Annotated in this window: 52 protein-coding genes, 5 tRNA genes and 1 pseudogene (2 of these 58 running past the window's edge); 20 read left to right on the forward strand and 38 right to left on the reverse strand. The window is 72.0% G+C overall.

Annotation, left to right across the window (positions count from 1 at the left end; genetic code table 11):
• Positions 1–659 carry the 3' portion of a CAP domain-containing protein gene (locus tag AMK24_RS27285; RefSeq protein ID WP_073771558.1) on the forward strand. 307 nt of this gene lie to the left of the window's left edge, so the window shows 659 of its 966 coding nt (coding positions 308–966); its start codon lies off the left edge, out of view; it ends in the stop codon at positions 657–659.
• A 25-nt stretch (positions 660–684) separates the two neighbouring features.
• Here AMK24_RS27285 and mutM read toward each other — a convergent pair whose 3' ends face one another.
• From mutM to AMK24_RS27330, 9 genes are all read right to left on the reverse strand, one after another.
• A complete protein-coding gene (gene mutM / locus AMK24_RS27290) occupies positions 685–1,545 on the reverse strand; it encodes a bifunctional DNA-formamidopyrimidine glycosylase/DNA-(apurinic or apyrimidinic site) lyase (RefSeq protein WP_073771559.1) in 861 nt (286 codons plus the stop codon).
• A 127-nt stretch (positions 1,546–1,672) separates the two neighbouring features.
• The gene (gene rnc / locus AMK24_RS27295; protein ID WP_073771560.1) at positions 1,673–2,497 is read right to left on the reverse strand and encodes a ribonuclease III; all 825 of its coding nucleotides are present in this window, start codon (positions 2,495–2,497) and stop codon (positions 1,673–1,675) included.
• Between the two features lie 19 nt (positions 2,498–2,516).
• Positions 2,517–2,690, reverse strand: coding sequence for a 50S ribosomal protein L32 (gene rpmF / locus AMK24_RS27300; protein WP_003965982.1), 174 nt, complete (start codon positions 2,688–2,690; stop codon positions 2,517–2,519).
• A 2-nt stretch (positions 2,691–2,692) separates the two neighbouring features.
• The gene (locus AMK24_RS27305) at positions 2,693–3,265 is read right to left on the reverse strand and encodes a YceD family protein (protein ID WP_242435266.1); all 573 of its coding nucleotides are present in this window, start codon (positions 3,263–3,265) and stop codon (positions 2,693–2,695) included.
• Between the two features lie 261 nt (positions 3,266–3,526).
• A complete protein-coding gene (locus tag AMK24_RS27310; protein WP_073771562.1) occupies positions 3,527–4,636 on the reverse strand; it encodes a cell division initiation protein in 1,110 nt (369 codons plus the stop codon).
• 116 nt (positions 4,637–4,752) lie between these two features.
• Entirely contained in the window at positions 4,753–5,232 is a 480-nt protein-coding gene (gene coaD, locus AMK24_RS27315) for a pantetheine-phosphate adenylyltransferase (protein ID WP_199876511.1), read from the reverse strand.
• A 26-nt stretch (positions 5,233–5,258) separates the two neighbouring features.
• Positions 5,259–5,843: a 16S rRNA (guanine(966)-N(2))-methyltransferase RsmD gene (gene rsmD, locus AMK24_RS27320; RefSeq protein ID WP_073771564.1), complete on the reverse strand. Its 585-nt coding sequence runs from the start codon at positions 5,841–5,843 to the stop codon at positions 5,259–5,261.
• Between the two features lie 203 nt (positions 5,844–6,046).
• Positions 6,047–8,326, reverse strand: a complete 2,280-nt coding sequence (recG, locus tag AMK24_RS27325) for an ATP-dependent DNA helicase RecG (protein WP_073771565.1) — start codon at positions 8,324–8,326, stop codon at positions 6,047–6,049.
• 120 nt (positions 8,327–8,446) lie between these two features.
• Positions 8,447–10,171 (reverse strand): DAK2 domain-containing protein, encoded by a 1,725-nt coding sequence (locus AMK24_RS27330; RefSeq protein WP_073771566.1) that lies wholly within the window; start codon positions 10,169–10,171, stop codon positions 8,447–8,449.
• Positions 10,172–10,425: 254 nt separating this feature from the next.
• On the opposite strand from AMK24_RS27330, the gene rpmB reads away from it, so the two are divergent.
• A complete protein-coding gene (gene rpmB / locus AMK24_RS27335) occupies positions 10,426–10,611 on the forward strand; it encodes a 50S ribosomal protein L28 (protein ID WP_026171429.1) in 186 nt (61 codons plus the stop codon).
• A gap of 98 nt (positions 10,612–10,709) precedes the next feature.
• Here rpmB and thiD read toward each other — a convergent pair whose 3' ends face one another.
• Both thiD and AMK24_RS27345 read right to left on the reverse strand, forming a co-directional pair.
• Positions 10,710–11,519 (reverse strand): bifunctional hydroxymethylpyrimidine kinase/phosphomethylpyrimidine kinase, encoded by an 810-nt coding sequence (thiD, locus tag AMK24_RS27340; protein ID WP_073771621.1) that lies wholly within the window; start codon positions 11,517–11,519, stop codon positions 10,710–10,712.
• Between the two features lie 42 nt (positions 11,520–11,561).
• Positions 11,562–12,542, reverse strand: coding sequence for a thiamine-phosphate kinase (locus tag AMK24_RS27345; RefSeq protein ID WP_073771567.1), 981 nt, complete (start codon positions 12,540–12,542; stop codon positions 11,562–11,564).
• Positions 12,543–12,761: 219 nt separating this feature from the next.
• Here AMK24_RS27345 and AMK24_RS27350 point away from each other — a divergent pair, with 219 nt between their 5' ends.
• The gene (locus AMK24_RS27350) at positions 12,762–12,995 is read left to right on the forward strand and encodes an Lrp/AsnC family transcriptional regulator (protein ID WP_073771568.1); all 234 of its coding nucleotides are present in this window, start codon (positions 12,762–12,764) and stop codon (positions 12,993–12,995) included.
• 20 nt (positions 12,996–13,015) lie between these two features.
• Positions 13,016–13,504, forward strand: coding sequence for a DUF3515 domain-containing protein (locus AMK24_RS27355; RefSeq protein ID WP_073771569.1), 489 nt, complete (start codon positions 13,016–13,018; stop codon positions 13,502–13,504).
• A 33-nt stretch (positions 13,505–13,537) separates the two neighbouring features.
• On the opposite strand, the gene AMK24_RS27360 is transcribed toward AMK24_RS27355, so the two are convergent.
• The 3 genes from AMK24_RS27360 to AMK24_RS27370 are packed head-to-tail and all read right to left on the reverse strand — an operon-like array spanning position 13,538 to position 16,507.
• Positions 13,538–14,713, reverse strand: a complete 1,176-nt coding sequence (locus AMK24_RS27360) for a D-alanine--D-alanine ligase family protein (RefSeq protein WP_073771570.1) — start codon at positions 14,711–14,713, stop codon at positions 13,538–13,540.
• A gap of 34 nt (positions 14,714–14,747) precedes the next feature.
• Entirely contained in the window at positions 14,748–15,758 is a 1,011-nt protein-coding gene (locus AMK24_RS27365) for an NAD(P)H-dependent glycerol-3-phosphate dehydrogenase (protein WP_073771571.1), read from the reverse strand.
• Entirely contained in the window at positions 15,755–16,507 is a 753-nt protein-coding gene (locus tag AMK24_RS27370) for a lysophospholipid acyltransferase family protein (protein WP_073771572.1), read from the reverse strand. Before AMK24_RS27370 ends, AMK24_RS27365 begins: the two co-directional genes overlap by 4 nt.
• Before the next feature lie 151 nt (positions 16,508–16,658).
• On the opposite strand from AMK24_RS27370, the gene cofC reads away from it, so the two are divergent.
• Together cofC and AMK24_RS27380 are read left to right on the forward strand one after the other, a co-directional pair.
• Positions 16,659–17,342, forward strand: coding sequence for a 2-phospho-L-lactate guanylyltransferase (cofC, locus tag AMK24_RS27375; RefSeq protein ID WP_073771573.1), 684 nt, complete (start codon positions 16,659–16,661; stop codon positions 17,340–17,342).
• 10 nt (positions 17,343–17,352) lie between these two features.
• Positions 17,353–17,556, forward strand: a complete 204-nt coding sequence (locus tag AMK24_RS27380) for a hypothetical protein (RefSeq protein ID WP_073771574.1) — start codon at positions 17,353–17,355, stop codon at positions 17,554–17,556.
• Between the two features lie 128 nt (positions 17,557–17,684).
• On the opposite strand, the gene AMK24_RS27385 is transcribed toward AMK24_RS27380, so the two are convergent.
• The 4 genes from AMK24_RS27385 to leuC all read right to left on the reverse strand — a co-directional run bounded on the left by AMK24_RS27385 (position 17,685) and on the right by leuC (position 20,842).
• Positions 17,685–18,344 (reverse strand): HU family DNA-binding protein, encoded by a 660-nt coding sequence (locus AMK24_RS27385; protein ID WP_073771575.1) that lies wholly within the window; start codon positions 18,342–18,344, stop codon positions 17,685–17,687.
• A gap of 142 nt (positions 18,345–18,486) precedes the next feature.
• Positions 18,487–18,714, reverse strand: coding sequence for a hypothetical protein (locus AMK24_RS27390; RefSeq protein ID WP_073771576.1), 228 nt, complete (start codon positions 18,712–18,714; stop codon positions 18,487–18,489).
• Between the two features lie 104 nt (positions 18,715–18,818).
• On the reverse strand, positions 18,819–19,412 hold the full coding sequence (leuD, locus tag AMK24_RS27395; protein WP_073771577.1) for a 3-isopropylmalate dehydratase small subunit: 594 nt from the start codon (positions 19,410–19,412) through the stop codon (positions 18,819–18,821).
• Positions 19,413–19,414: 2 nt separating this feature from the next.
• Positions 19,415–20,842 carry a 3-isopropylmalate dehydratase large subunit gene (gene leuC, locus AMK24_RS27400; RefSeq protein ID WP_073771578.1) on the reverse strand — a complete coding sequence of 476 codons (1,428 nt, stop codon included), beginning with the start codon at positions 20,840–20,842 and terminating at the stop codon, positions 19,415–19,417.
• Positions 20,843–21,016: 174 nt separating this feature from the next.
• Between leuC and ndgR the strand changes: the two genes are divergently transcribed.
• The gene (gene ndgR / locus AMK24_RS27405) at positions 21,017–21,733 is read left to right on the forward strand and encodes an IclR family transcriptional regulator NdgR (protein ID WP_026237628.1); all 717 of its coding nucleotides are present in this window, start codon (positions 21,017–21,019) and stop codon (positions 21,731–21,733) included.
• A gap of 215 nt (positions 21,734–21,948) precedes the next feature.
• Here the strand turns inward: ndgR and AMK24_RS27410 are convergent.
• The 10 genes and pseudogenes from AMK24_RS27410 to AMK24_RS27455 all read right to left on the reverse strand — a co-directional run bounded on the left by AMK24_RS27410 (position 21,949) and on the right by AMK24_RS27455 (position 26,340).
• A tRNA-Glu gene (locus AMK24_RS27410) sits at positions 21,949–22,021 on the reverse strand.
• 20 nt (positions 22,022–22,041) lie between these two features.
• Positions 22,042–22,113 (reverse strand) — tRNA-Gln (locus AMK24_RS27415).
• Between the two features lie 12 nt (positions 22,114–22,125).
• Positions 22,126–22,198 (reverse strand) — tRNA-Glu (locus AMK24_RS27420).
• Positions 22,199–22,258: 60 nt separating this feature from the next.
• Positions 22,259–22,331 (reverse strand) — tRNA-Glu (locus tag AMK24_RS27425).
• A 28-nt stretch (positions 22,332–22,359) separates the two neighbouring features.
• Positions 22,360–22,431 (reverse strand) — tRNA-Gln (locus tag AMK24_RS27430).
• An 87-nt stretch (positions 22,432–22,518) separates the two neighbouring features.
• Positions 22,519–23,238 (reverse strand): HAD family hydrolase, encoded by a 720-nt coding sequence (locus tag AMK24_RS27435; RefSeq protein ID WP_073771579.1) that lies wholly within the window; start codon positions 23,236–23,238, stop codon positions 22,519–22,521.
• A gap of 100 nt (positions 23,239–23,338) precedes the next feature.
• Positions 23,339–23,531 (reverse strand): annotated as a pseudogene (locus AMK24_RS33400) (glutamate--tRNA ligase); the annotation flags it as partial.
• A gap of 222 nt (positions 23,532–23,753) precedes the next feature.
• Entirely contained in the window at positions 23,754–25,223 is a 1,470-nt protein-coding gene (gene gltX / locus AMK24_RS27445; RefSeq protein ID WP_073771581.1) for a glutamate--tRNA ligase, read from the reverse strand.
• 7 nt (positions 25,224–25,230) lie between these two features.
• Entirely contained in the window at positions 25,231–26,016 is a 786-nt protein-coding gene (locus AMK24_RS27450) for a fumarylacetoacetate hydrolase family protein (RefSeq protein WP_073771582.1), read from the reverse strand.
• Between the two features lie 141 nt (positions 26,017–26,157).
• Complete coding sequence (locus tag AMK24_RS27455; RefSeq protein ID WP_073771583.1) at positions 26,158–26,340, reverse strand: hypothetical protein; 183 nt, start codon at positions 26,338–26,340, stop codon at positions 26,158–26,160.
• 582 nt (positions 26,341–26,922) lie between these two features.
• Between AMK24_RS27455 and AMK24_RS27460 the strand changes: the two genes are divergently transcribed.
• The 8 genes from AMK24_RS27460 to AMK24_RS27495 all read left to right on the forward strand — a co-directional run bounded on the left by AMK24_RS27460 (position 26,923) and on the right by AMK24_RS27495 (position 37,539).
• Positions 26,923–30,690, forward strand: coding sequence for a sensor histidine kinase (locus tag AMK24_RS27460; protein WP_079190654.1), 3,768 nt, complete (start codon positions 26,923–26,925; stop codon positions 30,688–30,690).
• A gap of 9 nt (positions 30,691–30,699) precedes the next feature.
• A complete protein-coding gene (locus AMK24_RS27465) occupies positions 30,700–31,113 on the forward strand; it encodes a roadblock/LC7 domain-containing protein (protein ID WP_006127850.1) in 414 nt (137 codons plus the stop codon).
• 134 nt (positions 31,114–31,247) lie between these two features.
• On the forward strand, positions 31,248–31,655 hold the full coding sequence (locus tag AMK24_RS27470) for a DUF742 domain-containing protein (protein ID WP_003966010.1): 408 nt from the start codon (positions 31,248–31,250) through the stop codon (positions 31,653–31,655).
• A complete protein-coding gene (locus tag AMK24_RS27475) occupies positions 31,636–32,217 on the forward strand; it encodes a GTP-binding protein (RefSeq protein ID WP_073771585.1) in 582 nt (193 codons plus the stop codon). Before AMK24_RS27470 ends, AMK24_RS27475 begins: the two co-directional genes overlap by 20 nt.
• Positions 32,218–32,578: 361 nt before the next feature.
• The gene (locus AMK24_RS27480; RefSeq protein WP_073771586.1) at positions 32,579–35,827 is read left to right on the forward strand and encodes a sensor histidine kinase; all 3,249 of its coding nucleotides are present in this window, start codon (positions 32,579–32,581) and stop codon (positions 35,825–35,827) included.
• Positions 35,828–35,837: 10 nt separating this feature from the next.
• A complete protein-coding gene (locus AMK24_RS27485; protein ID WP_073771622.1) occupies positions 35,838–36,251 on the forward strand; it encodes a roadblock/LC7 domain-containing protein in 414 nt (137 codons plus the stop codon).
• A gap of 90 nt (positions 36,252–36,341) precedes the next feature.
• Positions 36,342–36,977: a DUF742 domain-containing protein gene (locus AMK24_RS27490; protein ID WP_073771587.1), complete on the forward strand. Its 636-nt coding sequence runs from the start codon at positions 36,342–36,344 to the stop codon at positions 36,975–36,977.
• On the forward strand, positions 36,958–37,539 hold the full coding sequence (locus AMK24_RS27495) for a GTP-binding protein (RefSeq protein ID WP_026165101.1): 582 nt from the start codon (positions 36,958–36,960) through the stop codon (positions 37,537–37,539). Before AMK24_RS27490 ends, AMK24_RS27495 begins: the two co-directional genes overlap by 20 nt.
• Positions 37,540–37,616: 77 nt before the next feature.
• Here AMK24_RS27495 and AMK24_RS27500 read toward each other — a convergent pair whose 3' ends face one another.
• The 3 genes from AMK24_RS27500 to AMK24_RS27510 all read right to left on the reverse strand — a co-directional run bounded on the left by AMK24_RS27500 (position 37,617) and on the right by AMK24_RS27510 (position 43,658).
• Positions 37,617–37,820 carry an acyl-CoA carboxylase subunit epsilon gene (locus AMK24_RS27500; protein ID WP_018960133.1) on the reverse strand — a complete coding sequence of 68 codons (204 nt, stop codon included), beginning with the start codon at positions 37,818–37,820 and terminating at the stop codon, positions 37,617–37,619.
• Between the two features lie 68 nt (positions 37,821–37,888).
• Complete coding sequence (locus AMK24_RS27505; RefSeq protein ID WP_073771588.1) at positions 37,889–39,472, reverse strand: acyl-CoA carboxylase subunit beta; 1,584 nt, start codon at positions 39,470–39,472, stop codon at positions 37,889–37,891.
• 319 nt (positions 39,473–39,791) lie between these two features.
• On the reverse strand, positions 39,792–43,658 hold the full coding sequence (locus tag AMK24_RS27510; protein WP_073771589.1) for an endo-alpha-N-acetylgalactosaminidase family protein: 3,867 nt from the start codon (positions 43,656–43,658) through the stop codon (positions 39,792–39,794).
• A 384-nt stretch (positions 43,659–44,042) separates the two neighbouring features.
• On the opposite strand from AMK24_RS27510, the gene AMK24_RS27515 reads away from it, so the two are divergent.
• Together AMK24_RS27515 and AMK24_RS27520 are read left to right on the forward strand one after the other, a co-directional pair.
• Positions 44,043–45,269: a glycoside hydrolase family 64 protein gene (locus tag AMK24_RS27515; RefSeq protein ID WP_073771590.1), complete on the forward strand. Its 1,227-nt coding sequence runs from the start codon at positions 44,043–44,045 to the stop codon at positions 45,267–45,269.
• 217 nt (positions 45,270–45,486) lie between these two features.
• Positions 45,487–46,161: a peptidoglycan-binding domain-containing protein gene (locus AMK24_RS27520; RefSeq protein WP_432755883.1), complete on the forward strand. Its 675-nt coding sequence runs from the start codon at positions 45,487–45,489 to the stop codon at positions 46,159–46,161.
• A 127-nt stretch (positions 46,162–46,288) separates the two neighbouring features.
• Here AMK24_RS27520 and AMK24_RS27525 read toward each other — a convergent pair whose 3' ends face one another.
• On the reverse strand, positions 46,289–46,813 hold the full coding sequence (locus AMK24_RS27525) for a hypothetical protein (protein ID WP_073771592.1): 525 nt from the start codon (positions 46,811–46,813) through the stop codon (positions 46,289–46,291).
• Positions 46,814–47,113: 300 nt separating this feature from the next.
• Here AMK24_RS27525 and AMK24_RS27530 point away from each other — a divergent pair, with 300 nt between their 5' ends.
• Complete coding sequence (locus AMK24_RS27530) at positions 47,114–47,737, forward strand: YceI family protein (RefSeq protein WP_073771593.1); 624 nt, start codon at positions 47,114–47,116, stop codon at positions 47,735–47,737.
• Positions 47,738–47,825: 88 nt separating this feature from the next.
• Here the strand turns inward: AMK24_RS27530 and AMK24_RS27535 are convergent, their stop codons facing one another.
• From AMK24_RS27535 to AMK24_RS27550, 4 genes are all read right to left on the reverse strand, one after another.
• A complete protein-coding gene (locus AMK24_RS27535) occupies positions 47,826–48,854 on the reverse strand; it encodes an iron-siderophore ABC transporter substrate-binding protein (RefSeq protein ID WP_073771594.1) in 1,029 nt (342 codons plus the stop codon).
• Between the two features lie 75 nt (positions 48,855–48,929).
• Positions 48,930–49,778, reverse strand: a complete 849-nt coding sequence (locus tag AMK24_RS27540; protein WP_073771595.1) for an ABC transporter ATP-binding protein — start codon at positions 49,776–49,778, stop codon at positions 48,930–48,932.
• A gap of 7 nt (positions 49,779–49,785) precedes the next feature.
• Positions 49,786–50,874: a FecCD family ABC transporter permease gene (locus AMK24_RS27545; RefSeq protein ID WP_073771596.1), complete on the reverse strand. Its 1,089-nt coding sequence runs from the start codon at positions 50,872–50,874 to the stop codon at positions 49,786–49,788.
• The gene (locus AMK24_RS27550; RefSeq protein ID WP_199876510.1) at positions 50,871–51,935 is read right to left on the reverse strand and encodes a FecCD family ABC transporter permease; all 1,065 of its coding nucleotides are present in this window, start codon (positions 51,933–51,935) and stop codon (positions 50,871–50,873) included. The genes AMK24_RS27545 and AMK24_RS27550 overlap by 4 nt, the downstream gene beginning before the upstream one ends.
• Before the next feature lie 272 nt (positions 51,936–52,207).
• Here AMK24_RS27550 and AMK24_RS27555 point away from each other — a divergent pair, with 272 nt between their 5' ends.
• The gene (locus AMK24_RS27555; RefSeq protein ID WP_079190655.1) at positions 52,208–52,792 is read left to right on the forward strand and encodes an MSMEG_1061 family FMN-dependent PPOX-type flavoprotein; all 585 of its coding nucleotides are present in this window, start codon (positions 52,208–52,210) and stop codon (positions 52,790–52,792) included.
• A gap of 290 nt (positions 52,793–53,082) precedes the next feature.
• Positions 53,083–55,182: an FG-GAP-like repeat-containing protein gene (locus AMK24_RS27560; protein WP_079190656.1), complete on the forward strand. Its 2,100-nt coding sequence runs from the start codon at positions 53,083–53,085 to the stop codon at positions 55,180–55,182.
• A 163-nt stretch (positions 55,183–55,345) separates the two neighbouring features.
• Here AMK24_RS27560 and AMK24_RS27565 read toward each other — a convergent pair whose 3' ends face one another.
• Both AMK24_RS27565 and AMK24_RS27570 read right to left on the reverse strand, forming a co-directional pair.
• Complete coding sequence (locus AMK24_RS27565) at positions 55,346–55,960, reverse strand: GNAT family N-acetyltransferase (RefSeq protein ID WP_073771598.1); 615 nt, start codon at positions 55,958–55,960, stop codon at positions 55,346–55,348.
• Between the two features lie 181 nt (positions 55,961–56,141).
• Positions 56,142–56,620 carry the end of a DNRLRE domain-containing protein gene (locus AMK24_RS27570; RefSeq protein WP_242435264.1) on the reverse strand. 2,611 nt of this gene lie beyond the right edge of the window, so only the last 479 of its 3,090 coding nucleotides appear in the window; its start codon lies beyond the right edge, outside the window — the gene reads right to left on this strand; its stop codon occupies positions 56,142–56,144.

Genomic DNA, 56,620 nt, shown 5'->3' on the forward strand with positions numbered 1-56,620 from the left:
CCCGGGGCGGCGAGAGCCCGCGGCCCCCGGGCAAGGCCCCGTCGAAGACGCCCTCCACCACCGCCCCGCCCTCCGCGGACCCGTCGAAGACGGCCCCGGAGTCGGCGTCGCCGTCCGAGGCCGCCTCCGGGAAACAGGCCGCCGATCCGTCCCGGAAGTCCGGGAAGGCGAAGGCGCCCGCGGCCCCGGGGACGAGCACGCCGCCGACGAGCAAGGCCCCGGCCCCGCCGAAGACCTCCGCCGCTCCGCCGCCGGCCGAGAAGCCGTCCCCTTCCCCGACCGACGCCTCCGCACGCTCCCAGGTGCTGGCCCTGGTCAACCAGGAACGCGCGAAGGCCGGCTGCTCCCCGCTGTCCACCAGCGCCCCGCTCACCTCGCTCGCCCAGGACTTCAGCGAGGACATGGCGGCCCGCGGCTTCTTCGACCACACGGACCCGGACGGCGACACCCCCTGGGACCGCGCCGCGCAGGCGGGCGTCCAGGGGCTGGGCGCGGAGAACATCGCCCGCGGCCAGGCCGGCCCCCAGGAGGTGATGGACGCCTGGATGAACAGCGAGGGCCACCGCACCAACGTTCTCAACTGCGACTACAAGACCATCGGCATCGGCGTCCAGGAGGGCCCCGAGGGCCCCTGGTGGGTCCAGAGCTTCGGATTCTGACCCGCGCCGGCCCCGCCCGGCCGCGTTACGACGAGGCGCGCGGCGGTCGCTGGCAGCGCGGGCAGAAGTAGCTGGAGCGGTTCATCCAGGCGCGGCGGCGCATCGGCGTGCCGCAGCGGTGGCAGGGCTCGCCCTCCCTGCCGTACGCGTCGAGCGACCGGTCGAAGTAGCCGGACTCGCCGTTCACGTTGACGTACAGGCTGTCGAAGCTGGTGCCGCCCTGGGCCAGTGCCGCGTTCATGACGTCGCGGGCGTGGCCGAGCAGCTCGGCGGACTTGGGGCGGGTCAGGGTCGCGGTCGGCCGGTCGTAGTGGAGCTTGGACCGCCAGAGCGCCTCGTCGGCGTAGATGTTGCCGACGCCGCTGATCAGCGTCTGGTCGAGGAGGGCGCGCTTGACCGTCGTACGGCGCAGGCGCAGCGCGGTGTGGAACGCCTCGTCGTCGAAGAGCGGGTCGAGTGGGTCCCGGGCGATGTGCGCGATGGTGTCGGGCAGGCCCTCGGGGGTGTTGTCGTGCAGCGAGAGCCCGCCGAAGGTCCGCTGGTCGACGAAGCGCAGCTCGGTGCCGAGGGCGTCGTCGAACCGCATCCGGACGCGCAGGTGCTTCTCGTCGGGGGCGTCCACGGGCCGCACCAGGAGCTGACCGCTCATGCCGAGGTGGCCGAGGAGCGAGGCGGACGCCTCCTCGATCGGCACCCAGAGGTACTTGCCGCGCCGCATCGCCGTTCCGAAGCGGGCGCCCCGGAGCCGGGCGGCGAAGTCGGGGCCGCCCGCGAGGTGGCGGCGGACCGAGCGCGGGTGCAGGACCTCGGCCTCGGTGACGGTGCGGCCGCTGACCCAGCGCTCCAGGCCCCGGCGGACCACTTCGACCTCGGGCAGCTCGGGCACGGGGGACCACTCCAGACACATCGGCGGTCGGACGGGGGCGGGCGGGCATCCCGGGAGCGCGGAAACGGCTCCCGGGACAGGGAGAACCCCCCGGTGCTCGTGGCGCCGAGGGGTTTCCCGTGTCGCTTCAGGCCGGAGCGGCGTCCGTGTTCGGCGACGGTACGGCAGGGGTGTCGGCGGCCCCTCCGTCGGCCGCGGACTTCTCCGCGGCCTGCCGTGCCTCTGCGGCGGCACTGATCTCGCGCCAGGCGGACTCGGCCGCCTGCTGCTCCGCTTCCTTCTTGCTACGGCCGGTGCCGGTGCCGTACGAGACACCACCGACGCGGGCGGCAGCAGTGAAGGTCTTCTCGTGGTCCGGGCCGGTCTCCGTCACGAGGTACTCGGGGACTCCGAGGCTCTCGCTGGCGGTGAGTTCCTGGAGGCTGGTCTTCCAGTCCAGGCCGGCGCCGAGGTTCGAGGACCTGTCGATCAGCGGGTCGAAGAGCCGGTGGACCAGCTCCGAGGCCGCGCTGAGGCCCTGGTCGAGATAGACCGCGCCGATCACCGCTTCCAGTGTGTCGGCGAGGATGGAAGCCTTGTCCCGGCCACCCGTGCCCTCTTCACCGCGGCCGAGCCGGATGAAGGAGCCGAGTTCGAGGCCGCGGCCCACTTCCGCAAGCGCACGCGAGTTGACCACCGCGGCCCGCAACTTGGCCAGCTGGCCTTCGGGCAGGTCGGGGTGGGTGCGGTACAGCGTGTCCGTGACCACCAGGCCGAGCACCGAGTCCCCGAGGAACTCCAGCCGCTCGTTGGTGGGCAGGCCGCCGTTCTCGTACGCGTACGAACGGTGGGTCAGCGCACGCACCAGAAGGGCGGACTCGAGGTGGTACCCGAGCCGCCCTTCCAGAAGCGTGTGGGACGAGGCTGTGTTGACGTTGTCTGCCTGCTTCTTGGCGTTGGACAACTCAGACATCGGGCCTCTCACCAGCCGCTCAGACCTCGAGGACCTGGCGCTTGTTGTAGGTGCCGCAGCTCGGGCACGCAATGTGCTGGAGCTTGGGCTCCTGGCAACGCTCGCACGAAACCAGGGTGGGGACCGCAGCCTTCCACTGCGACCGGCGGTGGCGCGTGTTGCTGCGCGACATCTTCCGCTTCGGAACAGCCACGGCTACTTCTCCTGCTTCTCGTCGACGCCCGGTTCGGCGCCGCCCATGTTGTCCTTCTCGCCGTCCTGAACGGTCTCGGCGAGTCCTTGCAGTGCCGCCCAACGGATGTCGACGGCGTCGTGGTGGTGGTCCGGATTCTCGTCCAGCCTGATTCCGCATTCGGAACACAGGCCGGCGCAGGTCTCCTTGCACACCGGCTGCATGGGCAGTGCGAGCACTACCGCGTCACGCAGCACTGACTCGAGGTCGAACAGGCCGTCCTCGAGGAAGAACATGTCCTCGTCGTCCTCGGCGTCGTCGACCGGGTCCGCGGTGGGGCGGCCCCGGTCATCGGCGTCAGGGTACGAGAACATCTCCTGGAAGTCCGCGTCGACCTCTACGGTCAGCGGCTCCAGACACCTTACGCACTCCCCCTCGGCGGTGGCACGGGCGGTGCCTGTGACAAGCACCCCTTCCATGACCGATTCGAGGCGGAGGTCCAGCTGCACGGGCGCGCCTTCCGGCACGCCGATGACGCCGTCGATGCCCAGGACCGGTGAACCGGGTGCTTCCACCGAGCGGGAGATCCGCTTCATGGCACCGGGACGCCGGCCCAGCTCGTGCGTATCGAACACGAGGGGGTTGCGGTGGTCGAGGTGGCCGTTCAGGGCTTCTCCTGCTTTCGGATCATGGGTGTCGCGCTGCGATAGGGAGGCCGGTCGTCTGCGGTCCGGCGAAAGGCCGTCTTTCGCTTCCGAGGCGAAACGGGCAGCCGGGATCGCGGACCTGTGTGCGACCGAGGATTCAGGATACTTGACGGACCGCTCAGCACCCAATCGGGGCGGCCCGGCCCCGGGTCAGCGGCCCTGTTCGTACCGGCGCAGCTGCTCCAGGTCGATCATGCTGGTGTCGAAGAGGCTGGTCTCGTCCAGCGCTCCCCCGCCGGGCCGGCCGGCCGCCGGGGGCTGGTGCGGCTGCTGCCACCCGTAGTCGGGCTGCCCGGTCGGCTGGGGCGGGTACCCGTTCGGGTCGTAGCCCCCCTGCGGCTGGTACGCGGCGTAAGGGTCGGGCTGCTGCTGGTAGCCGTACCCGTCCTGGACGCCCTGCTGGTGCGACTGCTCCTGGTAGCCGTACGCCGCCGGTGCGTAGCCCGGGTCGGCCTGCGGCTGCGCCGGGTAGGCGGGCGGGGCCGGCTGCGCGGGCGGCTGGGGCGCCCGCGGCGGCTGCGGGGCGGCCAGCTCGGCGAGACCCGCCAGGTAGTCGGCGTCGCTGGTGGGGCCCTGGCCGCCCGCGGCGTCCTGGGCGGCGATGTGCGCGCCCAGCTCGTCGGTGGCGACCCGGCCGTGCAGCTTCTGCCGTCCGCGGCCGACCGCCTCCAGCGTCCCGGCGAGAACGGCCTCGAAGGCGCCGAACTTGGCGTCGACGTACGCGTCGGCCCGCTGCCGCAGGGTCTCGGGGTCGGCACTGCGCTCGGGGGCCTCGGTGAAGTCGGGGTCCTCGTAGCCCTGCTCGTCCAGGCCCCGGCCCCGGCCGAGGAGCTTCTCGCGGCCCCGGTCCACGGAACCGATGGTCTTGGTGAGGACGACCTCGAAGTTGGCGAGCTTGCTGTCGACGTAGTCGTCGGCCTCGGCCCGGACCTCCTCGGCCTCGCGGCGGGCCTCGGACAGGATCCGGTCGGCCTCGGCCTGCGACTGGCGGACGACCTCGGTCTCGGAGATCAGCGTGGCGCGCTGGGCGCGGGCGGCCTCGACGATCCGCTCGGCCTCCTGCCTGGCCTGCTCGGCGAACTGCTCCTGGCCGCCGAGGAGCTCCTGGGCCTGGGCGAGGGAGCCGGGCAGGGCCTGGCGCACCTCTTCCAGCATCGCGAGCAGCTCGGCGCGGTTGACCACGCACGAGGCCGACATGGGCATGGATCGGGCGGCCCCGACCGCTTCGACGATCTCGTCGAGCTTCTTCTGCACGTCCACCGTGTGCTCGCCACTCTCTGCTGCTCTGTTGAAGCTGCTGCTCCGTTGGAGACGGACGGGACGACTGTAAGGCCAGTCGGCCGCCGCCCGACACCGGGTGACGCCCCGTCAGCGGCTCAGCGCTCGCCCAGCCGCTCCACGAGTGCCGCGTGGACGGTCGGGGGCAGCAGGTGGGACACGTCGCCGCCCCAGGCCGCCACCTCCTTGACCAGCGAGGACGACAAGAAGCTGTAGGTGGGGTTGGTCGGCACGAAGAGCGTCTCGACGCCGGAGAGGCCGTTGTTCATCTGGGCCATCTGCAGCTCGTAGTCGAAGTCGCTGACGGCCCGCAGGCCCTTCACGATCGCCGGGATCTCCCGCTGCTTGCAGAAGTCGACCAGCAGGCCGTGGAAGGACTCCACCTCGACGTTGCCGAAGTCGGCGGTGACCTCGCGGATCAGCCCGATCCGCTCGTCCACGGTGAACAGCCCCTTCTTGGACTGGTTGATCATCACCGCGACGTGCACCACGTCGTACAGTTTCGAGGCTCGTCCGATGATGTCGAGATGTCCGTTGGTGATGGGGTCGAACGACCCCGGACAGACGGCGCGGCGCACTGTGGTTCCCTCGCTCTCCGGTCCGGTCATCGTGCGTCTTCGCACGTAGCGGCGGCGCGACCGTACCAAAGCGTCCCCTCGCCGTAGCGACGGGAGCGCAGTGGCTCGAATCCTGCGGGCCAGCCGAATTCGCCGCCCCGGGTGCCGCGTTCCACGGTGACCAGCACATCGTCGCTGAGCCACCCCTGAGCACGGAGTGTGAGCAGGATCTCGCGAAGATCGTCGTCGGTGACGGCGTACGGCGGGTCCAGGAAGACGATGTCGTACGGGTCGGCGGGGGCCGGGCCCGTCACGATCTGCTCCGCTTTGCCGGCCCGTACCTCGGCGCCGGGGAGGCCGAGGACGCGGACGTTGTCGCGGACGGTCCGGACCGCCTTGGGGTCGGCCTCGACGAGCAGGGCGTGGGCCGCTCCGCGGGAGAGCGCTTCGAGCCCGACGGCTCCGGAACCGGCGTACAGGTCGGCGACCCGGGTCCCCTCCAGGGTGCCGAGGAGCGCCTGCCAGGTGGAGAAGAGGCCTTCGCGCGCACGGTCGGAGGTAGGGCGGGTGCCGGTGCCGGGCGGGACGGCCAGGCGGCGTCCACCGGCCGAGCCGGCGATCACGCGGGTCATGGGTGTGAGGTCCTCGGGGTCGGGGGCGGGGGGCGGGACCGGGGCCCCGGCGCGTGAGGGAGTGCGCCCGGGGGCGCGGACCCTCGGCGGCCCGGCGCACGGGCCGCGCGGGCCACGACCCGCGCACGGGCTGCGGGCGGGCCGTGCGTCCACGATATGGCGTGCGGGCCGCGCCGGCCCGGTCGGCGGGCGCCCCGCGGAACTCACCCCTTGTCGAGGTACTCCTCGCGCTCCTTGTCCAGGAGGGCGGCCAGCACGGTGCGCAGCTCCGGCAGCTCCTCCAGCCCCGGGTCGGCGGCGACGATCGCCACGGCCTCCTCGCGGGCGGCGGCGATGACCTCCTCGTCGTCGATGACGGTGAGCATCCGCAGCGAGGAGCGCACCCCGGACTGGGCCTGGCCCAGCACATCGCCCTCGCGGCGCTGCTCCAGGTCGATGCGGGAGAGTTCGAAGCCGTCCAGGGTGGCGGCGACGGCGGAGAGCCGGGCGCGGGCGGGGCTCGCCTCGTGGGCCTCGCTGACCAGCAGGCAGAGTCCGGGGGCGGAGCCCCGGCCGACGCGCCCGCGGAGCTGGTGGAGCTGGGAGACGCCGAAGCGGTCGGCGTCCATGATCACCATGGCGGTGGCGTTGGGGACGTTGACCCCGACCTCGATGACGGTGGTGGCGACCAGGACGTCGACCTCCCCGGCGGCGAACCGGCGCATGACGTCGTCCTTCTCGTCGGGGTGCATCCTGCCGTGCAGCACCTCGACGCGCAGCCCCGCCAGCGGGCCCCCGCGCAGTTCGTCGGCGATCTCCAGGACGGCGAGCGGCGGCCGTTTGTCGCCGTCCTCCTCGGGGGCCGCCTTCTTGGCCTTCGCCGCCTTCTTGCCGCCCTTGCCCGCGGCCTCCTCCGCGTCGTCCCCGATGCGGGGGCAGACGACGTACGCCTGGTGGCCGTTCTCGACCTCCTCGCGGACGCGTTCCCACGCGCGGGCGAGGAAGTGCGGTTTGTCCTTGGCGGGCACGACGTGGCTGGCGATCGGGGAGCGGCCGGCCGGGAGCTGGTCCAGGACGGAGGTCTCCAGGTCGCCGAAGACCGTCATCGCGACCGTACGGGGAATGGGGGTGGCGGTCATGACGAGGAGGTGGGGCGGCTGCTTCCCCTTGGAGCGCAGGGCGTCGCGCTGCTCCACACCGAAGCGGTGCTGCTCGTCCACGACGACCAGGCCCAGGTCGTGGAACTGGACCTTGTCCTCGATGAGGGCGTGGGTGCCGATGACGATCCCGGCCTCGCCGGTGACCAGGTCGAGCAGGGCCTGCCGGCGGGCCGCCGCGCCCATCGAACCGGTGAGCAGGACGACCTTGGTCCCCCGGTCCGAGCCGCCCGGCGCCCGCCCGCCACCCGGCCGCCGCCCCTCGTCCAGAGGCGCTTCGCGCCACAGCCCCCAACGGTCGGCCAGCTCGCCCATCATCTCGGTGATCGAGCGGTGGTGCTGCTGGGCGAGGACCTCGGTGGGGGCGAGCATCGCGGCCTGGCCGCCCGCGTCGACCACGGCGAGCATGGCGCGCAGGGCCACCATCGTCTTGCCCGAGCCGACTTCGCCCTGGAGGAGGCGGTGCATCGGATGCTCGGTGGCCAGGTCGTCGAAGATCTCCTTGCTGACCTTCTCCTGCCCCTCGGTGAGGGTGAAGGGCAGCTTGGCGTCGAAGGCGTCCAGCAGGCCGTCGGCGACGGGGCGGCGGGCAGCGGCGGGGAGCTGGGTGTCGGCGTAGCGGCGGCGGGCCAGGGCCACTTGGAGGACGAAGGCCTCGTCCCACTTCAGCCGGGCCTTGGCGTCCTCGATGTCCGCCCTGGTCTGCGGCCGGTGCACCTTGAGCAGGGCCTCCGGCAGCGGGGTGAAGCCGCGCCCCTCGCGCAGGGCGGCGGGGAGCGGGTCCACCGCGTCCCGCGCGCTGGGCAGCACGGCGTCGACGGCCTTGGCGATACGCCAGGAGTCGAGCTGTTTGCAGGCGGGGTAGATCGGCAGCAGCCGGCCCGCGAAGGCGTCCACGGCCTCGGTGGCCTCGTCGGCGTCGGAGGCGTCGAGCAGTTGGTACGTGGGGTGGGCCAGCTGCATCTTGCGGTTGAAGACGGAGACCTTGCCCGCGAACATCGCCTGGCGGCCCGGCAGCAGCTCCTTGTGCGGCTTGTGGACGCCGTGGCCGAAGAAGACCAGCTGGAGGCGGCCGCTGCCGTCGGTCAGGGTGACCTCCAGGCGTTTGCCCCGGCCGTTGTTGAACGTCAGGACGCGGGCGTCGGCGACCTGGGCGACGACCGTGACGTGCTCGTCCAGCGGGAGGTCGGTCAGCGCGGTCAGCTTGCCGCGCTCCTCGTACCGCCGCGGGTAGTGGTGCAGCAGATCTCCGACCGTGTGCAGGTCGAGGTGTTCGGCCATCACCTTCGCGGTCGCTCCGCCGAGCAGCTTCTTGAGGGGTTCATCGAGCGAGGACACGCCCTCCATTGCACACCACGGCACTGACAGCCGTCCGGCGGGCGCGGCCGGCCGCCCGGATCCGCCCGCCCCGCGCACCCGGATCCGCCTGCCCGGGCCGCCCGGCGGGCCCGGGACGCGCCGCCGCGGCTACTCGACGCCGATCAGCAGGGGCGCCCGCTGGCGGCCGCCCCGGTAGACCACCGTGTCCACGGCGAGGTGGCCCTCCCGTACGTGCTCCTCCAGCGCGTCGGCGAGCGCGTCGGGGACGTCCTCGCCGAGGACGAGGGTGACCAGCTCGCCGCCGGCGGCCAGCATCCGGTCGAGCACGGTACGCGCGGTGGCCGGGACGTCGGAGCCGATCACCGCCACGTCGCCGTCGATCAGCCCGAGGACGTCCCCTGCCTGGCAGACCCCGGCCATGGTCCACGACCGGTGCTCCGCGACGGCCAGTTCGGCGTAGCGGGTGGCCCCGGCGGCGGCGGTCATGGCGACCACGTCCTCGTCGAACCCGCGGTCGGGCTCGTGGACGGCGAGGGCGGCGATGCCCTGGACGGCGGCGCGGGTGGGGACGAGGGCGACCCGGACCCCCTCGGTCCTGGCCTGCTCGGCGGCGGCGGCCGCGGTGTGGCGCAGGGCCGCGTCGTTGGGCAGCAGCACCACCTCGCGGGCGTGGGCCCGGCGGATGGCGTCGACCAGTTCGCCGCTGGCGGGCGGTTCGCCGGGGCGGGCGATCACCGTGGTGGCTCCGGCCTCCGCGCACAGGCCGGCCAGTCCGTCCCCGGGGACCACCACGACGACGGCGCGCCGGGCAGGTTCGGCCTGGGCGCGGAGGTCGTGGCCGCTCTCGGTGGCGAAGTGGGTGATCCGGATCCGGTACGGCCGCCCGGCCTCGACGCCCGCCTCCACCGCCGCCCCGGCGTCGTCGACGTGCACATGGACGTGCCAGAGCCCGTCGCCGCCCACCACGACCAGGGAGTCGCCGAGGGCGTCGAGGCGGGTGCGCAGCCGGGCGACCTGGTCGTCGTCGGCCTCCAGGAGGTAGATCACCTCGAAGGCGGGCCCGGCGCCCCCGCCCTCGGGGCAGTCGACCGGCCCCTCCCCCGGGGCGTCCTGCGCCGCGGGCCCGTCCTCCGTGACGCCCCGCGCCGGAGTGCCGCCCACCGGCAGCCCCACCACGGACCCCCCGTCCAGGGGCGCGGGCGTCCTGCCGGGGCCGGTGCGGCCTCCGCGTACCGGGGCCTGCCCGGTCACGGTCTCCACCAGCGCGCCCAGGACCGCCACCAGGCCCCGGCCCCCGGCGTCGACCACGCCCGCCCGGCCGAGGACGGCGAGCTGCTCCGGGGTCCGTACGAGGGCGGCGAGCGCCCCCTCGTACGCGGCGGTGGCGACGGCCCGCAGGCCGGGGCCCGCGCTCCGGGCGGTTTCGGCGGCGGCGGCGGCGACGGTGAGGACGGTCCCCTCGACGGGGCGGGCGACGGCCTGCCGGGCGGCGGAGGCGGCCCTCGTCAGGGCGAGGCGCAGCCGGTCCGCGTCGCCGCCCTCGGCCAGCACCCCGGCCATGCCGCGCAGCAGCTGGGCCAGGATCGTGCCGGAGTTGCCGCGCGCGCCGATCAGGGCGCCGTGTGCCAGGGCGCGCACGGCATCGGCGGCGGCGGGCGCGGTGGTCCCGGTCTCATGCGCGGCGAAGACCGCTTCGACGGCGGCGGCGGCGGACTCGAAGGTCAGGTAGAGGTTGGTGCCGGTGTCGCCGTCGGCGACGGGGTAGACGTTGATCGCGTCGATCTCCGCGCGCTCCCGTCCCAGGGCCTCCAGCGCCAGCGAGCACCACGTGCGTACCGCGACGGCGTCCAGATCGTCGGGGAGCTGCGGCACCGATGGTCCTCCTGGTCGGCCGTGGCGACGGACTGCACCGCAGGTTAGCCCGCTCGCCGGGCCCCCGGCCCGGACAGGGGGCGGGAGAGCGGAGGTCTCGCCCATGGTAGTTTCGTATCTCCGAAGCAGGCGTTGTATGCTGCTCCGGTTGCCCGATGAGAGTCGGGCCATTCCTCCGGTACCGCCACTTCAGTCATCTGATTCCGGCGCGCCGGAATTCACTGTAAGTGCACCTGAAGTCTTTGGAGTGACCCGTGGCTGCCAACTGCGACGTTTGCGGCAAGGGGCCGAGCTTCGGCAACAACATTTCGCACTCGCACCGCCGTACGTCCCGTCGCTGGAACCCCAACATCCAGCGCGTGCGTGCAGTGGTCGGTCGGACGCCGAAGCGGCTCAACGTCTGCACCTCGTGCATCAAGGCCGGCAAGGTCGCGCGCTGACGTCCCCGTCGTAGCGCAGCCTTCCGGTTGCCCAAAAAGCCGGTCCATCTCGGTGGACCGGCTTTTTGCTGTGCTCAGGCGGGCCGCTCGGGGGCCGCTCAGCCCGCCGGGCGGGTCAGCCAGCCGTGGTCGACCGGTCCGATGCCCGCGCCGAGCGGGAAGCCGGCCTCGATCGCGCCGGTGACGTACGTCTTCGCGCCCCGGACCGCGGTGGGCACGTCCTGTCCCAGCGCGAGCCCGGCGGCGATGGCGGAGGCCAGGGTGCAGCCGGTGCCGTGGGTGTGGCGGTTGTCGTGGCGGGGGGCGCGCAGCCAGTGCTCCTCGCTCCCGTCGGTGAGCAGGTCCACCGCCTCGCCGGGCAGATGACCGCCCTTGATCACCACCCAGCGCGGGCCGAAGGCGAGGATCTCCTCGGCGGCCCGGCGCATCCCGTCCTCCTCGGTGACCACGACGCCGGTGAGCTGAGCCACCTCGTCGAGGTTCGGGGTGGCCACGGTGGCGACGGGCAGCAGCACGGTGCGCACCGAGTCGAGGGCTTCGGCGGCGAGCAGGGCGTCGCCGTGCTTGGAGACGCCGACCGGGTCGACGACGACGGGGGCGTCGGTGGCGGCGAGGAGTGCGGCGACGGTCTCCACGAGGGCGGCGGAGGCGAGCATGCCGGTCTTCACGGCCTGGACGCCGATGTCGTCGACGACGCTGCGGTACTGGGCGCGTACGGCGTCCACCGGAAGCTCCCACGCGCCCTGGACGCCGAGGGAGTTCTGCGCGGTGACGGCGGTGAGCACGCTCATGCCGTGCACACCGAGGGCGAGCATGGTCTTCAGGTCGGCCTGGATCCCCGCACCGCCGCCGGAGTCGGAGCCGGCGACGGTGAGCACACGGGGCGGTACAGCGGTACGTATGGGCATGCGCAGCAATCTAGCGCTCCCGCGCGCGTCCCCCGCCCCTGCTCAGGCGCGGGGCTGGGTGTCCTCGATGGCGCCGAAGTGATCCCAGCCGCCCTTGCTGGTCCAGGGCGCTCCGTCGACGGTGACCTGGGGCAGGGCGGAGGGGTTGAGGACCTCGCCGATCACCTTCCAGCGGGCGGGGAGCTTCACGTCGGGGGGGAAGGTCGCGACGATCGCGTGGTCCTCTCCCCCGGTCAGCACCCACTGGAGCGGGTCGACGCCCACGGCCTGCCCGATGTCGGACATCTGCGTGGGGATGTCGATGAGGCCGGAGCGCAGGTCGATGCGGACCTTGCTGGACTCCGCGATGTGGCCGAGGTCCGCGACGAGGCCGTCGCTGACGTCGGTCATCGCGGTCGCGCCGAGTCCGGCGGCCGCGGGGCCCGCGTGGTAGGGCGGTTCGGGGCGGCGGTGGGCCTCGACGAAGGCGCGGGGCGAGCGGAAGCCTCGGGAGAGCACGGCGTATCCGGCGGCGGACCAGCCGAGCCAGCCGGTGACGGCGACGACGTCGCCGGGGCGGGCGCCGGCCCGGGTGACGGGCTCGTGGTTGCGCAGGTCGCCGAGTGCGGTGATGGAGACGGTGATGGTGTCGCCGCCCACCACGTCGCCGCCCACCACGGCCGCACCGGCCACCTGGCATTCGTCGCGGAGCCCGTCCATCAGCTCGGCGGCCCAGGTGACGGGCAGGTCGGCGGGGACGACGAGGCCGAGGAGCAGCGCGGTGGGCACGGCCCCCATCGCCGCGATGTCGGCGAGGTTCTGGGCGGCGGCCTTGCGGCCGACGTCGTACGCCGTCGACCAGTCGCGGCGGAAGTGCCGCCCTTCCAGCAGGATGTCCGTACTGGCCACGACCCTGCGGTCGGGGGCGGCCACGACCGCGGCGTCGTCGCCGGGCCCCAGCCGTACCGCCGGAGTGGTGGTGAGCCGGGACGTGAGCTCTCTGATGAGCCCGAACTCCCCCAACTCGCCCACGGTTCCCTTCACCGAGTCTCACCTCTCCTTTATCGCCCCGGACACCCGTCCGGGCCCCCGGTCGCGAGCCGTCTGTGCTGTCGGTACCGTCAAGAGATACGTCAACTTCTGCGCCCTGCGCGCCACGCTGTGGACGTCATCCGGCCCGCAGGTCTCCCCGTGGCCCTCGACGACGCGATAACGTGGCGTCCCTTTCCCCCACATGATCCTCGTGGCCGCCCTGGAGGTTCCGTGGTACAGGCGTACATCCTCATCCAGACCGAGGTGGGCAAGGCGTCGATCGTCGCCCAGACCATCTCCAAGATTCCGGGAGTCATCCAGGCAGAGGACGTGACGGGTCCCTACGACGTGATCGTGCGCGCCCAGGCGGACACGGTCGACGAACTCGGCCGCATGGTGGTCGCCAAGGTGCAGCAGGTGGACGGCATCACACGGACGTTGACCTGCCCGGTCGTCCACCTCTGACCCCCGTCTAGGCTGGGCCGGTGACGTCATCCGCCCGCCGGCCACCCCGCTCGATATTCCTCGGTCCGTCCGCTGCCGTGCTCGTCCTGGCCGCGGCGGGCTGTTCCCTCAGCGACGCCCGGCCCCCGGTCCCGGTTCCCACCCCGTCCGCGGAGGCCGCCGCGTACTGCGAGGCCCTGGACGAGGCACTGCCCCGGACCGTCCTCGAACAGGAACGCAGCGACCCCTCCCCGGACTCGGAGCTGACCGCCGGCTGGGGGGACGGGGCGATCGTACTGCGCTGCGGGGTCCCCCGGCCCGCGAAGATGGACGACCCCCAGGCGCAGGGGGTCGAGGCGGACGGGGTGCAGTGGATGCTGGAGGAGCCCGAGGGGTCCGGACCGCGGTTCACCACCACGTACCGCAAGGCGTACGTCGAGGTCACGCTCTCCTCGGCGTACGCCCACGACATGACGCCGCTGGCCGCGTTCGCCGGCCCCGTCTCGAAGACGGTCCCCAGCAGATTCTGAACCGGGCGGCGGCGTCGGTCGCCCGGGGCCGCGTCAGCGCAGTCCGGTGGAGCGGGTCAACGCCGCCTGGATCAGCCGGTCGACCAGTTCCGGGTAGCTGACGCCGCTCTCCTGCCACATGCGCGGGTACATGGAGATCGGGGTGAAGCCCGGCAGGGTGTTGATCTCGTTGATGACGAAGGAGCCGTCCTCGGTGAGGAAGAAGTCGGCGCGCACCAGCCCCTCGCAGGAGACGGCGTCGAACGCGGCGACGGCGAGGCGCTGCACCTCGGCGGTCTGCTCGTCGGTGAGCGGCGCCGGCACCAGGCCGGCGGCCGAGTCGATGTACTTGGCCTCGAAGTCGTAGAAGTCGTGGGAGGTGACCGGCGGGATCTCGGCGGGCACGCTGGCGCGCGGACCGTCCTCGAACTCCAGCACCCCGCACTCGATCTCCCGGCCGCGCAGCAGCGACTCGACGAGGAACTTCGGGTCGTGGCGGCGGGCCTCCTCGATCGCCGCGTCGAGACCTTCGACACCGTCGACCTTGGTGATGCCCATCGAGGAGCCGCCGCGGGCGGGCTTGACGAACAGCGGCCAGCCGTGTTCCCCGGCGAAGTCCACGATCCGCTTGCGGGCGGCGGCGGGATCGTTGTCCCACTCGCGGGGCCGGACGACCTCGTAGGGCCCGACGGGCAGCCCGTAGGAGATGAAGACGCGCTTCATGTACTCCTTGTCCTGGCCGACGGCGGAGGCGAGGACGCCCGCGCCGACGTAGGGCACACCGGAGAGTTCGAGCAGCCCCTGGAGCGTGCCGTCCTCCCCGTAGGGGCCGTGCAGCACGGGGAAGACGACGTCGACCTCGCCCAGCGCCTTGGGCACCGAACCGGGCTCGGTGTAGACGACCTCGCGGCTGCCCGGGTCCACGGAGAGCACGACGCTGCCCTCGGCGGACTCGGCGAGCCGGTCCACCTCGGGGAGCTCGCGGTCGGTGATGGCCATGCGTTCGGGCTCGTCGGCGGTGAGCGCCCAGCGGCCGTCCGTCGTGATGCCGATCGGCAGGACGTCGTACGCGGTCCGGTCGATGGCCTTCATGACGGCGCCGGCCGTGACGACCGAGATGCCGTGCTCGGAGCTGCGGCCGCCGAACACGACCGCCACACGGGGCTTGGGGCGCTGCTGCTCAGGGCTCTCGGCGCGCTCAGGGCTCTGGGGGAGGTTCTCGCTGCTCATATCGCGATGAGCGTACCTGCTGGTAAGAGCGGCGTCAGCGTCGCTCGGCCTTGGCGCTGCGCGACATCAGCTCCTTGACCGCGACGACCGGGGACTTGCCCTCGTGGACGATGGAGACGACGGTTTCGGTGATGGGCATGTCGACCCCGTGCCGGCGTGCCAGCGCGAGGACCGACTCGCAGGACTTGACGCCCTCCGCGGTCTGCCTGGTGACGGCGATCGTCTCCTGGAGCGTCATCCCGCGCCCGAGGTTGGTCCCGAACGTGTGGTTCCGCGAGAGCGGCGAGGAGCAGGTGGCCACCAGGTCGCCCAGGCCTGCGAGTCCGGAGAACGTCAGCGGATCCGCGCCCATGGCCACGCCCAGTCGGGTGGTCTCGGCCAGTCCGCGGGTGATGAGGGAGCCCTTGGTGTTGTCCCCGAGCCCCATGCCGTCCGCGATGCCGACGGCGAGGCCGATGACGTTCTTCACGGCTCCGCCGAGCTCGCAGCCGATCACGTCGGTGTTGGTGTACGGGCGGAAGTACGCGGTGTGGCAGACGGCCTGGAGGCGCTGGGCGACGGACTCGTCGGCGCAGGCGACGACGGCGGCGGCGGGGCGGCGCTCGGCGATCTCCTTGGCGAGGTTGGGTCCGGAGACGACGGCGATGCGGTCGGCGGAGACCTTGGCGACCTCTGCGATCACCTCGCTCATCAGCTCGGCGGTGCCCAGCTCGACGCCCTTCATCAGGGAGACCAGGACGGTGCCCGGCTCCAGGTGCGGGGCCCAGTCGGCGAGGTTGGCGCGGAGCGTCTGGGAGGGCACGACGAGGAAGGCGAACTCCGCGCCGCGCAGGGCCTCGGCGGCGTCGGTGGTGGCACGGATCGAGTCGGGGAGCGCGATGCCCGGGAGGTAGTCCGGGTTGGTGTGGGTGGTGTTGACGGCCTCGGCCAGCTCGGGGCGGCGGCCCCAGAGGGTCACCTCGCAGCCCGCGTCGGCGAGGATCACGGCGAACGCCGTACCCCATGAGCCGGTTCCGAAGACGGCCACTCGTGCGGGGTGCGTCACGTGGATCCCTTTCCCTGGGCCTTACGCCGTTGTTCAGCACGGGCTTTGCGGTGATCGTAGAGCTCGGCGGGCGCCTTCTCGCCGCGCAGGTCCTCCAGCTGGCGGGTGATCGCCGCCATGATGGCCTCGGTCGCCTCGCGCAGCACCTCGGGGGTGGGCTCCCGTCCGTAGAAGCGGCTGAGGTCGACGGGCGGTCCGGCCTGCACCCGGAGCGTCCTGCGGGGGAACAGCCGGAGCTTGTTCTCCTTGGCGTACGGCGGCATCGCCTGGTTCGCGCCCCACTGCGCGACGGGGACGACGGGCGCCCTGGTCATCAACGCCACCCGGGCGGCCCCGGTCTTGCCGGCCATCGGCCACATGTCCGGATCCCGGGTGAGGGTGCCCTCGGGGTAGAAGGCGACGCACTCGCCGCGCTCGATGGCGTCCACGGCGGCCCGGAAGGCGTCCAGGGCGTCGGTGGTCTCGCGGTAGACGGGGATCTGGCCGGTGCCGCGCAGCATCATCCCGACGAAGGGGGTGCGGAAGAGGCCGGCCTTCGCCAGGAACCTGGGCACCCGCCCGGTGTTGTACTGGAAGTGGCCGTAGGCGAGCGGGTCCAGATAGGAGTTGTGGTTGACGGCGGTGATGAATCCGCCGTCGACCGGAATGTGTTCCGCCCCCCGCCAGTCTCGCTTGAACAGAACCACCAGCGGCGGCTTGGCGATGACCGCCGCCAGGCGGTACCAGAAGCCGATTCTGCGGCGGGACACTCGGACACCTTCCTTAGGAATTTTCGGCCTGCCGGCCGGCTGCGGACGGTCACGTCCCGCCCCGGACCCCTGCTCTGTCGAGAACACCGTACGCCTCACGTTCGGTAGCGGTCCTCCGGGTTGTCGTACCGGCAGGCGAGAATAAGTCCTCATGTGTACGGAGGGGGAGATCGCCACGAAGACCGATCCGGCCGGGCCCTGGTCCCTGGTCGTTCCGCTGAAGCCGCTCGCGCGGGCCAAGAGCCGCCTGGGGCGGGCGGTGGGCGAGGAGGCGCGGCCCCGGCTGGCGCTGGCGTTCGCCCAGGACACCGTGGCCGCGGCGCTGGACTGCTCCCGGGTGCGGGATGTGGTGGTCGTCACGGACGACGCGGTGGCCGCCGCGGCTCTCTCGGCGCTCGGGGCGCGGATCGTGCCGGACGCTCCCCGGGCCGGGCTCAACGCGGCGCTGGCGCACGGGGCGCGCCGCGCGCGGGCCTCGCGGCCCGCGGCCGCGGTGGCCGCCCTCAACGCGGATCTGCCCGCGCTGCGCGGCGGCGAATTGGCGCGGGTGCTCGATTTTGCCTCCGCTTTTCCCAGCGCTTTTCTCCGGGACGCGGAGGGAATCGGCACGACATTTCTGTCCGCCGTGGGCGGAGCTGAATTCCGTCCGGCTTTCGGCGGTCCGTCCGGGGCGCGGCACCGGGCGGCGGGGGCGGTCGAAATAACGCTGTCCGGCGTCGACTCGGTGCGCCGGGACGTGGACACGGGCGAGGACCTGCGGGCCGCCCTGGCCCTGGGGGTGGGGCCGCACACGGCGCGGATCGCGGCCGCCGCCGCCTCGGCGGGCGACCGATAGGCTGCCGCCCATGCAGGCGACCTCGTACACGTACGACCCCCAGACCCGGTGCGGCAGTGTGCTGCTGGACGACGGCACCCCGGTGGAGTTCGACGCCGCCGCCTTCGACGCGGGCGGCCTGTTGCTGCTGCGTCCGGGGCAGCGGGTGCGGGTCGAGGGCGAGGGCGAGGGCGCGGCCCTGCGGATCTCGCTGGTCACGCTGCAGACGTTCTGATCCGGTCCCGGTCCCGGTCGTCCGGCCGGGGCCGTTGGGCCGAACGGGCCCGGACAGCCCGCGGGCCGGGCTCCCTGGGAGGGGAGCCCGGCCCGGCGCGTCGTGAGGGGCGAGCAGTCGCCCGGGTCTCACTTCTTGCGTGCGGTGGCCTTCTTGGCCGTGGTCTTGCGCGCGGTGGTCTTCTTCGCGGGCGCCTTCTTCGCCGTGGCCTTCTTGGCGGGCGCGGTCTTGCTGGCGACGGTCTTCGTCGCGGTCTTCTTGGCCGGGGTCGCCTTCTTCGCGGCCGGGGACGTCTTCTTCGCCGTCGCGGTCGTCTTCTTGGCGGTGGCCTTCTTGGCGGTGGCGGTCTTCGCCGGCGCCGTCTTCTTGGCGGTGGCCTTCTTCGCGGTGGCCTTCTTGGCGGCCGACTTCTTGGCGGCGGCGGCCTTCACCGTCGTACGGGCGGCGGAAGATCCGCCCGAGAGGCTGCCCTTGGGGGCCTTCTTGACGGCCACGTCGTTCTTGGGGAGCTTCTTCGAGCCGCTCACCAGGTCCTTGAAGCCCTGACCCGCGCGGAAGCGGGGCACCGAGGTCTTCTTGACCCGGACGCGCTCACCCGTCTGCGGGTTGCGGGCGTACCGGGCGGGGCGGTCGACCTTCTCGAACGAGCCGAAGCCGGTGACCGAGACACGGTCTCCGGCGACCACGGCACGCACGATCGCGTCCAGTACCGCGTCGACGGCGTCCGCGGCCTGCTGACGGCCGCCGACCTTGTCGGCAATCGCTTCTACGAGCTGCGCCTTGTTCACGTCTTCCCCTTCGGAGACATTGCCAGAACGAAAGTGTTCAAGCTTTTTCGCACGTTAGGCAGATATATACCGCAAATCAAACACGAAACGGGCTAATCACCCTAGTGCCGCAACGAAGTCGACCGATGCGCAGTTCCACGTGTCAGTCACCTTCGGGGAATCGGCCCTCATCGAGGTCCTTCATCAACCGGTCCAGACGCTTTGCCGCGTCCGGGAGATCGTGCTTCGCCGCAGCCGTGACGACCAGCAGCTTCCGGGTCAGCGCCATCCGTACGCTCTCCGGGACTTGCAGTGCACGCACCTTCGCGTGCGCTTCCTTCAGTTGGTCGGCGACGTGGCCATAGAGCTTGAGTTGGCTGTCGCGTTCCATGCACCGATTGTGCCATCTGGGGCGAGTTGTCGCCCGACGGGGTCTCAACAAGCGACTGCGCCCCCTGCCGGGAGGCAGGGGGCGCAGTCCTGGAAAAGCGCTGCTCAGGCGGCAATGGTACGCGGCTTGTGGGCGGGCCGAGCCGCCTCGTAGGCGGCGATGTCCGCTTCGTTCTGAAGGGTGAGGCTGATGTCGTCGAGCCCGTTGAGCAGGCGCCAGCGGGCGTTCTCGTCCAGTTCGAAGTCGGCGGTGATGCCCTCGGCGCGGACCTGGCGCGCCGAGAGGTCGACGGTCACCTCGGCGGTCGGGTCGGCCTCCGTCAGCTCCCAGAGGGCGTCGACGACCGGCTGCTCCAGCACCACGGTGAGCAGGCCGTTCTTCAGCGAGTTGCCGCGGAAGATGTCGGCGAAGCGGGAGGAGACGACGGCCTTGAAGCCGAAGTTCTGCAGGGCCCAGACCGCGTGTTCGCGGGAGGAGCCCGTACCGAAGTCGGGGCCGGCGACCAGGACCGAGGCGCCCTGGCGCTCGGGGCGGTTGAGGACGAAGTCCTCGTCCTTGCGCCAGGCTTCGAAGAGGCCGTCCTCGAACCCGTCGCGGGTGACCTTCTTCAGCCAGTGGGCGGGGATGATCTGGTCGGTGTCGACATTGCTGCGGCGCAGCGGGACGACCCGGCCGGTGTGGCTGGTGAATGCTTCCATGGCTATCGGACTCCGGCGGGGGTACGGGCGTCGGACAGGTCGGCGGGCGAGGCCAGATGGCCCAGTACGGCGGTGGCGGCGGCGACCTGGGGGGAGACCAGGTGGGTCCGGCCGCCCTTGCCCTGCCGTCCCTCGAAGTTGCGGTTCGAGGTGGAGGCGGAGCGCTCGCCGGGGGCCAGTTGGTCGGGGTTCATGCCGAGGCACATCGAGCACCCGGCGTGCCGCCATTCGGCGCCGGCCTCGGTGAAGACCTTGTCCAGCCCCTCGGAGACGGCCTGGAGGGCGACCCGGACGGAGCCGGGGACGACCAGCATCCGCACCCCGTCGGCCACCTTGCGGCCGTCCAGGACCGAGGCCGCGTTGCGCAGATCCTCGATGCGGCCGTTGGTGCACGAACCCACGAAGACGGTGTCGACGCCGATCTCGCGCAGCGGCTGTCCGGCGGTCAACCCCATGTACTCCAGGGCCCTTTCGGCGGCGTGGCGCTCCGAGGCGTCCTCGTACGAAGCCGGGTCGGGGACGTTGGCCGACAGGGGCGCGCCCTGGCCGGGGTTGGTGCCCCAGGTGACGAACGGGGCGAGTTCGGCGGCGTCGATGACGACCTCGGCGTCGAACACCGCGTCGTCGTCGGAGCGCAGGGTCTTCCAGTACGCGACGGCGGCGTCCCAGTTCTCGCCCTCGGGGGCGTGGTCGCGCCCCCGGAGGTAGTCGAAGGTGGTGGCGTCGGGGGCGATCATGCCCGCGCGGGCGCCGGCCTCGATCGACATGTTGCAGATGGTCATCCGGGCCTCCATCGAGAGCTTCTCGATGGCGGAGCCGCGGTACTCCAGGATGTAGCCCTGGCCGCCGCCGGTGCCGATCCGGGCGATGATCGCCAGGATCAGGTCCTTCGCGGTGACCTCGTCGGGCAGTTCGCCCTCGACGGTGATGGCCATGGTCTTCGGGCGGGCCAGCGGCAGCGTCTGAGTGGCCAGGACGTGCTCCACCTGGCTGGTGCCGATGCCGAACGCCAGTGCGCCGAACGCGCCGTGGGTGGAGGTGTGGGAGTCGCCGCAGACCACGGTGGTGCCGGGCTGGGTCAGGCCCAGCTGCGGGCCGACCACGTGCACGACGCCCTGCTCGACGTCGCCGAGCGGGTGCAGCCGGACGCCGAAGTCCGCGCAGTTCTTGCGCAGGGTCTCCAGCTGGGCGCGCGAGACCGGGTCGGCGATCGGCTTGTCGATGTCGAGGGTCGGGGTGTTGTGGTCCTCGGTGGCGATGGTGAGGTCGAGGCGGCGCACCCGGCGCCCGGCCTGGCGCAGCCCGTCGAAGGCCTGCGGGCTGGTCACCTCGTGCAGCAGGTGCAGATCGATGAAGAGAAGGTCGGGCTCGCCCTCCGCGCGCCGGACGACATGGTCGTCCCAGACCTTCTCCGCGAGTGTCCTACCCATCGCTTTCCCTCCGGCCGGCGTCGTCGCCGGCCCAACTAGAGATTCGGTGCGCCTCCGTCCGGACCCCCGTGCGGGGCGGTGGCCGCGAGCCGTCGTGCGGCCGCCGGTACAGGTTCGCAACTTCCTGGGAAAATTGAACTTGCGTTTCACAGAGTGAGACGGGAGTATCGTCGTATGGACAACTCTAGCGGCGTCGGCGTTCTCGACAAGGCGGCTCTGGTATTGAGCGCCCTGGAGTCCGGTCCGGCCACCCTCGCCGGGCTGGTCGCGGCGACCGGGCTCGCACGGCCCACGGCCCATCGACTGGCCGTGGCACTGGAACACCACCGCATGGTGGCGAGGGACATGCAGGGCCGGTTCATCCTCGGCCCCCGGCTGTCGGAACTGGCGGCCGCGGCCGGGGAGGACCGTCTGCTGGCCACGGCCGGACCGGTGCTCACCCACCTGCGCGACATCACCGGCGAGAGCGCGCAGCTCTACCGCCGGCAGGGCGACATGCGCATCTGCGTGGCGGCGGCGGAACGGCTGTCCGGACTGAGGGACACGGTGCCGGTCGGCTCCACGCTCACGATGAAGGCGGGCTCCTCCGCGCAGATCCTGATGGCCTGGGAGGAGCCGGAGCGACTGCACCGGGGCCTCCAGGGCGCCCGGTTCACGGCCACGGCCCTCTCCGGCGTACGGCGGCGGGGCTGGGCCCAGTCGATCGGTGAGCGCGAGCCGGGCGTCGCCTCGGTCTCCGCCCCGGTGCGCGGTCCCTCGAACCGGGTGGTCGCGGCGGTCTCGGTCTCCGGGCCGATCGAGCGGCTGACGCGCCATCCGGGCCGGATGCACGCCCAGGCGGTCATCGACTCGGCGGCCCGGCTGAGCGAGGCGCTGCGCCGCTCGGGCTGAGCCCGGCCGCACGCCGCACGGGCCCGACCGCCCGCGTACCGCCTCTCCCCCTTCCGGAAGGCCGCCCCAGCGCCGTGGCGGCCCCCTCTCCTCTCCCGCCCCTCCCCCGCGGAGCAACTGCGCCGCCCCGCGGACGACTTGGTACGGGCGTGGCGTTCGAGGCATACGAAAAGGCCCTCCACCGAGGTGAAGGGCCTTTCCTTACTGCTGTGTTGTACCCCCGACCGGATTCGAACCGGCGCTACTGCCGTGAGAGGGCAGCGTGCTAGGCCGCTACACAACGGGGGCGTGGTTACTGCTGACTTGCGCTGGGCTACCAGGACTCGAACCTAGAATGACGGTACCAGAAACCGTAGTGTTGCCAATTACACCATAGCCCATGGTGTGACAAGTACCCCCGACCGGATTCGAACCGGCGCTACTGCCGTGAGAGGGCAGCGTGCTAGGCCGCTACACAACGGGGGCCCTAGCGATCCTGCATCGAGAACGTGGGTGCGACCCAGATGTTCTCGCGGGAAGGATCTGTACCCCCGACCGGATTCGAACCGGCGCTACTGCCGTGAGAGGGCAGCGTGCTAGGCCGCTACACAACGGGGGCTTGTCCTGCTGGTCTTGCTCGTACTGCGCTGGGCTACCAGGACTCGAACCTAGAATGACGGTACCAGAAACCGTAGTGTTGCCAATTACACCATAGCCCACTGAAATGCAACCCCTTGAAGGGCTTCACTTCTGTTCGCGCTTCCCGTCCGGACCTTTCGGCCCGCTCGGGCGGCGCAGAAAGAACATTACCCGAAGGTGTCCGGCGCTCCAAAACGGGTATCGCCCGCCAGCAGCCCGGGGAGCTGGTCGAGCCCGGTGATCGTCACGAGATCGGGTCTGCCGCCCCTGCCCTGCCGGTCGAGCCAGATCCCGGTGAGCCCGGCGGCGACGGCCCCGCTCGCGTCGATGTCCGGCTCGTCGCCCACGTACGCCACCTCGTGCGGCTCCAGCGCGAGCGCCTCGCAGGCCGCGTGGAAGGCCCCGGCCTCCGGTTTGGGGATCCCGAGCTCCACGGCGCAGACCAGCGCCTCGAACCGGTCGCGGACGCCGAGCGTGGTCAGTTTGTGGTGCTGGTGACGGGTGGCGGCGTTGGACAGCAGCCCGTGCCGGTAGCCGCCGGCCAGCAGGTCGAGGACGGGCAGGACGTCCGGGAAGAGCGCCCACGCCGCCTCGTAGTGGGCGGCGTGGCGTCCGAACCACGCCTGCGCCTCGGCGTCCTCCAGGTCCCGCGAGAGGAATTCCCGCACCCGGTCCCGCCGCTGGCCGGGGAAGTCCGTCTCACCGGCGATCACCCGCGCCCAATGCCGTTCGCTCAGCGCCCGCCAGGCGTCGAGGGCCACGTCCACCGAGGCGTACGCCTCCGGCAGCCCCTCGCGCTCCAGGTGCTGCCGCATACCGGTGCGGTCGGCGCCGGTGTGGTCGAAGAGCGTGTCGTCGATGTCCCAGAGCACGGCACGGATCGGCATGGATCTCACGCTAACCGCCCGGCCGGGTACGAGGAGGGTGAACGGCGGGAAGGGCCGCAGCCGGCCGGCTGCGGCCCTTCCCCGGGGCGTCCCGCGCGCTCTACGCGGTCAGCTTGGCGAGCGCGGCGTCCACGCGGGCCAGGCTCCTGTCGCGGCCCAGGATCTCCAGGGACTCGAAGAGCGGCAGGCCGACGGTGCGGCCGGTGACGGCGACGCGCACCGGGGCCTGGGCCTTGCCGAGCTTGAGGCCGTGGGCCTCGCCGGCGGTGAGGACGGCGTTCTTCAGCGACTCCNCCGAGGCGTACGCCTCCGGCAGCCCCTCGCGCTCCAGGTGCTGCCGCATACCGGTGCGGTCGGCGCCGGTGTGGTCGAAGAGCGTGTCGTCGATGTCCCAGAGCACGGCACGGATCGGCATGGATCTCACGCTAACCGCCCGGCCGGGTACGAGGAGGGTGAACGGCGGGAAGGGCCGCAGCCGGCCGGCTGCGGCCCTTCCCCGGGGCGTCCCGCGCGCTCTACGCGGTCAGCTTGGCGAGCGCGGCGTCCACGCGGGCCAGGCTCCTGTCGCGGCCCAGGATCTCCAGGGACTCGAAGAGCGGCAGGCCGACGGTGCGGCCGGTGACGGCGACGCGCACCGGGGCCTGGGCCTTGCCGAGCTTGAGGCCGTGGGCCTCGCCGGCGGTGAGGACGGCGTTCTTCAGCGACTCCGGGTCGCTCCAGTCGGCCGCCTCCAGGTGGGCGCGGGCCGTGGTGAGCAGGGCCACCGGGTCGCCCTTCATCGCCTTGGTCCAGGACGCCTCGTCCTCCACCGGCTCGTCGAGGAAGAGGAAGTCGACGTTGTCGGTGATGTCGGAGAGGACCGTGACCCGGGTCTGGGCGTACGGGGCGATCCGGGTCCACTTCTCCGCGTCGAACGCCTCGGGGGCCCAGGGGGCGAAGGGCGCCTTCAGCCAGGGGCCGCACGCCTCGGTGAAGGTCTTCACGTCGAGCATGCGGATGTGCTCGGCGTTGATGTGCTCGCACTTCTTGAGGTCGAAGCGGGCCGGGTTGGCGTTGACGTCCCCGATGTCGAACGCGGCGACCAGCTCGTCCATCGAGAAGATGTCGCGGTCCTCCGCGATCGACCAGCCGAGCAGCGAGAGGTAGTTCAGCAGGCCCTCGGGGAGGAAGCCGCGCTCCCGGTAGAGGTTGAGGGAGGCCTGCGGGTCGCGCTTGGAGAGCTTCTTGTTGCCCTCGCCCATGACGTACGGCAGGTGGCCGAAGGCGGGGATGTCCTTGGCGACGCCCAGCTCGATGAGCGCCCGGTACAGGGCGATCTGGCGCGGGGTGGAGGAGAGCAGGTCCTCGCCGCGCAGGACGTGGGTGATCTCCATCAGGGCGTCGTCGACCGGGTTGACCAGCGTGTAGAGCGGGGCCCCGTTGGCGCGGACGATGCCGTAGTCCGGGACGTTCTCCGGCTGTACGGTGATCTCGCCGCGGACCAGGTCGGTGAAGGTGATGGCCTCGTCGGGCATCCGGAAGCGGACGATCGGGGTGCGGCCCTCGGCCTCGTACGCGGCCTTCCGCTCGGCGGTGAGGTCGCGGCAGTGGCCGTCGTAGCCGGAGGGCTTCCCGGCGGCGCGGGCGGCGTCGCGGCGGGTGTCCAGCTCCTCGGTGGTGCAGTAGCAGGGGTAGGCGTACCCGGCGGCGAGCAGCTTCTCGGCGACGTCCTTGTACAGGTCCATCCGCTGCGACTGGCGGTAGGGGGCGTGCGGGCCGCCGATCTCGGGGCCCTCGTCCCAGTCCAGGCCCAGCCAGCGCATCGAGTCGAGCAGCTGCTGGTAGGACTCCTCCGAATCGCGCGCCGCGTCGGTGTCCTCGATCCGGAAGACCAGGGTGCCCTGGTGGTGCCGGGCGAAGGCCCAGTTGAACAGCGCCGTCCGGACCAGGCCCACGTGGGGGTTGCCGGTCGGGGAGGGGCAGAAACGGACGCGGACAGGTGCCACTGGTGCGTTAACCACGCTTGATCACCTTGTTGGTGAGAGTGCCGATGCCTTCGATGGTGACGGCGACCTCGTCGCCGACGTGCAGGGGGCCGACCCCCGCGGGGGTGCCGGTGAGGATGACGTCGCCCGGGAGCAGCGTCATGGCCTCCGAGATGTGGACGACCAGGTCCTCGACGGAGCGGAGCATGTCGCTCGTGCGGCCGAGCTGGCGCTGTTCGCCGTTGACCGTCGCCTGGATGGTGAGGTCGTGGGGGTCCACGTCGGTCTCCACCCAGGGGCCCAGCGGGCAGGCGGTGTCGAAGCCCTTGGCGCGGGCCCACTGCTTCTCGCGCCGCTGCACGTCGCGGGCGGTGACGTCGTTGGCGCAGGTGTAGCCGAGGACGACGTCCTTGACGCGCTCGCGGGGGACCTCGCGGCACATGCGGCCGATGACCACGGCCAGCTCGGCCTCGTGGTGCAGCTCGTCGGAGAAGGAGGGGTACTCGATCGCGTCGCCGGAGCCGATCACCGAGGTGGTGGGCTTGAAGAAGGTGATCGGCGCTTCGGGGACCTCGTGGCCGAGTTCGGCGGCGTGCTCCGCGTAGTTGCGGCCGACGGCCACGACCTTGTTGGGGAGCACGGGGGGCAGCAGCCGGACCTTGTTCAGGGGGACCTTGGTGCCCGAGAGCTCGAAGTCGGCGTACGGGATGCCCTTGATGATGTCGAGGACGAGGTCACCGGATTCCACGGTGCCCTGCCCCTCGACGGCGCCGAAGGCGACATTGCCGTCGATGGAGAACCTGGCGATGCGCACGGGATGCTGTCGCCCCTCACTTGCTTGCTGGCTGAAGACTGACGCTCCAGGCTATCGCCTCGCCCGGCGCCCCTTCCGGGGCAAACCGGGTGGGGCGGGGCGTCGGCGCCGGCGAGGGGGCCGCCGCGCACCGGAGGGGGGCTACCGGGCGGGCGTGACCGGGGCTTCCATGAGGATGGTGCGGCGCGGGTTGGCCGTGACGTTCGGCAGTTCGGCGGCGTGCTCCGGAAGGGGCGGGGTCCGCAGCTCCGCGGCGTCCTGGAGGTGCGCCAGCGTGGTGCGCCGGGGGTTGGCGGTGTTGCGGAACATCGTCGTCGTCTTCATCTGCGGTCAGGACCCTGTCGGTGAGGGCGCGGCTCGTCGCGGCGCCGGCTTGTCGGATACGCCATCCCTGTAAAGCGTCAGGCTAAACATCCGATTCCCCGCCGAAGGGGGGAAGAGCCGACGATCATCGTGTGAGTTTGCTCACGAACTATTCGACAATCGCCCCATACCGGACAGCCGACCTTGATCCAGAAAACGGACATTGCAGCACTGAATCCACTATTCCGCTCCCGATCATCGCGACTGGGACACCCCTGGCACCCAGGTAAATCCTCCGTAATGGTCCACTTTGCCCATGATCGCGTTGCACTACTTGTCACCCGTTCATCACAACGGGTCACGCAGATCACGGCCCGATACACGGCCCTTGTTGGAGATCCTTCACTGTGCTGGAATTCCACGCACCGCCGCGGTTTCAAGGCCGGCGCGCAGGGCGCGATGCAGCGCCGAGTGGCGGCGGGAGGGGGAGTACGCCGGTCACTCACACGACCACCCATGGGGCGCGCCCAGCGCCCCACTACGCCGACACCGTTCTCGTCCGCACACGCGGTCGGAACGCCTGGTCCAGAGGTTGCGACGCTAGTGCAGGGACGTTTCAAGAGGGATGGCAGCGCTCCGGCGGAACAGGAGCCGCGCGGCGGGACCGACCGCGGTTCCTCGCCCCAGCACGCCCAGAACCCCGGGCCGGCCGCCGCCGGCGACAACGGCGACCGTGCGCAGCGCCCGGGCCCCGCGCCGTCCGAAGGAGCCGAGCCCGGCACTCCGGCGCCGGCCCGCGGCCCCATCGACACGGGCTCGCGCATAGCACTCCGCAACTGGCGCATCAGCACGCGCCTGGTCTCGCTCCTCGCCCTCCCCGTGGTCGCCGCGACCAGCCTGGGCGGGCTGCGGATCAACGAGTCCATGAACGACATGCAGCAGCTGGAGCACATGCAGCTGCTGACGAGGATGACCACGCAGGCGACCGCGCTCGCCCAGGCGCTCCAGGCGGAGCGCGACCAGTCGGCCGGTCCGCTGTCGAACAAGTCCAAGCCCACCGACTACAAGGTCACCGGGCCCCGCGACAAGACCGACCGCGCCAAGGACGCCTTCCTCAGCGACACCGACAGCATCGGCGACCCCGACGGCGACGAGTCGCTGGAGAGCATCCACGCGAGCGTCTCGTCGATCGCCTCCCAGCTCGGCAACATCCGTACGATCCGCAAGACGGCGTACGAAGAGGGCTCCCCGAGTCTCAACACGGTCGACCAGTACAACCAGCTGATCACCTCGCTGCTGAGCCTCTCGCAGGACATGGCGCAGGCGACCAGCAACCCGGACATGATCAAGCGGACCCGGGCCCTGGCGGCGTTCTCCTCCGCCAAGGAGTACGCCTCGGTCCAGCGCGCCATCATCGCCGCCGCGCTGCCCGGCGGTTCGGTCAAGGAACCGCACCTCAACCCGAACGACCGGCAGTTCGGCCGCAACGCGCTGGAGAAGGAATCCCGCGCCCTCCTGTCGTTCAAGCAGATCTACGCCTCGACCGGGGAGAGCGCCGAGGAGCTCCTGGCGCCCCTGGACAACGGCAACCCGGAGATCAACGCCGGGAACATGTACGCCAAGCGCATCCTGAGCACCACGAACGGGATCGAGGGCAAGCAGGTCCGGTCGTACCTGGACTGGTACGACCAGAGCACCATCAAGATCAAGGCCATGGAGACGATCGAGGCCACCCTCCTCAGCGACATGGAGGCCAAGGCCCGCGAGCTGCGCCAGGCGTCCCAGCGCGAGGCGATCGTCAACGGTGCGGTCATCCTCATCGTGCTCGGCGTCTCGCTCGTCGGCGCCTTCGTGGTGGCCCGCTCCATGATCCGGTCGCTGCGCCGCCTCCAGGACACCGCCACCCGCGTCGCCCAGGACCGGCTGCCCGAGCTCGTCAAGCAGCTCTCCGAGACCGACCCGCAGGACGTGGACACCTCCGTGGAGTCCGTCGGCGTGCACTCCCGGGACGAGATCGGCCAGGTGGCCGCGGCCTTCGACGACGTGCACCGCGAGGCCGTCCGCCTCGCCGCCGAGCAGGCCCTCCTCCGGGGCAACGTCAACGCGATGTTCACCAACCTCTCGCGGCGTTCCCAGGGCCTCATCCAGCGCCAGCTCTCGCTCATCTCCGAGCTGGAGTCCCGCGAGGCCGACCCGGACCAGCTCTCCTCGCTCTTCAAGCTCGACCACCTCGCGACCCGTATGCGCCGGAACGGCGAGAACCTCCTCGTCCTCGCGGGCGAGGAGCCGGGGCGCCGGTGGACCCGGCCCGTCCCGCTGGTCGACGTGCTCCGCGCCGCCGCCTCCGAGGTGGAGCAGTACGAGCGCATCGAGCTGTCCGCGGTGCCCGCCACCGAGGTCGCCGGCCGGGTCGTCAACGACCTCGTGCACCTGCTCGCCGAGCTGCTGGAGAACGCCACGTCGTTCTCCTCGCCGCAGACGAAGGTCAAGGTCACCGGTCACGCGCTGCCCGACGGCCGCGTCCTCGTGGAGATCCACGACACCGGCATCGGCCTCTCCCCCGAGGACCTCGCCGCGATCAACGAGCGGCTCGCCCAGCCGCCGACGGTGGACGTCTCCGTCTCCCGCCGCATGGGCCTCTTCGTGGTCGGCCGGCTCTCGCTGCGTCACGGCATCCGCATCCAGCTGCGCCCCTCCGACTCGGGCGGTACGACCGCGCTGGTCATGCTGCCGGTGGACGTCGCGCACGGCGGCAAGCAGCCCCCGTCCAAGCAGGGCCCCGGGCAGCAGCCCGGCGGCGCTCCGGGCGGCCTCCTCGCCGGCAACGGCGCGGGCAACGGCAACGGCCAGCGCACCGGCCTCGGCGGCGGTCCGGGCGCCAAGGGACTCGGCGGCGGCGCCCAGCGCGGCCAGGTCGGCTCCGGTTCCGGTCCCCGGGCGGCGCTGCCGTCCCGGGACGGCGGACCGGGGCGGCAGCAGGGCGGCCAGCCGAACACCGGCGGCCCGGCCCAGGACTTCCCGGCCCCGGGCCCGGCTCCCCAGCGTCAGGGCGGCGGCCTCGCCGGCGCCTTCGGCAACGGCGCCCGCTCCGGCGCGCGCGGCCAGAACGACGGGACCGCCCAGCCCAACCTGTTCGGCCACGGCGCACCGCCCTCCCCCGGGCAGAACGGCCGTACCGGCCCGTTCACGCCGCAGAACCAGCAGGGCCCGGCCGGCCGGCAGAGCCAGGCGAACCAGCAGGACCCCTCGGCCCAGCAGGGCCCCGGAGCGCGGCAGCCCCAGGGCCGGCCGGAGCAGGGCGGGTTCCCGCAGGCCGGCGGCCCCGGCCGCCAGCTGCCGCCGACCGGCGGTCCGCGCGCCGAGCTGCCCGGCGGCAACCCGCAGCCGCAGCGGCCCGCGGCCCCGAGCTGGGGCTCCGACACGCCGCGCGGTCACGAGGAGCACGACGCCACCGGGCAGTTCTCCCGCCCGTCCGGCCCCGGCCAGGGCCCGTTCGACTCCTCGCGGAGCCGGCGGCCGGCCGACGACTGGCCCATCGGCGACCAGCAGGGCCCGGGGGCGACCTCCGAGTTCGCCCTGCCCGACTTCTCGGCGCCGCAGGCGCCGCAGGACCGGTCGTACCAGCAGGGCCCCGGGCAGGGCCAGGACCCGGCGAGCACCGCGCAGTTCGCCCTGCCCGACTTCGGCGCCCCGCAGCAGCCGAACGGGAACCGGTCGAACCACGACCAGCAGGGCCAGGGCTCGTACGACCAGGGCCGGCAGCTGCCCGCGCCGCGTCCGCGCGGTCCGGAGGGCGACGGCAACGACTTCGGGTCGCCGCGCCCGGCCGCCTCCCCGGCGGGCGAGGCCCCGTACCGGCCCGCGCTGCCGCAGCAGCCGGAGGCCCTGCCGCCGGCCGGGCCCGGGGACGGTCGTACGCCGCTGTACGACACCCTGGAGACCAACTGGTTCCACGGTCCGGGCCAGGGCGGCCAGCAGCCCGCCGAGCCGCAGGCGCCGGTCGCCCCCGAGGCTCCCGGTACGCCGGTTCCGCCCATGCCGCAGCGCGGTGCGAACGACTCCTCGGCCACCAGTTCGTGGCGGGCCTCGCCCAACGACGAACTCGTACGCCAGGCCGAACGGGTCAAGAAGCCGGCCGCCGGCGGGGTCACCACTTCCGGGCTGCCCCGCCGCGTTCCCCGCGCCAATTTGGTTCCGGGGACGGCTCAGCAGCAGAATCACCAGTCCGGACCTCAGGTATCGCGTGCGCCCGATGACGTGCGCGGTCGTCTGACCAATCTCCGCCGGGGCATCCAGCAGGGTCGGCAGGCCAACAACGGCCCGCAGACCGGCAGTTTCCAACTCGGCCCCACTCACCAGCAGGAGCGTTAGTTGAGCCCCATGAGTCAGGCCGCGCAGAATCTGAACTGGCTGATCACCAACTTCGTGGACAACACCCCAGGGGTGTCCCACACGGTGGTGGTCTCCGCGGACGGCTTGCTGCTGGCGATGTCCGAAGGATTCCCGCGCGACCGCGCCGACCAGCTCGCCGCCGTGGCGTCGGGCCTCACCTCGCTGACCGCGGGCGCGTCCCGGATCTTCGAGGGCGGCGCCGTCAGTCAGACGGTTGTGGAGATGGAGCGGGGATTCCTCTTCCTCATGTCCATCTCCGACGGTTCGTCGCTGGCCGTCCTCGCCCACCCGGACGCCGACATCGGTCTGGTCGGGTACGAGATGGCCCTCCTGGTCGACCGTGCGGGCACCGTCCTCACGCCCGACCTCCGCGCCGAGCTCCAAGGCAGTCTGCTCCACTAGGCGGCCTTACAGCGGATTCACGACACGATCCCCCCAGGTAATGCCCACAACCCTCACCCGACAGGCCGCTTCAGCCCCTCACCGGCCCCTTGCAGACGGCAAGCCGAGAACCTGCCGTCACGCCCGGAGGATTCATGACCCCGCCACCCGCCTCACCCGATCCGTACGGCGCTCTGCACCACGCGTCGTACGACGGTGAAGGCGACCAGCCGCTGGTACGCCCCTACGCCATGACCGGCGGCCGGACCCGGCCGCGCTACCAGCTCGCGATAGAGGCACTGGTCAGCACCACGGCAGACCCCGCTCACCTGGGGACCCTGCTTCCCGAGCACCAGCGGATCTGCCACCTCTGCCGTGAGGTCAAGTCGGTGGCGGAGGTCTCGGCACTGCTGTCGATGCCGCTCGGCGTCGCCCGGATCCTGGTGGCGGACCTGGCGGAAGCCGGCATGGTGGCCATCCACCAGCCGGGCAACGGAGAGGCCGGCGGCGCGCCGGATGTGACACTGCTCGAAAGGGTGCTCAGTGGACTTCGCAAGCTCTAACGGCGGTTCGAACCGCGCCACCACCTCGGCGAAGATCGTGGTGGCGGGCGGCTTCGGCGTGGGCAAGACCACGTTCGTCGGAGCCGTGTCGGAGATCAACCCGCTGCGCACCGAAGCCGTGATGACGTCCGCCTCGGCGGGCATCGACGACCTGACCCACACCGGGGACAAGACCACCACCACGGTGGCCATGGACTTCGGCCGCATCACCCTGGACCAGGACCTGATCCTGTACCTCTTCGGCACCCCGGGCCAGGACCGCTTCTGGTTCATGTGGGACGACCTGGTCCGCGGCGCCATCGGCGCCGTCGTCCTCGTCGACACCCGCCGCCTCGCCGACTGCTTCCCCGCCGTCGACTACTTCGAGAACAGCGGACTCCCCTTCGTCATCGCCCTCAACGGCTTCGACGGACACCAGCCCTACACCCCCGACGAGGTCCGCGAAGCACTCCAGATCGGGCCCGACGCTCCCATCATCACCACCGACGCCCGCCACCGCGCGGACGCCAAGAGCGGTCTGATCACTCTGGTCGAGCACGCTCTGATGGCACGCCTGAAGTAGTTCTCCTACCAGGCACAAGTCGATAGCGGTGTACGGAAGTTGCCGTAGTCACACGGGGGCGGCCTGTGTCGTTTGACACGATCCGCCCCCGTGTTCATAACGTTTCGACAGAGAATTGACCGCACTCCGCCACCCGACGCATCCATTCGATGCCACTGCGCTCACATGAGCCCCGCCTTTTGGCGGGGCTCGTTCTTTATGCCCGTTTTATCTGAGGTCTGGGCCACTCGGAATGTGAGATTCCGAGTGTTTGGAACGGGACCGGTCCCCGTGCTGCAATGCGACGAACTCCCCAGTAGTACGGCCCTGAACGAATGAACCGGCACAGCGTAGGTGCCGACGCCGAGAGGTTGTTGGTCGAGTGAGGCGAAGCAACGAGGGCTCCGCGGCGCAGCCCGAGCGGGGCAACTTCACCCCGCCGTCGCGCGCCGAGACGCCCCGCGCGGAGGCGCCCGGCACGGCGTTCGCCGAGGGCGGCGGCTCCCACCGGCTGTCCCCGCGCAACTGGCGCGTGGCCACCCGGCTGAACGCGATCCTCCTCATCCCGGTGCTGGTCGGCCTCATCATGGGCGGTTTCCAGGTGAAGGGGTCCATCGACACCTGGGGCGAGGCCCAGGAGGCCGAGAAGATCGCGGTCGTCGTGCGCGCCGCCTCCCACTACGGCCAGGCGCTGCTGAACGAGCGGGACCTCACCGCCCAGCCCCTGCTCTCGGGCGACCGTGACGCCGACGTGGTCGAGGAGGCCCGCACCACCACGGACGAGGCGGCGCGGAAGTTCGGCGCCGCGGTGAAGGACCTGCCGTCCAAGCCGGGCCTGGAGCGCCGGCTGAAGCTGTTCCGGGGCGAGGAGCCCAAGCTCCCCGAGCTGCGCAAGGTCGCCTATTCGCAGGCTCTGGACCCGGTGAAGACCGAAGAGGGCTACGTCCAGATCCAGCACTCGCTGATGGAGTTCTCCAACGAGCTCGGTCTGGGCACCGGCAACATCACCAGCTACGGCCGTACCGTCTACGCGCTGGAGCTGTCCAAGGCCGCAGAATCGCTTCAGCGCTCGATCGGCATGCACCTCCTGGTCCGGCCGAGCAAGAAGCCGGGTACCTACGACGACCAGGTCAAGGCGTTCGGCTCGTACAACTACCTGGAGCAGATCGCCCTCGGGGAGTTCAACTCCGGCGGCACCCAGGCCGACGTCGACCGGCTCAAGCAGGTCATGGCGGGCAAGGCCGCCGAGGGCGCCAAGCAGCTCAAGGCCGCCAAGGCGCGGGCCGAGGCCGCCGGAGAGCCCTTCGTCGCCCCGCCCAGCATCGACGGCTCGGTCTTCGACGGCATGGCGCGGGAGATCGGCAAGGGGCAGGACCCCGAGGAGCTGGCGAAGAAGGGCATCACGCCCGAGACCTGGATGACCGCGGCGACCGCGAAGTTCGAGGGGTACGCCACCGTCGAGGACGAGCTGGTGACCAAGGCGGTGGACGAGGCCGCGAGCATCTCCGCCGACGCCAGGAACGACGCCGTCGTCAACGGCCTCATCGTCGTCATCGCGCTGCTCGCCGCGTTCGTCCTGGCCGGGCTCATGGCCCGCCAGATGAGCCGCTCGATGCGTCAGCTGCGGACCGCCGCCTTCTCCATCGCCGAGCAGCGGCTGCCCACCCTCGTCGACCAGCTCTCGCGGACCGACCCGGGCCGGGTCGACACCCGGGTGCAGCCGATCCCGATCACCACCCGGGACGAGATCGGCGAGGTGGCCCGCGCCTTCGACCAGGTGCACCGCGAGGCCGTCCGGCTCGCCGCCGAGCAGGCCATGCTGCGGGGCAACGTCAACGCGATCTTCACCAACCTCTCGCGCCGCAACCAGTCCCTCATCGAGGGCCAGCTGACCCTCATCACCGGCCTGGAGAACAACGAGGCCGACCCGGACCAGCTGGAGAGCCTCTTCAAGCTGGACCACCTGGCGACCCGCATGCGCCGCAACGGCGAGAACCTCCTCATCCTCGCCGGCGAGGAGCCCGGCCGCCGCTGGGACCAGCCGGTCCCCCTGGTCGACGTCCTGCGCGCCGCCTCCTCGGAGGTGGAGTCGTACGAGCGCGTCGAGCTGTCCGGCGTCCCCGAGGCCGAGATCCACGGCCGGTCCGTGACCGACCTCGTGCACCTGCTGGCCGAGCTGCTGGAGAACGCCACCACGTTCTCCTCGCCGCAGACCAAGGTCCGGGTCACCGCGACCCGGCTGCCCGACGGCCGCGTGATGATCGAGATCCACGACAAGGGCATCGGCCTCACCGCCGAGGACTTCGCCGACATCAACCACAAGCTGGCCAACCCGCCGACCGTGGACGCTGCGGTGTCGCAGCGCATGGGCCTCTTCGTGGTCGGCCGGCTGGCCGACCGGCACGGCATCCGGGTCCAGCTGCGCCCCTCGGGCGAACAGGCCGGCACCACCTCGCTGGTCATGCTCCCGGAGGCCATCACCCACGGTGGCGGCGGCGAACAGCACGGCGGACAGGGCGACTTCACCGTCTCCTCGATCATCCCCGAGCAGCAGGAGGCCTTCGAGGAGGCTCCGCAGCCGGCCGCGATGCGCACGGCGGCCGAGCTGGGCTTCGACGACTCGCGCTACGAGAGCCCGGCGGGCCCGGCCCAGCTGGACCCGGTCGGGCGCTCCCTGATGCGTGAGGAGCGCCGGGCGGCCCTGGAGGCCCAGACGGGCACGGGCGGCCCGTTCGGCGGCGACGCCCAGGAGCGGCCGGGCTACGCACCGGAGCCGTACGCGGGCGACCCGTACGCCGGGCAGCAGCAGCCGCAGCCGGGCTACGGCGGCGAACAGTACGGCCAGGACCCGTTCGGGCAGCAGCAGGCACAGCAGTACCAGGGCCCGTACGAGCAGCGGTACGGGGCCGAGGGCGGCTACGCGCAGCAGCAGGACGCCCACCCGCACCCGGATTCCCCGCACCGGGCGGAGGGTCACACGGAAGCGGCATATGCCGCTCCGGACGGTGGGCAGAGCCAGTACGCCGACCCGTACGCGACGTCCGCGGACCCGTCCCACCAGGACGACTGGCCCGTTCACAGCGGTTTCCAGAACACTTATGAGCCGATCGCCCCCGCCGAAGCGGAATCTGTCGCGAGCACGCCCGCGGAGCCTTCGGAGCGCGTAGGCTTCGATCGTCCGGGGACTGCCCCGGACGTCGGCCCCGAGTTGACCGAAGCCGGCCTGCCGCGCCGCGGCGGTCAGCAGCACTGGCAGCCCGGCGGCCGGGGGAACGACCGGCCCGCTCCGGCTCCGGCGACCGGTCCGGCTCCGGCGACCGGTCCGGAGCAGGAACCGCGGACCGACGGGGACGGTTCCGACGACTGGCGCTCGACCAACGACGAGCGCTGGGAGCGGGCCGAGAAGCTCCGCGAGCCGAAGGCGGGCGGAATCACCCCCTCCGGCCTCCCCCGGCGCGTGCCCAAGGCCAACCTGATCGAGGGCACGGCGGAGCAGACCCAGCAGGGCGGCCCACAGGTCTCCCGCGCCCCCGAGGACGTCCGCGGCAGGTTGAGCAACCTGCGGCGGGGGATCCAGCGGGGACGCAGCGCGGGGTCGGACAGCAGTACCACCTACAACCAGGAGCGTTAGTGTGAGCCCGATGAGCCAGGCGGCGCAGAATCTCAACTGGTTGATCACCAACTTCGTGGACAACACCCCCGGGGTGTCGCACACGGTGGTGGTCTCCGCCGACGGACTCCTGCTGGCGATGTCCGAGGGGTTCCCGCGCGACCGCGCCGACCAGTTGGCGGCCGTCGCCTCCGGTCTGACGTCGTTGACCGCGGGCGCCTCGCGGATCTTCGAGGGCGGCGCCGTGAATCAGACCGTTGTGGAGATGGAGCGTGGATTCCTCTTCATCATGTCCATCTCCGACGGGTCCTCGCTCGCCGTTCTGGCCCACCCGGACGCCGACATCGGTCTGGTCGGGTACGAAATGGCCCTTCTGGTGGACCGCGCGGGCGGCGTCCTGACTCCGGACCTCCGCGCCGAACTCCAGGGAAGTCTTCTTAACTAGTAGACAGACAGTGCGTTTCTCGCCACCGCGCCATACAGTGCGGTGGCGCGGCCCCACTGGGATCGGCGACCGGCAGTCGGAGGAGGAAACGTGGCAGCACCCACAGGCGGGCACCCCTACAACGGTGACCAGAGCGTTCCGGGTGAGCACGGCGACAACCGTTTCGGCTTCCCTGCCGTACCCGGTGGCCAGGGCGCCGGGCAGTATCAGCCATATCAGCAGCCGCAGCAGGCCCAGGGCGGTCACGGCGTCCCGGGGTCCGAGTGGCCTCCGCAGCAGCCGGGGGCGGGGTGGCCGCAGCAACAGCGGCACCACGCGCCCCCGCCGCCGCGCATTCAGCCGGTGCAGCAGCGGCAGGCTCCCGAGCCCGCCCAGCCCGCCGCGCACAACCCGCTGGTCCGTCCGTACGCCATGACCGGCGGCCGGACCCGGCCGCGGTACCAGCTCGCCATCGAGGCGCTGGTCAGCACCACGGCCGATCCGTCCCGGCTGCAGGGGCAGTTGCCCGAGCACCAGCGGATCTGCCGGCTCTGCATCGAGATCAAGTCGGTCGCCGAGATCTCGGCCCTTCTCTCGATCCCCCTCGGCGTTGCCCGGATCCTCGTCGCCGACTTGGCCGAGGCCGGACTCGTCGCCATCCATCAGCCCGGCGGCGACGAGGCCGCCGGCGGCCAGCCAGATGTGACACTGCTCGAAAGGGTGCTCAGTGGACTTCGCAAGCTCTAGCGGCGGAGCGGCCCGCTCCACTACCTCGGCGAAGATCGTGGTGGCAGGGGGCTTCGGCGTGGGTAAGACCACGTTTGTCGGTGCCGTGTCGGAGATCAACCCGCTGCGCACCGAAGCCGTGATGACGTCCGCCTCGGCGGGCATCGACGACCTGACCCACACCGGGGACAAGACCACCACCACGGTGGCCATGGACTTCGGCCGCATCACCCTGGACCAGGACCTGATCCTGTACCTCTTCGGCACCCCGGGCCAGGACCGCTTCTGGTTCATGTGGGACGACCTGGTCCGCGGCGCCATCGGCGCCGTCGTCCTCGTCGACACCCGCCGCCTCGCCGACTGCTTCCCCGCCGTCGACTACTTCGAGAACAGCGGACTCCCCTTCGTCATCGCCCTCAACGGCTTCGACGGACACCAGCCCTACACCCCCGACGAGGTCCGCGAAGCACTCCAGATCGGGCCCGACGCTCCCATCATCACCACCGACGCCCGCCACCGCGCGGACGCCAAGAGCGCGCTCATCACGCTGGTCGAGCACGCCCTGATGGCACGTCTGCGCTAGGACCTCGCACGCCGTATGCGGAAGGGCCCCGCACTCCTCGGAGTGCGGGGCCCTTCCGCATACGGCGTGCGAGGGGGTCAGCCCTGCCAGCTGTGCGGGGCGCGGAAGCCCGGCGTGCGCTCCAGGCGGCGCCAGCCGGCGGTGTCCCGGCCGCGGTGGGCGGGGGCGGCGGGCCGGGCGGCGGCGCGGGCCATCAGGACGGCGGTGATGGCCGCCAGCTCCTCGGGGTCGGCGTGACCCTTCTCGACGCGCAGGACGGACTCGGCGGACGTCAGGCTCATGGCGGGGTGTCTCCGTCTTCTCGGCAGGATGTCGTGGACCGTGCGGCGCGTCGCGCCGCGGCGGGCGACTACTGCGGGGGGTTGCCGTGCTTGCGGGACGGCAGGTCGGCGTGCTTGTTGCGGAGCATGGCGAGCGAGGCGATGAGCACCTCGCGGGTCTCGGCGGGGTCGATGACGTCGTCGACGAGGCCGCGCTCGGCCGCGTAGTAGGGGTGCATCAGCTCGGCCTTGTACTCCTTGACCATGCGGGTGCGCATGGCCTCGGGGTCCTCGGCCTCGGCGATCTGGCGGCGGAAGATGACGTTGGCCGCGCCCTCGGCGCCCATCACGGCGATCTCGTTGGTGGGCCAGGCGTAGGTCAGGTCGGCTCCGATGGACTGGCTGTCCATGACGATGTACGCGCCTCCGTAGGCCTTCCGCAGGATCAGCGAGATCCGCGGCACGGTGGCGTTGCAGTAGGCGTACAGGAGTTTGGCGCCGTGGCGGATGATCCCACCGTGCTCCTGGTCGACGCCCGGAAGGAAGCCGGGGACGTCCAGAAGGGTGATGATCGGGATGTTGAACGCGTCGCACATCTGGACGAAGCGAGCGGCCTTCTCGGACGCCTCGATGTCGAGCACGCCCGCCAGCGCCTGCGGCTGGTTGGCGACGATGCCGACGACCTGGCCGTCGAGGCGGGCCAGGGCGCAGATGATGTTGCGGGCCCAGCGCTCGTGGATCTCCAGGTAGTCGCCGTCGTCGACGAGCTCCTCGATCACCTTGTGCATGTCGTACGGGCGGTTGCCGTCGGCCGGGACCAGGTCCAGCAGGACGTCGCCGCGCCGGTCGGCGGGGTCGTCGCTCTCGACCGTCGGCGGGTTCTCGCGGTTGTTGGACGGCAGCATCCCGATGAGGTAGCGGACCTCCGCGATGCAGGTCTCCTCGTCGTCGTACGCGAAGTGGCAGACGCCGGAGGTCTCGGCGTGGACGTCCGCGCCGCCGAGGCCGTTCTGGGTGATCTCCTCGCCGGTGACCGCCTTGACGACGTCGGGTCCGGTGATGAACATCTGCGAGGTCTCGCGGACCATGAACACGAAGTCGGTGAGGGCGGGGCTGTAGGCCGCGCCGCCCGCGCAGGGGCCGAGCATCACGCTGATCTGCGGGATGACGCCGGAGGCCCGGGTGTTGCGCTGGAAGATGCCGCCGTAGCCGGCGAGCGCGGAGACGCCTTCCTGGATACGGGCGCCGGCGCCGTCGTTCAGCGAGACCAGCGGCGCTCCGGCCGAGATGGCCATGTCCATGATCTTGTGGATCTTCGTGGCGTGGGCCTCGCCCAGCGCCCCGCCGAAGATCCGGAAGTCGTGCGCGTAGACGAAGACCGTGCGGCCCTCGACCGTGCCCCAGCCGGTGATGACGCCGTCGGTGTAGGGCTTCTTCGCCTCCAGGCCGAAGCCGGTCGCCCGGTGCCGGCGCAGCTGCTCGACCTCCTTGAACGAACCCGGGTCCAGCAGCAGCTCGATCCGCTCCCGCGCGGTCAGCTTGCCCTTGGCGTGCTGCGCCTCGGTCGCCCGCTCGCTCGGTCCGCGCCGCGCCTGCTCGCGCAGGGCCAGCAGTTCGGCCACCCGGCCTCGGGCGTCGCTCGACTCACCCTGGGTCTCGTCCACAACGGTCATGCATCGACCCTACGAACCCGGCCAAGAATCCGCGCCGTCGATTCCGTACAGTCTCCTGCCCGGTTTCGTGGTGGGAGTGAACAGAACCCTGTCGCCGTGCAGGCGATCCACCAGCGAAACGCCGCTCCGCGTTATGGGAATCCCACAAAGCGATCTGTGCGGTGGGCCACACCGCACGGAAGGAGCGGCGCGTCCTCCCCGCCGGACCCCGCGCCGCCGGGGCCACGTGCGGCAGGGGCGGCCCCCGCACGGGAGCCGCCCCTGCCGCGCCACCGGCCGGGCTACCGGGCCGGGATGGCGTCCGTATCGACGGTCGTTCTCAACTTCCGCAGTGGAAGCGGGCGTTGCCCCAGTCCGCGTGGTCGTTGCCGTTGCCGTCGCCGCCGTCCTGGACGATCAGCTCGACGTACTTCGCGCCGCTGACGTCGGCGGTGAGCTTCCAGGCGGCGTCGGCCGCGCCCAGCACGGGCGACGACACCTTCTCCGCACCGTCCGCGGCGACCGAGAAGCGGACGCTGCCGCGGCTCGTCTGGACGTCGTCCACTCCTACCTCGGCGGTGAAGGAGGTGCACTTCCCGCCCAGGTAGTAGCGGATCCTCGCCGGGGCGTGCGTGCCCAGGCCCTTGTCGTAGGCGACGCCGCCGATCTTCAGCGGGCCGCCGTCGCCGGACCCGGCCTCCCCGTTGGACCGGTCGCGCTCGACCGGACCCCAGCCGTTCTGCGAGGACGTCCACTCCAGGTCACCGGCCCAGCTGTCCCGGGTGGGCGGCGGCGGAAGGGTGCGGACGGAGGTGGCCGCGCCGAGCGTGCGCCCGGCTCCCCGGACGGCGTACGCGGCCTTCGCCTCCAGCGCGTACGTGCCGTAGGGGGTGTCCACCGGCGGGGTGACGCGCCAGCTTCCGGTGACCTTCGCGCCCGGGGCGACCGCGTCGAAGTCGACCGGGCCCACCGGTTCGGCCTGCCAGCCCTCGGGCACGGTGAGCGCGAGCTTCACGCCGGTGGCGGGGGCCGCCTCGTCGTTGCCGAAGGTCGCCTTCACGGTGTTCGGGACGCCCGGCTCCAGCGTCTCGGCCCCGGCGCTCACGCCGAGCGTGCCGCAGACGGCCTCTTCCCCGGCGGGAGCGGGCCCGAGGTCGGTGACGGTGAAGCCGTCGAGCACGAAGTCCGCGCCGTCGGGTGCGCCGGAGAGCTTGCGCAGCCCGGTCCAGGTGTCGCCGCAGCCCGCGGTCAGCGTCCGGCTGAAGCGGCCGGTGGTGCGCTGCTGCCCGATCGGGGTGGCCCGGGTCTCGGTGGAGACGGCCTTGCCGCCGGCGGCCCGGTCGTAGCCCTCCACCCAGCTGTACGCGCCCGCGTGGCTGGACTGGTAGTCGAACTCGACCCGGTAGCGGTGGCCGTCCTTCATCGGGACGGTCCAGGGCGCGGTGCGGTAGACGAGTCCGGTGTTCTCCTCGTGGGACTTCAGGGACTCCTTGCCGCCGAGCACGTCGTCGATCAGCTTCCCGTTCCAGCCGGACTGGGTGTACGGGGCGTGGAGCTGGGAGATGCTGGTGCGGGGGTCGGTGGAGCCGCCCGCGTCGCCCTTGAGGAAGGGGCCCCAGCCCTGGTCGACGGCCTCGAAGTCCTCGTACGCCGACGTGCCGGCGCGGGGCGCGGGGGCGTTCTCGACGATCCGTACGTCATCGGCGCGGACCTTCGCCGCGGAGCCGGCCGCCGCCTCGATCCGCAGAGTGGTGCGGCCGTTCGCGGGGGCGGTGAAGTTCACCTTGGCCCGCTGGAAGTAGGTGCCGTGCCAGTCGGACGCGGCGACGTAGTCCTTCGCCGTGGAGCGCTCGACGGCGACCGACTTCCCGCCCGCGCCGAGCACCGTGCGCCGGCTCGCGCCGGGCTCGACCTCGATGAGCGCCGAGGCGGTGTACCGCTTGCCGGGCTTGAGGCCGGTGACGGTCTGGGAGAGGGCCGCCGTGCCCGTACCGGAGAGCGCCGCGCTGTTGCGGCCCTGGTCGTCGGTGTCGCGGACGACCGTGCCGGTCTTCGTCCAGCCCTTCAGACCGCGGTCGTTGAAGCCGGGGTCCTCGACGCCGGCGCCGTGGCCCCAGTCGGCCCGGGCCTCCTTCGGCGCGCGGCCGGGGTAGAGGACGTACGCCTGTCCGGCGTCGGCGGTCAGCGTGATCCTCCCGTTCGCGGGCCGGACGTCGGCGACCTTCTCGCGGCCGTTGTCGGTCAGCTTGTAGAGGGTGTAGGCGCCCTTGCCGGGCACCTCCCAGGTGCTGGTCCCACCGGTCTCGCTGTAGTGGTAGAGCTTCTTCCCGCCGTCCCACGGCAGCAGGTAGTCGGTGCCGCTGAGCACCTTGCGGCCCTGGTCGTAGAAGGTCCGTTCGCCGTTCTCGACCGTGCCGCGCACCCCGCCGGTGAAGGTGATGTCGTTGCCGTCCCAGCGGGTGATCCTCTGCTGCTGGAGGTACTTGGCGGGGAGGTTCTTCTGCCAGATGTTGGCGGTGAAGGCGTTCCAGTCGGTCTCGCCGGTCCAGCCCTCGAAGTCCTCCAGGGCGGTCTGGCCGAGGACCGGGTGGTTGTTCCAGACGTCCTTCTCGCCGTTGCGGATGAACCGGATGATCTGCGAGTTCAGACCCTTGTTGGTGGCCCCGCCGTAGTTGAGGTCGTTGGCCCAGTGCGACCAGAGGGAGGCGCGTTCGAACTTGTCGGCCCACTCGGTGCCGACGGTCCAGCCCTGCTTCTGCACCGCCTGGATCGTCTTGTCGGCGATCCAGCCGTGGGTGTAGTAGACGTCGATGTAGAGGAAGTCGAGGTTGTCGTCGGTCTCGTCGCGCAGCTGCTGGAAGCGCTTGGCCAGGTCGCCGCTGTTGATGTCGCGGCGCTGGTCGATGTAGTAGCTCTGGTTGAGCCAGTTCCAGCCGGGCCTGGTCTTGTCGACGAGCTGTTCGGAGAAGGCGTTGGCCTCCGGGTAGGACTCGGTGGCGTTGACGTGGACGCCGAAGTCGGCGCCCCACTTCTCGCCCTGCCGGAGCAGGGTGTTGAGGTCCTTCAGCCCGCCGGCCCGCTTGTTGTAGTTGCCGCCGTAGTCGGGGTGGGCGGAGTCGTGGCCCTCGGAGCCGTATCCCTTGAGGACGGCGAGCTGACCGAGGCCGTCGGTGGCCTTCGAGACGCGCTTGACGTCGTCCAGGGTGCGCAGGAAGGGGTGGGTGGCCTGGCTGGCGAAGTTGAACGGGATGTGGGTGACGACCCGGTCGGGGGTGTCCTCGCTGCCGGGGGCGGTGACGCCGATCGAGCGGAAGGCGACGGCCCCGTCCTGCCAGTCGACGGCCTTGTCGCCGTTGGCGTCGGGAGTGACGACGACCTTGGCCCACGGCAGGTTCTCGCCGCTCTCGGGCTTCGGCGCGCCCTCGCCCCGGTAGGTCCACTGGCCGGACCAGACGCCGACCCGGACGCCGCCGTCCTCGGTGCGCGCCTGGTGCCAGAAGCGGGCGTCGTCGCCGCCGGTGGCCCCGGAGGGCTTGTCGTACGAGGAGTTGGATTCGATCGCGGCGGCCAGTGAGCCGGTGTTGAGGATCGCGTAACTGGCCCCGACGGGCGCGGGGTCGGGCTCGGTCCCGCCGGTGACCTTCGCGAAGACGTCGGCGGTGCGGGTGGAGTCCGGGTCGAGCTTCGTGAACGCGGTGGCGGCCCCGGCCTCGGCGGAGCCGACCGAGATCAGGTCGTGGCCGGGGATGTCGATGGTGCCGACCCGGAAGGCGGCGGTGTCGCGGACGGCGGTCACCTTAAACGTGGTGGCCCGCCCGGAGACGGTGAGCGAGGCGTCGATCTCGACGCCCGGCAGCGAGTCGAAGACGAGGGTGTAGCGGGCGGCGGACCGGCTGAACTCCGGCTCGCCCTTGAGCTTCACCGGGTGGGCGGTCCCGTTGAGGGTGACGGCGGTGACCGGCCGGACGCTGCCGAGCAGCTGTGCGCCGCTCGCCCGGTCGGTGTACGACAGGACGCGCGGGAAGTCGTCGGCGACGGCGACGGCGAGCCGGTCGGAGCCGATGACGGCGGACCCGGCGGCCCGAGCCGCCCCGGCCGAGGAGGGGGACGGGTCGGCGGCCGCGGCGGGGAGGGCGGCCCCCACGAGCGACAGAACGGCTGCGGAGGCCGCGGCGACCAGGCCGGGGCGAGGGAATCTTGACGACATGGCCCCTTGAGTAGTCGCCGCGTCCGGACACCGTCAACGGACATCGCCTCCGGGGGCCGACTCCGTCCAACAACCCCGGTGCGTTAGTCCAAGTCGGCGCGGTGGGGGCGGTGGGACGGGCCTCGGCGGCGGCTCGTTCACCTCTTGGCGGGGGCGACGGCGGGGCGGTCACGGTTCGCACCCGCCCGGTTCCGGCAAGTCCCGCTTCGAGACGTCGAGTTGTGAAGACCCGGAGAGAATGAGAGCGCTCTCAGTCACATCTCTTGACGCTCTCGCCGGGCCTGGCGAGAGTGGTGCGCACCGCAGGCCCCCCACCACGGCCCGCACCTCTTCGCGCACCTCCCACCGTCCGCCTGCGCCCCCCACCACCTCGGGAGTCTCTTCGTGATCTCACGCCGAACGTTCCTGACCGGCGCCGCCGCATCGGCCGCGGCGCTCACGTACCCCGCCTGGGGCGCCACCCTGGGCCCGCGCGCCTCGGCGGCCCCGGCGACCTGCGAACTGGCCCTGGAGAACAGGTCGCTGCCGGGCACGGTGCACGCGTATGTGACCGGCCACGAGCCGGGCACCGGCCGCTGGGTGCTGCTCAAGCCGGGCGGCGGCGTCTACCGCCCCGACTCCCCCGGCGCCCCGCAGACCCCGCTGCCCGTCGACTGCGCCATCCCGCTCAAGGGCGCGGGCGCGGGCCCGGTCGTGCTGACCCTGCCGCAGATGTACGGGGCGCGGGTCTACTTCGTCCGCGACGACAAGCTGGACTTCTACCTGAATCCGGGCCCCTCGCTGGTGGAGCCGGCGTTCGCGACGCCCACGGACCCGAACTACGGGCGCACCTGGTCGTTCTGCGAGTTCACCTTCAACACCGAGCAGCTGTACTCCAACATCAGCTACGTGGACCTGGTCACCGCCCTCCCGATCGGCATCAGGCTGGAGGGCGACGCGACGCACACGGTGGCCCCGCTGCCGGACGGCGCGGTACAGCGGATCGCGGACGACCTGGCGGCCCAGGCCGCCGCCGACGGGCAGCCGTGGGACAGGCTGATCACCCGGGGCGGGGACGGCGGCGTCCTGCGGGTCGTCTCACCGCAGAACATCATGGCCCCGTACTTCGACCGGCCCGCCGAGATGCCTTTCCGGGACCTGTTCACCGCGCAGATCGACGAGGTCTGGGAGAAGTACCGCTCGGAGGAGCTTCGCATCGACCTCCAGGGCGGCCGGGGCGCCCTGGCGGGCCGGGTCAGCGGGGATGTCCTGACCTTCCAGGGCGGCCACACGTTCACCAAGCCGGAGTCCAGGGACGTCTTCACCTGCAACCACGGACCGTTCACCAACAACCCCGGCGACAGCGACGACAAGAAGGCGATCCTGGCCCGGCTGGCGGCGGGCTTCAACCGCTCGATCATGCTGAGCCACCCGAGCCAGCCGAACGGCACGTCCACGGGGGACTACTACCGGACGGCGGTGACCAACCACTGGTCCCGGGTGGTCCACGCGAACAGCCCGATCGGCTACGCGTTCCCGTACGACGACGTCCGCCCGGACGGCGAGCCGGACGTCTCGGGCGCGGCGCACGACGGGAACCCGCGCCGCTTCACGGTGAGCGTGGGGTCGTGACGCCCGGCCGTCGGGCAGACCGGTAGGCGGTCCGCCCCCGCCGCCCACCGGCGGGGGCGCCCACGCGTCCGGCGGGGCCCACGGGCCCCCGCCCGTCCGGCGGGCCCCCGCGCCTCCGGACACCACCGGGCGTTCCGGCATCCGATACCTCATCAATTGTCATCCTGTGTGGCGTTCTTGACTTCGTCCCACGGCCCCGGGACGGTGCCGTATGCGAATGAACCGACTCTCCCGCAGGCTGCTCACGGCGGTCGCCGCCGGGCTCCTGCTGACCGCGGCGCCCGTCGCCCACGCGGACCCCGCTCCCCCCGCCGGCTCCCCCGCCGCCCCGCAGGCCGGCGCGCACGGGTTGCGCGCCTTCCAGAAGAGCTACGGGCTGCCCCCGACCGGCCGCGTGGACATCGCCACCGCGCAGCTGCTGAGGACGGCCCCGGACAGCGAGCTGCGCGCCTTCTTCGCCGCCCCGGCCGACCTCGGCCCCGAGCAGCTGGCCCACGCCCGTACGGTCATCGGCGTCGGCAAGGGGGCGGAGCTGTCCGAGGAGGCGCAGGTCATCGCCCTGATGACGGCCATGCAGGAGTCGAAGTTCGTCAACTACACCTCTCCGGTCGACAAGGACTCGCTCGGCGTCTTCCAGCAGCGCCCGAGCATGGGCTGGGGCACGGCGGCCCAGATCACCCATGTGCCGACCGCGTCCAAGTCCTTCTACGGGCTGCCCTCGCCCAGCGCCAACCCCGGGCTGCTCCAGATCGACGGCTGGGAGTCGATGGAGCCGGGCAGGGCCTGCCAGGCGGTCCAGCGTTCGGCGCACCCGGACCGGTACGCGCAGTGGGAGGACTTCGCCAGGGAGCTGCTGGAGCAGGAGGGGCCGGACGCGGACCCGATCCCGTAGGCGTGGGCCGTGAGCCAGGGCCGTCGCGGCACGCGATGTGCGGGACGGCCCCCGGGTCACGGCTCCGGCGGCGCTCCGGGGCGCTCCGGGGGCGGTCCCGGCTCGGGGCCGCCCCCGGAGCGCCGTTTCAGCAGCCGCCGCAGTTGTAGTACGTCACGTCCCAGTGGTTGCCCTCGTCCGCGTAGATGTTGCCGGAGCCGGACCGGTACTGGCGCGCACCGTCGCCCCGGGGGCCGATGTAGGTGAAGGTCCCGGTGACGTAGTTGTTCAGGCAGGTGCTCTTGGCGAAGTCGAGCTTGTAGCCGTTCCAGTGGGAGTACGTGCCGCCGGCGTGCCCGGTCTCCGTCCCGCCGGTGATCCTGAGCGCGCAGCCGGTGGCGCTCTTGAGGGTCTGCGCGCCCTGGGCGCTCGACAGGTTGAGCTGGTCGAACGACGTGCAGGTCGGGTTGTTCCGGTCGGAGCAGCCGCCGGAGGACGACCAGGTGATCCCGGACGAGCTGAAGCGGGAGGTCGCCTGGGAGTGGGTCAGCTTGGTCACGGCGTGCGCCTCGGTGGCGCCGCCGCCGAGGACGCCGACGCCGGGCGCGAAGATCGCGCCGAGGACGAGGGCGAGGGCGGTGAGGGCGGAGCGGAGTCGTGGACGGGTCACCATGGGGCGATTCCTCCTGCTCATGACAAATCAGGGGGCGCGCGGGCGGGCATGGGCCCCGCACGCCGGGCAGGGAGATAGTGCCCGAGTTCTACGCGCGTCCGCCAGAGGGCGGACCCCGCGGACGCGCAGACCCGGCCGGACCGACGGCCGCGCCTCGCCGGACCCGATCGAGACGGCCCGGCGCAAGATGTTGAACATTGAACTAGATCGCGCTACAGTCAATCTCGTTGAAGGTTGAACGAACACGGACCTTCGACTCCACGGACCCCCGTCCCCGCAGCGCATCCCCGAGGAGGAGCCATGGCTCTGTTCAACCGCAAGCCGACCGCCGCCACCACCACCGCCACCGAGACCCCCGCCGTGGACCCCGCGCTCGCCGCCCTGACCGGTACGTACACCGTGGACCCGGCGCACAGCAGCATCGGCTTCACGGTGCGCCACGCGATGGTCACCAACGTGCGCGGCTCCTTCGGCGAGCACGAGGGCACCCTGGTACTGGACGGCGCGAACCCGGCGAACTCCTCCGCCTCCATCGACGTGAAGATCGCCAGCATCGACACCGGCATCGCCGACCGCGACGGACACCTGGTCAGCGGCGACTTCTTCGACGCGGAGAAGTTCCCCCTCATGACGTTCCGCTCGACGCGGGCCGAGCAGCTGGGCGGCGAGGCGTACCGGGTCACCGGCGACCTGACCATCAAGGACGTCACGCGCCCGCTCTCCATCGACCTGGAGTTCAATGGCTCCGCCACCGACGTCTACGGCAACGAGCGCGTGGGCTTCGAGGGCAGCGCCGACATCCTGCGCTCCGACTGGGGCCTGACCTGGAACGCGGCGCTGGAGACCGGCGGAGTGATGGTCAGCGACAAGGTGAAGCTGACCTTCGACATCTCCGCCATCAAGGCGGCCGCACCGCAGGCCTGACCCCTCGCGCCCTCCGCGCACCGACGCACTCGGCGCCCCGCACCCGGTTCCCCCGGGGGCGGGGCGCCGCGCCCGTGTGTACCGGGGGCTACTTCGCGACCTTCTCCGCGAAGAGCGGGACGACCTTCTCCAGCGCGTACGGGACGGAGAGGATCGAGTCCGTCGCGAACGCCTGCGAGATGCCCTTGTCGTCGAGGACGATGGCATGGCCCGCCTTCACCGAGGGGACCGCCTGGTACAGCGGGTCACCGGTGATGTCCGTGGCCGGGATGCCGATCGGGGTCGTCACGGTCAGGTCGGCGTCCAGCAGGTCCAGGTTCTCCTTGGAGACGGAGACGGAGAACCCCTCGCCGGCCCGGGCCTCGGCCTTCGGGTTGTTCGTGAAGCCGAGCCGCTCGACGAAGTCGACGCGCCCGGTGCCACCGACGTAGGCGCCGAAGCCCTCGGACGTGCGCGAGCCGACGGTGATGGTCCTGCCCTTGAACTCGGGGTGGGCCTTCGCCGCGGCCTCGAACTTCTTCTCCGTCTCCGCGATCAGCTCCTCGCCCTTCTCCGGTACGCCCATGGCGGCGGCGATCATCGTGGTCTGCCGCTCCCACGAGATCTTGTACTGGTCGCCGCCCTTCGGCACGCCCACGGTCGGGGCGATCTTCTTCAGGGTGTCGTAACGCGTCTGGTCACCACTGGACTTGGTGTCCAGGATCAGATCGGGCCGGAGGGCGGCGATCTTCTCGAACTCCGGCTCCATCGTGCCGATGAGCTCCGGCTTCTCGTCGTACATGCCCTTGGCCCACGGACCGACGCCCTCGCCGCCGAACGGCAGCCAGTCGCTGGCCCCGACCGGCTGGCCGCCGAGCGCGAGCACGGTCTCGGCGTCGCCCCAGCCGAGCGCGACGATGCGCTTCGGCTGCTTGTCGACGGTGACCTCGCCGAACTTCGTGCCGACCTTGGCGGGGAAGGCGCCCGCCGAGGCCCCGTCCGAGGCGGCGGACGCGGAGCCGGTGGAGTCGTCCGACGAGCCGCAGGCCGTAAGGCCCAGGAGGAGGGCGGCCACGGCGCCGACGGCGAGGACGGGGGTGCGGCGGTGCCGCCGGGTACGGGAAGCGGAAGCGTTCATGCCTCTTAGGTTAGCCTCACCTAATGAAGACGATGCCAGGGGGTGGCCCGAAGGGCTCCCCCGCCCGTACGCGGCTCAGGCAGCCGGCCCCTTCACGTGGTGGCGGCCCAGCGGCACCACCATCGGGGTGGCGGAGGCCGGATCCTCGATGACCGAGCAGCGCATCCCGAAGACCTCGCCGACCAGTTCCTCCGTGACGATGTCGACCGGCCGGCCCTCCGCGACGACCCTCCCCGCCTTCATCGCGACCATGTGGTCCGCGTACCGGCAGGCCAGGTTGAGATCGTGCAGCACGGCGACCAGGGTGACGCCCTGCTCGTGGTTGAGGTCGGTGAGCAGGTCCAGGACGTCGAGCTGGTGGCTGGCGTCGAGGAAGGTGGTCGGCTCGTCGAGCAGCAGGATGTCGGTGCGCTGGGCCAGCGCCATCGCGATCCACACCCGCTGGCGCTGGCCGCCCGACAGCTCGTCCACCGGCCGGTCGGCCAGTTCGAGGACGTCCGTCGACAGCAGCGCCCGCGCCACCGCCTCGTCGTCCTCGGCGCTCCACCGGCGGAACCAGCCCTGGTGCGGGTAACGGCCGCGCCCGACCAGGTCGGAGACGGTGATCCCCTCGGGGGCGGTGGGGCTCTGCGGGAGGATGCCGAGCACGGAGGCGACCTCCTTGGTCGGCATCTCCTGGATGGACCGGCCGTCCAGGAGCACCGCCCCGCCGGTGGGGGCGAGCAGCCGGGCCATGGCGCGCAGCAGCGTCGACTTCCCGCAGGCGTTGGGGCCCACGATGACGGTGATCCTCCCGGGCGGCACGGCCACGCTCAGACCGGCGACGATCTCGCGGTCGCCGTAGCCGAGCCGGACGTCCCGGGCTTCCAGAGTGTGTTCGGCCACGGCAGGGCCATGCCTTTCGTCATCGACTTGTCGATACATCGTCACTTCAGCCCCCGCCGCCCACGCGGTTGGCGCGGGCCAGGAGCAGGAGCAGGTACGGGGCGCCGATGAGGCTGGTGACCACGCCCACCGGGAGCTGTACGGAGGGCAGGGCGTGCTGGGCCGCGAGGTCCGCGACCAGGACGAGCAGCGCCCCGGTCAGGGCCGCCTGCGGCAGGGCCGCGCCGCGGCCCGGAACCAGCCGCCGCGCGATCGGGGCGGCGACGAACGCCACGAACCCGACGGGTCCGGCGGCGGCGGTCGCGACCCCGGCGAGCGCGGTCGCGCAGGCCAGCAGCGCGAGCCGGCCGCGCTCGGCCTTCGCGCCGAGCCCGGCGGCGGCGTCGTCCCCCAGCTGGAGGGGGCGCAGCGCCTGGGCGGCGAGGACGGTCAGCGGCAGGAGGAGGCCGAGGGCGGTGAGCAGCGGCCACACCTGGCTCCAGGAGCGGCCGTTGAGGCTGCCCGCGAGCCAGCGGAACGCCTCCTGCGCGTCGGTGGCCTCGGAGCGGGCCATCACGTACCAGACGATGCTGGACAGGCCCATGCCGACGCCGATCCCGACGAGGACCAGGCGCTGTCCGGCGACCCCCTGCCGCCAGGCGAGCAGGTAGATGCCCGCCCCGGCGGCCAGCGAACCGGCGAGGGCGCTCGCGGAGAGCGCGAGGCCGCTGACCTGGAAGAGCAGGGCGGCGGTGACGGCGACCGCACTGGCTCCGGCGCTGATGCCGATGAGGTCGGGGCTGGCGAGGGGGTTGCGCAGCACGGTCTGGAAGACGGCTCCGGAGAGGCCGAAGGCCGCGCCGACGAGGATCGCGAGGAGGGCACGCGGCAGCCGCAGTTCCAGCACGACGAACCGCGATCCGCCGTCGCCGCCCCCGAGCAGGGTCTCCACGACCTTCCCGATCGGCATGACCATGTCTCCGACGCCGAGCGAGACGCCGAACACGACGACCAGGGCGGCCAGCAGCCCGGCCCCGACGAGGAGGGAGCGCCGCAGCCCCCGGGAGCGTACGGCGGAGATCAGGCGTACGGCGTCGGCGAGGCGTTCCTCGTCCGCGCGCGTGGCGTTCTCGGCCACGGCGGGCGCCCGGCTCACAGTTCCACCAGCTTCCTGCGCCGGACGAGCCAGATGAAGGGGATGCAGCCGATGGCGGCCGTGACCACGCCGACCTGCACCTCACCGGGCCGGGCGACGACCCGGCCCACGATGTCCGCGAGGAGCAGCATGATCGGGGCGAGCACCATGCTGTACGGAAGCACCCAGCGGTAGTCGGGTCCGGTGATGAGGCGGGCGGCGTGCGGTACGGCGAGCCCGACGAAGCCGATGGGCCCGGCGACGACGGTGGCCGCGCCGCAGAGGAGCACCACGGCGAGGGCGGCGACCACGCGGATGGCCCCGACGCGCTGGCCGAGGCCGCGGGCGAGGTCGTCGCCGAGGGAGAGGGCGTTGAGCTGCGGTCCGAGCGCCAGCGCCAGCACGGTGCCGACCGCGATGAACGGCGATGCCTGCCACAGCACTTCGGGGCCGCGGGCGGTCAGCGCGCCGAGCTGCCAGAACCGGAACCGGTCGTAGCCGCCCCGGTCCTGGAGCAGGATGGCGTTGGTGACCGAGGTGAGGACCGCGGCGGTCGCGGCCCCGGCGAGGGCCAGCTTGACCGGTGTAGCACCCTCGCGGCCGAGCGAGCCGACCCCGTACACGAGGAGGGCGGCGAGCAGCGCGCCGAGGAAGCCGAACCAGATGAACTGGGTCGTGGCCGTGAACCCCAGCAGGGTGATCGAGCAGACGACGGCGACGGACGCACCCGCGTTGACGCCGAGGAGCTGGGGGTCGGCCAGGGGGTTGCGGGCGACGCCCTGCATCACCGTGCCCGCGAGGCCGAGCGCGGCTCCCGCCAGGAGCCCGGCGACGGTGCGCGGGATGCGGACCTCCTGGACGATGAGTTGCCCCTTGACGGCCGTGTCCGGGTCGAGCACCCCGTCGACGACGTCGCGGAAGGGCACATCGCCGGAGCCGACGGCGAGGCTGGCGACGACGGCGAGGAGGAGGACGGCGAGGGCGGCGAGCAGCCCGAGGGCGAGGACGGACCGGCTGCGCTTGCGCCGCGTCTCCATGCCGCCGGACGGCTTCCCCTTCACCAGGAGGGCCGAGCCGCTCACGGCCCGGCCGCCGGGGCGGGCGCCATGCGGTGGTGCACTGTTCGTTCCTCACGCTGGTTCGTCGCGCCGGGGCCCTCGGGCACGGGAGGCGCTGCCGTCGCCGACCGGTCCGCCCCGGAGGGAGCGCACGGCCGGGCCGGGGCGCCCCGGACGGTGAGTGCGACCGGCGCCACCCCGGGGCGGGGGCCGCCGGGAGACCCGAAGTAAGGTCACCCTAACAGCGTCTGTCCAGCCGTGCGCTGCCGCACCCCACAAGCTCCGGAGCACCCCCCTTGCCGTACGCCGCCGACTCCACCACCCCCACCACCCTCATGGCCGATCCGCTGGCAGGGACCGTGCCCCTCGGCTCGGCGGAAGAGCTGCGCGCACTCCTGGGCACCCCGCACCCCATCGTCATCGACAAGGTCCACGACCGGCTCACCGACGACGACCTGGACCTGCTGGCCCGCTCCCCGTTCTGCACGATGGCCACCTCCGACGCGAACGGCGACTGCGACGCCACCCCGCGCGGCGGCGCCCCCGGCTTCACCCACGTCCTGGACCGGTCCACGATCGCCCTGCCCGACCGCCCGGGGAACCGCCGCGCGGACAGCTTCCACAACATCCTGGCCAACCCCCGGGTGGGCCTGCTCTACCTGGTACCGGGCGCGATGGACGTCCTGCGCGTCAACGGCCGCGCCCGCATCGTCACGGACGGACCGTTCTTCGACGCGATGGCGGTGAAGGGCCGACGCCCGGTGCTCGCCCTGGTCGTGGAGATCGACGAGGTCTTCCGGCACTGTCCGGCGTCGCTGAAGCGGTCGGGGGTGTGGGCTCCGGAGACGTGGGCGGGGGCGGCCGACGTCTTGTCCTCGTAGCCGCTGGTCGCGTCACCGATGGCGGTGTGGGTGGTCCCGCCACTTCGCCGGCCCGCGCTGTTGCAGGGGTGACTCCTCCAGTACGGGGCCGCGTCGCGGCCGGCCTCGACGGCGCGGCCGCGGTCTCCGGCCCTCGGCGACGGCTTCACGGAGCCCCCGGCGCGGGCTGTCCCCACCGACGCCCCGGTGATCTAATCGTCCGCGGCTCCGCCGGAGTGGGGAGCGGACGGCCGAAGACGGTACCGGTCAAGTGAACACGTGGGTACGGAACGTGAGGGGCGGGCAACCGAATGAAGAGACGTGTCGGGGTCATAGGCGCCGCTGTCGTGTGCGCCTTGCTCGGGGTGCAGGCGGGCACCGGCAGCGCGAGCGCCGTCGCGGGCGGGCGGGGGGTTCCGGGATCGGCGGCTGTCGCGGCCACCGATGATCCGGCCGGGTTCCCGTACGTCGGCTCCGCCGGCGCGGAGGCCGGCAGCGGGACACGGCCGGCCGGCCGGGCCCCCGGCGGGACGCGGACGACCGCCCGGCCCGCCGGCGGGACGCCCACGGCCACCGTGCGGACGGCCGGGAAGGGTGCTCGCCACGACTACGACGGCGACGGCCGCAGCGACATGGTCGCCTGGTACGACTACAGCGAGGGCCACGACGGCATGCGCGCCTTCCTGGCCGGCCCGGACGGGGGCTTCGCCGCGCCCAACCGGGCCTGGGAGTCGCCGAAGGGCAACTTCTGGGCCGAGCACATGAAGCGCGTCACCGGTGACTTCAACGGCGACGGCACGGGGGATGTCGCCGCCTTCTACGGTTACGACGACGGGCGGGTCTCCCTCCTCACCTGGCTCGGCACGGGCGACGGCGCCTTCGCCCCGCACTTCGCCTCCTGGGCCGTGGCGCCGGACAACTGGACCTTCGACGCGATCACCGCGGAGGCCGGCGACTTCAACGGCGACGGCCGCGACGACATCGCCGCCTGGTACGACTACCGCAACGGCGACGACAAGCTCTTCACGTTCCTCGCCGATGCCAAGGGCGGTTTCGGCGCTCCCTTCCCGTCCTTCGCGCGCGCCGCCGCCGACGGCTGGGAGGTCGACCGCATGAAGTTCGCCACCGGCGATTTCGACGGCGACGGCCGCGACGACATCGGGGTCCTCGACAGCTACGCCGCCGGCACCGTGAGGCTGATGACGTTCGCCTCGAAGGCCGACGGCGGGTTCGGCGAGCCCGTACGCGGCTGGGAGTCCACCGGCTGGCACTTCGGGCGGGTCAGCGTGCACGCCGGCGACTTCAACGGCGACGGCCGCGACGAGTTCGCCGCCTGGTACGACTACGCCGACGGGCACGACGCCCTCATCGGCTTCGATCTCGACGCCGAGGGCAGGTTCGGCAACCGGCGCGAACTGCTGAACGCCGTACCGGGCTGGTACGAGCGGTCCCGGATGCGCCTCGTGACCGGCGACTACAACGGTGACGGGCGCGACGACCTCGCCGCCTTCTACGGCTACAGCGACACACGGGCAAAGGCCTTCACCTTCGTCGCCACGCCCGACGGCGCCCTCGGCGACGCCCTGCACAGCTGGTCGGAGCCCTCGGGCTGGAACCTCGACCGAACCCACCTGTTCGAGCGTTACAGCAGTCCCCCGCCCCTGCCCGTCTGCCCGGTGGTGTACGGGCACGGCGGGTACCCGACCGGGGACAACGCCTACGAACGCGACCAGGTCCGCCAGCCGAACCACCCGAAGGGGCTGGCGCAGTACAAGAGCTGGGGGGCGGGCGGGGTGGAAGCCGACCTCCAGCTCACCAGGAACGGCACCAAGGGCGTGATGTGGCACAACAGGTCCACCTGGGGTCTCACGGGCCCCAAGGCCGATGTCACGGACATCTGGTGGGCCACCGGCGCCGATCAGCTCAAGGGCCGCACGATCATCCGCGGTCCGTACGAGGGCGAGACCGTGTACACCTTCCGCGAATGGCTGGAGAGCGCCCGGAGCCAGAACATGGCGGCGTTCGTGGAGCTCAAGGGCGAGGCCGGACAGTCTCTGCTCAACCCCGACGCGTCCATCCGCGAGACCGCCTGGAACGAGGTCGTCGCCCCCATCGCCGAGCGCGCCACCAAGCAGAAGATCATGATCTACACGGGTGCCGAGAACAGCGCCCTGAAGGCCGAACTCACCAAGCGCATGGAGGCGGCCGGTCTCGGCGCCGCCCTCAAGAACCACCCCCGCTGGGTGGACTCGGCGGAGTACGGCTGGGAGGAACCGGCCCCGTCCGCCTCCCTGCACCACCCCACCTGGCAGGAGAAGCTGGACCAGTTCGCCACGCCCGTCTCCGCGCAGGCGATGGTCACCACCTGGCCCAGGGAATTGAAGTCCTGGCTGAGCGGGAAGTGCCTCTGACGCTCGTACGCCCGCGCCCGCCCGCGCCCCGCTCGAGGCATGGGCGGGCGCGGACGGTCGGGGGCGAGCGCGGGGGTGCGGCAGCGCCGGTCCCCCGCTCCATCGGCCGGGGACGGGCCTCGGGCGCCGAGGCGAGCCCCGGCCCCCTCCCGCCGCCGTACGACTACCGCCCGGCGGACACCGGTTCGCGCCGCATGACCCACAGCACCGGGCCGCCGCCCGGGAGGGCCGCCTCGCCCAGCACCGTGAAGCCGAAGTGCTCGTAGAAGGGGAGGTTGTCCGGCTTGGAGGACTCCAGGTAGACCGGCAGCCCCGCCGCGTCGGCCTGGGCCAGTCCGGACCGCAGCAGCGCCGCCCCGTGCCCCTGGCCCCGGGCGGCCGGGTCCGCGCCGACGACCGCCAGGTACCAGTGCGGCTCCTTCGGCCCGTGCTCGGCGGCGGCCTGGACGGCCTCCCGGAACAGCGGCGCCCGGTCGCCCAGGATCTCCTCCAGCTCGGCGATCGTCTCCGCGTCCGGGACCGCCTTCTCCTGCCCCTCCGGCGTCACCCAGAACGCGGCCGCCGAGGCGGTGCGCTCGCACAGCCCGTGGCGGCCGTACTGCCGGGTGAAGATCGTGGTGAAGTAGCGGACCAGATCGGGCTCGCGCGAGGCCCCGCCGGGGAAGAACCAGTCCATCATCGGATCGTCGGCGAAGGCGCGGGCCAGGGTGCGGCTGATCTCCGGGGCGTCGTCGAGCGTGGCCGCCCGCGGAGTGTTCGTTATCGACATACGGGTCATTCTGCACGGCGATGATCTTGGGTGGTCAGGGGCCCCCGTACCGGTCGGCCCGTCCCCCCGCCGCCCGCGCGGCACCCCGTACCGGTCGCCCCGCCGCCCGGCAGCGCGCGAGGCCCGGCCCGCCCCACAGCGTGGGCAGCGGACCGGGCCTCCCGAGGAGCGGCGCCCCGGTGAACGCGTCCTACGAAAGGGCCTTCATGGGCTGCCATCCGCCGGTACCGGCAACGATGGGCGCACCGACGAGGCCGGTCCTGCGGCCCGGGATGAACTCCAGACCCGCCGTGGTGTTGGCGGTGGTGGTCCACAGGTCGGGCACGCCGTCGCCGTCGGAGTCGCCGGAAGCCGTCACCAGCGGTCTGGCCGCCAGGGTCCAGCCGGTGGCGTACGCGGTGCGGCCGGCGTCGGAGGCCAGGGACGCCGGGTCGGTGCCGCCGTCCGGAACGCCGTCGCCGTCGGCGTCGCCGTTGCTCTGCCCGTGGTACAGCCACACCGCGCCATTGGCGGTGTCACGGACGACCAGGTCGACGAAGCCGTCGCCGTCGACGTCGCCCGGGGAGGCCAACTGCCTGGTGCTCCAGCCGGCGGACCCGATCGGGTAGCCCGGCTGCATCGTGCCGGCGGTGTAGCCCGGCAGGAACCAGAGCTGGTCGCCGATGACCG

The organism is Streptomyces sp. CB02366 (assembly GCF_001905905.1).
Lineage (GTDB): Bacteria > Actinomycetota > Actinomycetes > Streptomycetales > Streptomycetaceae > Streptomyces.

Excerpts from the sequence above, each read along its gene's own strand:
- rnc (WP_073771560.1), bottom strand. The coding sequence starts at position 2,497 with ATGTCTGAGTTGTCCAACGCCAAGAAGCAGGCAGACAACGTCAACACA.
- AMK24_RS27305 (WP_242435266.1), bottom strand. The coding sequence starts at position 3,265 with ATGAAGCGGATCTCCCGCTCGGTGGAAGCACCCGGTTCACCGGTCCTG.
- rsmD (WP_073771564.1), bottom strand. The coding sequence starts at position 5,843 with ATGACCCGCGTGATCGCCGGCTCGGCCGGTGGACGCCGCCTGGCCGTC.
- recG (WP_073771565.1), bottom strand. The coding sequence starts at position 8,326 with ATGGAGGGCGTGTCCTCGCTCGATGAACCCCTCAAGAAGCTGCTCGGC.
- thiD (WP_073771621.1), bottom strand. The coding sequence starts at position 11,519 with ATGCCCATACGTACCGCTGTACCGCCCCGTGTGCTCACCGTCGCCGGC.
- AMK24_RS27360 (WP_073771570.1), bottom strand. The coding sequence starts at position 14,713 with ATGAGCAGCGAGAACCTCCCCCAGAGCCCTGAGCGCGCCGAGAGCCCT.
- cofC (WP_073771573.1), top strand. The coding sequence starts at position 16,659 with ATGTGTACGGAGGGGGAGATCGCCACGAAGACCGATCCGGCCGGGCCC.
- AMK24_RS27380 (WP_073771574.1), top strand. The coding sequence starts at position 17,353 with ATGCAGGCGACCTCGTACACGTACGACCCCCAGACCCGGTGCGGCAGT.
- AMK24_RS27390 (WP_073771576.1), bottom strand. The coding sequence starts at position 18,714 with ATGGAACGCGACAGCCAACTCAAGCTCTATGGCCACGTCGCCGACCAA.
- leuD (WP_073771577.1), bottom strand. The coding sequence starts at position 19,412 with ATGGAAGCATTCACCAGCCACACCGGCCGGGTCGTCCCGCTGCGCCGC.
- leuC (WP_073771578.1), bottom strand. The coding sequence starts at position 20,842 with ATGGGTAGGACACTCGCGGAGAAGGTCTGGGACGACCATGTCGTCCGG.
- ndgR (WP_026237628.1), top strand. The coding sequence starts at position 21,017 with ATGGACAACTCTAGCGGCGTCGGCGTTCTCGACAAGGCGGCTCTGGTA.
- AMK24_RS27435 (WP_073771579.1), bottom strand. The coding sequence starts at position 23,238 with ATGCCGATCCGTGCCGTGCTCTGGGACATCGACGACACGCTCTTCGAC.
- AMK24_RS27455 (WP_073771583.1), bottom strand. The coding sequence starts at position 26,340 with ATGAAGACGACGACGATGTTCCGCAACACCGCCAACCCCCGGCGCACC.
- AMK24_RS27465 (WP_006127850.1), top strand. The coding sequence starts at position 30,700 with ATGAGTCAGGCCGCGCAGAATCTGAACTGGCTGATCACCAACTTCGTG.
- AMK24_RS27470 (WP_003966010.1), top strand. The coding sequence starts at position 31,248 with ATGACCCCGCCACCCGCCTCACCCGATCCGTACGGCGCTCTGCACCAC.
- AMK24_RS27485 (WP_073771622.1), top strand. The coding sequence starts at position 35,838 with ATGAGCCAGGCGGCGCAGAATCTCAACTGGTTGATCACCAACTTCGTG.
- AMK24_RS27500 (WP_018960133.1), bottom strand. The coding sequence starts at position 37,820 with ATGAGCCTGACGTCCGCCGAGTCCGTCCTGCGCGTCGAGAAGGGTCAC.
- AMK24_RS27505 (WP_073771588.1), bottom strand. The coding sequence starts at position 39,472 with ATGACCGTTGTGGACGAGACCCAGGGTGAGTCGAGCGACGCCCGAGGC.
- AMK24_RS27510 (WP_073771589.1), bottom strand. The coding sequence starts at position 43,658 with ATGTCGTCAAGATTCCCTCGCCCCGGCCTGGTCGCCGCGGCCTCCGCA.
- AMK24_RS27520 (WP_432755883.1), top strand. The coding sequence starts at position 45,487 with ATGAACCGACTCTCCCGCAGGCTGCTCACGGCGGTCGCCGCCGGGCTC.
- AMK24_RS27525 (WP_073771592.1), bottom strand. The coding sequence starts at position 46,813 with ATGGTGACCCGTCCACGACTCCGCTCCGCCCTCACCGCCCTCGCCCTC.
- AMK24_RS27530 (WP_073771593.1), top strand. The coding sequence starts at position 47,114 with ATGGCTCTGTTCAACCGCAAGCCGACCGCCGCCACCACCACCGCCACC.
- AMK24_RS27535 (WP_073771594.1), bottom strand. The coding sequence starts at position 48,854 with ATGAACGCTTCCGCTTCCCGTACCCGGCGGCACCGCCGCACCCCCGTC.
- AMK24_RS27540 (WP_073771595.1), bottom strand. The coding sequence starts at position 49,778 with ATGTATCGACAAGTCGATGACGAAAGGCATGGCCCTGCCGTGGCCGAA.
- AMK24_RS27560 (WP_079190656.1), top strand. The coding sequence starts at position 53,083 with ATGAAGAGACGTGTCGGGGTCATAGGCGCCGCTGTCGTGTGCGCCTTG.
- AMK24_RS27565 (WP_073771598.1), bottom strand. The coding sequence starts at position 55,960 with ATGACCCGTATGTCGATAACGAACACTCCGCGGGCGGCCACGCTCGAC.